A 56753-nucleotide genomic window follows, 5' to 3' on the forward strand; every position below is an offset into this window, starting at 1 on the left:
CACTGTCCCTCTGTCCCTATTCTTCAAATTCTTTTAGTTTGTTGATGACGTTGTCGGTGACTGCTGATGTGCCTCCGAGAATTTTAAAGTTTTTGAGTCGGTATTTTTGTATAATGTCGATTGTTTCTTTTGGGACATTAGTCTGTCTTACGAGTAAGAGTGGCGCTTGGTATTTTGCAGCCAGGACTGACCCTGTTAGTGCGTCTGCAAATCCGAAGCCATTTGCGATAAAGATTTGGTCTGGTTGTAATTTTCGATCGGTGATGATTTTTCCTGCCGTTTCAAAACGGTTTTTCCCACCAATTCTTTTTACGTTTTTCATCGCTAGTGAATTGACAACTTTGTCGCTGACAACACCGGTTCCTCCAACAACAAAAACATTTTGAGTTCCATAGTTCTTCACTAATTGCTTCGTAGAATCTTGAATTTTATCCTTACTTGTTAATAATATTGGGTAACCATTTTGTGCTGCATAAGATGCGATTGCTAATGCATCTGGGAAATCTGATCCGTATGCTACCACCACACTTTGGTTGTTACCAACTCTTTTGGCAATTGCATTTGCTGTTTCATAACGATTCTGTCCTGAAATACGTTCGACTTGGAGGCCCAGTCCCTTTATTGTTTTTTCAACACCGTCCGAAATTGCACCGGTACCACCTAAAACAATGACTTTTTTTGCTCCTAATCGTTTGATTTCTTTTTGAGTAGAAGCTGTTAATTTTGACTGTTGTGTTAACAGGATTGGTGCATCCAGCTTATAGGCTAAAGGTGCCCCTGCCAGTGCATCTGGGAATGAGTCTCCTCGTGCCAATACGACAGTTTCAGCTTTCTTCCAACCAAGTTTTGAAATTTCAACAGCTGTATCATATCGAGTTGAACCTTTAACTCGTTTTAAGTTTTCCACTACTGTAATCGTCGTTCCCTTACTTACATTTCCCGCTTTATCTGTTGCTGTTACTATGAACTTGAGTCCAACATTTGGATAGGCTGGCGTTTCAACTACAAAAGTACCATTGGACTTTGCAGTTGCAGATGCAAGCACACTACCACTCGTAAATCTGACCTCAACTAACGCACCAGGTTCTGCTTTTCCTGTAACGTCAAGGGCTTGATCAGACATTTCATTAACCTCAGGTGCAGCTGGTGGCGTTTTATCTTTTACCGTTACCTTTGTTGCTGTACTCACGATTCCAGAATTGTTTGTAGCCGTTACATATAATTCCGTTCCGGCTTTTTGTTTTGAAATGGAAACTGCAAAAGTACCATCTGATTTAGTTGTACCTCTTCCAATTTCCTTTCCTCCTGCCTTTACGTAAATGGTTGTACCGACCTCTGCTTTGCCACTGACCGCAATTGACTGGTCACTAACCTCATTTACAATAGGAGCTTTTACTCCAATTTTAATTGATTGACTAACTAACTCTTCAGATGGATTAAGAGTTGTATCATATGCCACAATAGAGAATTGATACTCTGTCCCATAGGCAGGATTTAAAATGGTTAAAGATGTTTGATTACTAGGGACATGTGTATATTCAACACCATTTTGTTTAACGACATAATAGTCAATTTTAACGTTATCCTTGGCAGCTGGCCATTTAAGCTCAAACTTTTGATTCGAATGATTGATTACTTCTAACTTACTATTCGGTGGCCAAACAGGTTTCTTTGTGTCAGCTAAGGTAGTAACGGTTTTTTCTAAGCCCTGTGCCGGCCAATTCCCCGCGGCATCGCCTGGTATTACGGCAAATTGATAGTCTGTGTTTGGCTGTAATCCCGTAACAGTATAGCTTCTAGTGTTTCCATCTACCGATTTGATTTCCCGGCCATCTTGGCTAATACGATAAACTGTTACACCTACATTATCTTTTGCTTCTGGCCATGATAATTCTAATGAAGTTTCAGTTATATTTTTTACCGTTAGTGAGCTACCATTTGGAAATTCAGGTGCCCCTAAGTCACGAACACTTAGGTTAGTAGACGGTCCATTTGTTGTCAAATTTCCTTCTAAGTCTTCTGCCTCCACTTTAAATGTATACTCACCAAATGGTATATTAGGAATTTCATACCTTGTTGTGTTTTTGTCAACCGTACCTATTAAACTACCATTTTTATAAATCTTGTAGTTATGAATTTCCATTTCATCAGAGGCTTCACTCCAGCTTATGTGTACTTGTGGCATTCCCTTAATATAATCGATTTGTGCATAAAGAGAGCTTTCTGTACCCCAAGTTGGTGCATTGGTATCCACAGTACTTGCTTTTTCTGTTAAAAATGGTCGATACACTACGATTCCATATCCGACATCATCATATCCATCGAATATCTTTTGTTTGATAACTGATTCGTCCGTAACACCCCAATAATTTTCTTTTAGGTCTAAATTAGACGTTAGATGATTTTTTATATTCCATGTCTTGTTTTGAATGTTATTTGATTTTACAGTATACCTTTCAAACGGATGAAAAATATCAAATCCTATATCATTATTGATTATGGAGTTATTAGTGATAGTAGAATCATAGCCACTAATAGTAATAGCTGTGTTGTTATTTTCAATCTTATTAAACTTTACATCCCCGTTTACGAGAGTTAGTCCAAACATATTGTTCGTAATCACACTTTTATAAATAGTCGCTCCACCATATATTCCATACGTATTATTCGTGAATGTACTATTATAAACATCCGCGGGATACATCTCATCTAGTTCCACACCGTATTGGTTATTTTTAAAGATGGAGTCGGTGATCTTTTTAAATGATCCTTTCAAACCTGTTCCATTATTGATGAATGTTGATTTAGATATGATTGATTGACCATAGTCTCCAGTTACATATACTCCTGTTTGGTTGTTTTCAAATGTTGAGGACTCTACAGATAAAGTCGTTGAAGTCAATTCATTGTCGTTCCCACAGCATTCAACCGTCACTCCTGTATTTGCATAATTGACTACTGCATTCTTAAACGTAGCTTTTCCTCCGAGATTCCTTTCAATCGAAATTCCATCCCAAGCTCCTTTTGAATGGTCACTTTTGGAGGTGAATGTAATTTTTTGCTGACTCGTTCCCTCCGCTATCAAATTGCCTCTTACAGCCATTTCAGTACCTGAAGAAAATTTCACTGTCACACCAGGTTCAATTTTTATGTTGACATCAGGATAAACGACAATATCCCCAGTTACAACATATGGACTTTTATCCCTTTTCCAGACAATATCCTCATATATTCCGCCACTAACTTTTGTAGAATACTCCTCTGTTTGAAAGGTAAAAGGTGCGGATTGGTTTTCGTTGCCACTTTTATCTGTAACAGCACCAGTTGGGATTTCTACTCGATATTGCGTGCCGTATTGCAGTGAAGAGGTAGGTCTAATTATTACCTTATTGCTTTCAATTTCAATTTCACTGCTTATTGTTTCGCTTGTTGACGTTACAAGTTTGATATTTTGATAATTTGGACCTCGGTTTACTTCTTCATTAAATGTCACAATGATTGATGAAGTAACAGGCACATCTTTTGCTTGATTTACTGGAAGAGTACTCTGTATGGTAGGTGCTACTGTATCCTTTACCGTAACCAAAGTTGCATCACTAACGTTACCTGCCAAATCTGTTGCGGTTACGGAAAGGACTGTACCTGCTGCTTGTTTTCCTATATTTACAGAAAATGTCCCATCAGATGCAATCTTTGTTTCTCCAAGGACTGTAGTTGCTTTTTTTACTGTAACTGTTGCATTCGCTTCCCCTTTTCCAGTTAGGATAGAAGAAGTAGTATCAAAGGCATCCACGATTGGTGCTGTAGGAGGAGTTTTGTCTTCCTGCAAAGTAATATGTAAATCTTCTACGTTATACTCTCGGTTCAAAACATTTATCACTGAAACTGGTAGAATATTATCTCCTGGTGAAAGTTCAACATTAAGAGAAAAAGTGCCGTCCTCGGCAGCTACTGTCCTCTTACCCTTGATATCTATTGTAAAACCAGGCACGGTCTTACCTTTTATTGCAATTGTAGACTGTGAAACGGTTGAGTTATCAGATGGTGAAATAACTTCAACAGGTGGTGCTGGATATGGATTTTCTTCATCAAAAATAAGACATATGCAATCAACATTAGTCGTATACCCGTAAGGATCAAATCTTCCATAGTCTAAATAAGCGGAGTCACCACTCATAATAATTCCGCCCATATTGATATAGTTGGCAATGACATCATTGCCATTCATAAAAATCTTTCCATAGTTTCGTACATTACCATAAATGATTAAATTGCCTTGAAACTGTATTTCAGCTCCTTCGGAAATGGTAAGTGTTGCATTGGGAGCAACAATAACATCCTGTGTTAATGTCTGCGATTGAGACCAAGTTTCTGAAGTAGTAATGATAATCTCTTCTTGGATTGTATCCTGTGATGTCTGTACATTTGTTGTATCAATCGCATAAGCTAAGTTCTGCGTTGATAATAATAAAACTAGTAAAACAATAACAATCTTTCTTGCCTTCACGACTTTCATCTTCCCCCTTTTTTCTTACTAAAATAAATCGATAAAACGATAGTCCTAGTTCTTATTATATAATTAATAGAATACGAACTGTAATAAATATTGCAAATTTGGTGGACAACTGGAAGGTAGAAAAATATTTTTATAGTTTTTTGATGCATATAAATGTTAGATAAAGATAAAGGTCCAGAGGTAGTTTCTCTGGACCTTTTGTATAGCTATTATATTCCTCGGATAACAAAACACTTGTACCCTATTCTATTTATATAGCAAAGAATCTGCGGTTATATCGTCGATTGCGCCGAGTCCACCAAGGATGTAGAATTCGTTAATGCCGCCTTCTGTTAAAAGTTCCTTAACCTCATTTGGCACTTTATAGCGTTGGACAAGTAGAATGGGCCCACCGTTTTTTGCTGCCAATACAGATCCAGTTAAGGCATCTGCAAATTGAGCTCCGGTTGCTACAAAAACCTTTTCAGACCTAAGATCTAACTGATTTACAACTTGTACAGCAGTTTCATATCTTGTTTTACCTGAAATCCTTTTAGGCGATGGCAAAGCATTAAAAACACTCGATCCAATCGCTGTTTCTCCACCTACTACAATTGTCTTGCGAACATTTCCAAGGTATTCTTTTACCTCTTTTGGAATCTTCTTTTGTTCAGATAATAAGATAGGTATTTTATTCATCGCTGCGTATGGAGCAATTGCAAGTGCATCTGGAAAATTCCTACCGTATGCAATGACTGCTTCTTTTGTATTCGCACCATTTGCAACCATCATTTCTGCTATTTTCACTGATGTATCATAGCGGTTTAATCCACCTATCCGTTGAACCCGTAGTCCATACGTTTTCAGCTCTTTTTCAACCTCTAAGGAAATCGCACCTTTCCCTCCAAGAATGACAACCTTAGTTGCACCTAATCGATTCATTTCTGCAACCACGCCACTATCTAATCTAGTTGACCTTGTTAATAAAATCGGTGCATCTAATTGATAGGCTAGCGGCCCTCCCGCTAATGCATCCGCAAACTCATCAGATCTTGCTAACACAACTGTTTTTGATCCCTGTGGCCAGCCTTTCTTTGATATTTCGATAGCTGTTTCAAAACGACTTTTCCCACTTAAACGGATGAGTCGCTGTTCCGCGGTCTTTACCGATGTTGAAAGTTGTTCCGACATTTGTCCAACTTTGTCTTCTGCTAAGATTGTAAATTGGTATACAGTGTTAGGAGTAAGACCCTTTGCCTCATATGTTTTCACTGTGCCTTCTACTTTATCGATTTGGTGCCCCTCTTTATAAATATGATAATATTTCACACCATCATGTGTGTTGGCTTCGTCCCATGAAAGGGATACACTTGTTGCATCTGTCTGGTAGACTAAGGCAGCATTCTCCGGCCAATGCGGGAATACTCTCGATGTTTCCCAGTCAACGGAAAGTGCGCTGGATTTATCTCCATATTTGTCCTCTGCTATGACTGAAAATTGATACAGTGTCGTTGGCGAAAGGCCTGTTACCTTATAGTTCGTGGTTGTTCCTGTTACAGTCTGAACGAGTGCTCCATTTTTATAGATATGGTACTGTTTTACCCCGTCATACGTAATGGCCTGATTCCATGAAAGGATGACAAAATCTGAACCATATTCAGGAACATGTAAAAATGCTCCTTCTGGCCAACCTGGTGCGGTTTTAAGAGTTTCCGCTGTTAGAGTTAAAGCTTCCGTTTTTTGGTTGTAATTATCCTCTGCAATGACAGAAAACTGATAGGAAGTTTTTTCTGTTAATCCAGTAACCTGGTAACTAGTACTTGTTCCTTGGACTGTTTCTAGCAGTTTACCATTTTTATAAATATAGTACTGTTTAATTCCGTCTGTTGTTACTGGTTTATCCCAGGCTAATTTTATAGTCGTTAGGCCTTTTTCATCTGCACGAAGGGTCGCCGTATCATTCCAATAAGGTGCGAAAATAGCATCCGGGTTATTCACCTTGATTTGTTTTGTATACGTATATCCGAATACATCCTTCATTTCGAACTTTACACTAGGCTTTGTAATATCATTTACATCAACAATGAAGGTTCCCTTCTCTTCTAATGCAAGTTTATTGCCATCTACATAGACGTCAACAACTGGTACTGTCGCGCCTTCGAGTTTAAGATGCCCGTCCTTCACAGTTAAGTCTTGGTTATAGAGCTTAAGTGGTACCTCCCACGCTTGATTTGACAAACTCATGGATGGAATCATGTTTGTTCCACCTAGCATTAACACCGTTCCATGATAGAGAGTTTGATTACTTCCCCAATATACATTTCTTGCATGTAGGGTACCTGTAATTTTTAAATTCCCATAATTTTTGATAGCCCCGTAAACATATACATCACCATCTATGATTACATTGCCGTTAATTGTTACGACAGAATTTGGGCCGATGAAGACATCCTGCTTAATGTCTTTTTGCGTCCAATATTCATTCGTTTTTGTGAAGGTAACGGGTAGCGGCTCTACATTATTTCCGATTGGTTCGTCTGTAGTAGTGATTACACGGAAGTCTAAATTTTGGGTACTATCTAAATCTGCAGCATTATATAATTCGCCATTTCCGGCGTTATCAAATGTGATAACGTGTTTAAACGTCCATAACCCCTCTTCGTCTGTGTCTTGGACTGTGTAGCTTCCTTCCCATAAGCCAGATTCGGAATTATAATTCAGTCGTATAGTTTGGGTTCTACTGTTGGTTGGAGAATTATATTCTACACTAACGGATTTTACTCCCGACCCATTGTCTAGTACCTTTGCCTTCACATCAACTTGATTACCTATTAGAACTTCACTTGGGCTTACTACAAGGTTCTCGATTGTTGGTGCAGAACTGTCTCCGTTTGGATTTGTTAAATAAAAATCTAGATTGCTTGAGTTAGTGATTTCTCCAGCATTATATAATTCACCATTTCCAGCGTTATCGAAAGTGATAACGTGTTTGAACGTCCATAACCCTTCTTCATCTGTATCTTTAATCAAATAGCTTCCTTCCCATAAGCCAGACCCAATATTATAATTCAAACGAATACTTTGGGTTCTGCTTTTAGAGGGAGAATAATATTCTACACTGACAGATTTTACTCCTGAATTACTGTCAGCCACTTTTGCTGTTACGACAATTTGAGCGCCTACTTGAACTTCATTAGAGTTAATCTCTATGCTCTCAATTGTTGGTGCTGCACTATCTCCATTTGGGTTTGTTACATTAAAATTTAGGTTACTTGAATTAGCAATTTCTCCAGCATTGTATAATTCACCATTTCCAGCGTTATCAAATGTAATAAGCTGTTTGAAGGTCCAGGCTCCTGCTTCGTCTGTATCTTGGATTGTGTAGCTTCCTTCCCATAATTCGGATTCAGAATTATAGTTTAGTCGTATGGTTTGATTTCTACTTTTCGAAGGCGAATCAAACTCTACACTTACTGACCTCACACCCGATTCATTATCTACTACCTCTGCCTTCACCACAACTGTATCTCCAACTGTGACTTCTTCAGGACTAACTTCAATAGATTCCACAATCGGAGCTTGTCCATCCGATGCTGCAAAAACCGTAAAGGAACTGCCAAGTGTTTGTAACAATAAAACAAGGATTGTTACAATCACTAGCTTTCTAGATTTATAAACTCCTTTTTTTCCCACTTTCTTTCCCCCTAGTTCAATCTATAATTCATATATTTTTAGGTCTATTTCTTTTAGATTCGAGTTACTATTCCCATTAATAGTTTACTACATTATGTATGTTTAGACCTTCTTTAATTTATTCCAATAAAAGAATAATTTTAACTCATTTTTCTACAAAAAAAATCCAGGGGGAAACCCTGGATTATTAGTAAATGCATGATGCATTTATTGTTATAGTTGTTTTCCGTTCTTATCTATGAAGAACCGTCGATTTCCAATCCGTACAACTGCAAACCCTTCTTTAAATGGGAGTGCTTCATTATATAAAAAATCAATCACAAGATTTCCATGTACATCAATATAACCATATTTCCCATACTTTTTTACGGATGCAAGCCCTTCTGAAAAGTCGGTTCCACCCTCGTAGCTTGCAGGTATTACGATATTCCCCTCAAGATCCATGTACCCCGTTGTCGAATCAGTTGTCTCAAATAAAATTCTTTCTTCCGAAGGGTGACTAATTGATTTATTAATTGGTTCGATTACCATATCACCCTCTCGATTATATAGGCCGAATTTACAACAAATCCCGTATTTATTATTTTTAGAAACAAGGTAGTTTCCATCTTCTCTCTCTTCAATTTTTGCAAATTCTGCAGGTATGACAAATGAACCTGTCTTATCTATTACTCCATATGATCCCGCTGCTGTGACTCTTGCTAAACCATCATTGAATTCTAACCCGTAATCGATATCAGGATCAAGCACTACCTCCCCTTGTTTATTAATATAAAAGACATTGGTATCGTTTTTTACTGCAGCTAGGCCTTCTGAGAAGTCCGAGTTTATATCATCATAACTAGGTTCAATTACCCAATTTCCTTGTTTATCCATCAACCCCCATTTGTCTCCCTCTTTTACAAAAGCATATCCCTCTGAAAAATCCCTTACCTGTTGATACCTAATTGGAATCACAGTTTCACCAGATTTATCAATAAATCCCCAGGTATCCCTTAATCTCACCGCTGCCCGTTCTTCTAAAAAATTCCTTCCTTCATCAAACTGTGCAGCAACCTTAGGTGCTCCGGTAATATGGACATAACCGTACTTATCATTTCTTGCATCATAATATTTCGACATCCAATTCTCTGAAAAATCATACATTTTTTCCTCATTGCCTAATGTAAAAACTGCTTTTCCATCACGATTAATGACCCCTCGTTTATCATTTGTAAAATAGTACTCATTATTTATCCGTTGTATTCGCTTCGAACTGTAAAGTTTGTTTCCTTTGGTATCAAGCAGATAGTGACCGCCATACATGGAGGCTATTGCCCGTTCCCCTTGATATTCGGACATATTGTCATATTCTAGTGGAATGACAAATTCACCTTGTTTGTTAATAACACCCCATTCATCATCAAGGGAATATCCTTCTGCAACGGCAGCAAGTCCCTCTGAAAAACTCGTTGCATAGGAAAATTCACGAGGCTTTAGTGCACTTGCTACCTTCTCTTTTATATCTTTTTCAACACTAATTCTTATGGCGTTTTGTCCTCCTAATAAGGTAACATTTTTGAACCTTTTATTTTCTATAGTTGATTCAAATGGTTTTGGTAAGACGTGGGGAATCGTTAATATAAGTGGACCTTTCCTCTTTGCTGCAAGAACAGATCCTGTTAATGCATCAGCAAACTCATTTCCAGTTGCTATAAATCCAAATTCAGAATCCTCTTTACCAAACTTCGTCATGATTCGGTCCACCGTTTGAAAGCGATCTTTACCACTAATTCGCGTAGGTGATGGCACTCTCCATTCTACCTCTCGACTAATTGCATATTCCCCACCAATAATAAATGTTTGGTTGTACTGATCAACAATGTTTTCCGTGCTGTTAGGTATTTTTTCTATATTTGTCAAAAGGATTGGATAACCATTCCTTGCAGCATATGGAGCAATAGCGAGTGCATCCGGAAAATTGTATCCATAAACCACAACTGCAGCTTCCTTGTTTGATGTCAACTTCTGAGCAATTTTTTCTGCGGTTTGGAATCTACTTTTCCCAGAGACCCGCTCGATTGTTAGCCCCAAATCTTTTAATTGTTTTTCAACCTCCAATGAAACAGCAGCACTTCCTCCAAGGATTACTCCTTTTTTCGCACCAAGCCTTTTTATTTCATCCTGTACATCTATACCTAGACTATGGGTTCTCGTTAATAAAATAGGAGCATCCAGTTGGTACGCGAGAGGGGTACCTGCAAGCGCATCGGGAAAGTCATCCCCCCTTGCAATTACAACCGTATTTGCCTTCGGAAAACCTTCCTTTGAGATTTCAATTGCTGTTTGATAACGATTAGTTCCAGAAAGTCGTTTTACTAAATTCTCTTGATCTTGTTCCAGTATCTGTGGGGATTCATTTGAATGTATTGAAGTTGGGCTTTCCATTTCCTTATTTGAATCATACTTTGAAAAATAAGTACCAAACATGAATATAATAAATAGCCCTACTAAGGAAATGAAGAAACGACCTCTTTTCACTTTAAAACCTCCCGTTTTGATTGTGTTCCAAATTAGTATCTAATGGATAGGGAGATTTTATTAATTGTTTAAGTAGGTTGGAGTATATATACTAAGTGAAATAAAAAATGACCCAGAGGAAATCCTCGGGCCATTTTTGACTAAGTAGGGAATGAAAGAGATCACTCCAATATTTCAACTAGTTGCATTGTCCCCTAGTTCAACGAAAAGAAGTTTACTTCGTATTCGAGTGAGGTTTTTGGACCTTTCTCGTTACTACCTTGTTTGTATCTAATTCCTGTAACTCTCACTGTATAAGAGTCTCCTGTTTTAAAGACCGGAACTTTTTCAAAATCGGGCTTAAATACAATTGTTTTTCCACTTACATTGAAATATTCACCATTGTAGTCATTATCGTTTTTATCAAAAGTCCACTTTTTCTGATCAGCATTTCGAATGAGTTCTATTTTCACTTCATCACGATTGGCGACATATCGTTCCATATGTATTGACCAAGGTGTGTGGTGTCCCCCGTTGACTCTTTCATTAATAAATTCAACAGGAAAATTTCCTTGAGCAGGCCATGTTGTATACGGGATGTTATGCTTTACCTTCCAGTTCAACCCTTTTATCACATTCATTGTATTAAAAATGATATTTGAGTCAGAAATAGCAAAACCAAATCCGATCTTTTGTAATTCAGGCGTTAAAATCGAAGCCCGATGACCTACTCTTGAAACATTATTATCACCGCCATCTTCCATAAAAGACATAACGCTCCAGGCCATTGTCCCTGGTGATTGTGGTGTAACATATGAATTGGTAAGTTTTACTCCTCCGTTTAAGTTACTAGTGCTCGTTGACTCATATCCTAACCGATAAAATTCCTCATCCATATCGGCTGGTTTCTTTGGAAAATGATCAAGATATCCGATTCTAGCTAATAACACAGATCCATACTGATTAAGCTCATTCAATTGACCATCTAACACGATATTCTCCGGTATACCTGTTAAATATCGTACAAAATTCGTCATTTTTAGTCCATCTTCAATCAACCCTGGATGAACCTTTCCTGGCTTGTATGGTGCTGAAACCTTTGGCGCTTCCAAGAATGGGTTCCCACTAAAAGTTGGTTGATAAATTGCCCATTTTGCTTTAATCGCACTAATTGAATGTATTGCAGGTTCCTTCACAATAGTTCCTATGTAGGTAATTGACTTAATTAATGCTGTTCCTTCATACACATTTTCCTCGGCTAAACCGATTCCTTGGGCATAAATTCGTTCTGAATAGGCAGTGGGCTCATCTTTTAACCATGACTTGACTTTGATTCCATTTTGATAAGCTGGCCAATCTTCTTCATCGATACTCATGATTTCATAGACACGAGTTGTAGATCCATTTTTATTTTCCCACGTTTTCCCGAGATAAAGTGGAAATTTCAGGTCTTCTCCTTCCTTATAACTAAAAGGAGCACCTAAGGTAGTCTGAACCACATGCAAGCCGTCTCTATTTTCTCCCTCATAAAAAGTAATCTTTTGTGTATTTGTTTCGAATTCTTTATTTGTTGTTCCCTCTGTTGTGTATCCATTGGTCTTTGCACGTAACTCGAGGGGATAAGAATTTGTTCCTTCTTTTACACTATAGAGATTTTCAACTGCACCTGTTGAAAATAGGTCAAGGGAATGTATTACATCCTTCTTACGGTTGGTAATTCTTTCGTAAAACTCAAGCTCACTGATGATATATGGAGTAAGCGCACCTGTTCCTCCAAAGGCAGAGTACTTCAAGTAGTCTTCCATTACACCGTAAATTGGTTCAGGTACAAGGCCTTTTTGCATAAGTAAAATGGGTGCATCTTTTTTTGCTGCAAGTACGGAGCCTGCAAGAGCATCCGGAAAATCTTGTCCGCTTGCAACAAAAGCCTCATATTTCTGTCCAATTAATTCATTAATTATTTTTGCTGCTGTTTCATAACGAGTTGTTCCACTATATCGAACTGGTTTTGGTAGTTCCTTTGCCACCTTTTGACTTATAGCACCTGTTCCCCCAGCAATGATGGAATTCTTTTTACCATTTAACGCCTTTGCTGTAACGGAGGGTAGTGAATCCTTCCTAGATAATAAAATTGGAATTCCTTGTTTAGCCGCATATGGAGATATCGCTAAAGCATCCGGAAAATTCAATCCACTTGCGATTACTGCACGGTCAGATGAAATCTTCGCACCAATTAGAGCGGCAGTTTCATAACGGTCTTTTCCTCCAAGACGGATAATCGCAAGACCCATTTTTGAGAGCTCTGCTTCGACATTTTCTGAAATCGCACCTGCTCCTCCCAAAATAATTACTTTTTTTGCTTTCAATCTAGTAATCTCTTTTTTTGTAAAAGAGTTCAATGATTTTTTTGAGGTTAAGAGAATTGGCGCATTTTCTTGATAAGCCAGTGGTCCACCTGCTAAAGCATCCGGAAAATCTCTTCCATTTGCAATAATAATTGTATCCGCTGATTTCCAACCTTCCTTTGAAATCTCAACCGCGGTTTGGTAACGGTCTGGGCCACTTATCCTTTCTGCTGCTAAACCTTCCCAATCAGGTATTAATAGAATCATAAAAAACAATAGTAAAAATAGTATTCTTTTAAACAATAAGGTACCTCCTCTTTCCACCCATTTCCTACATATTATATAATATTTTGTAAAAAATGGTTGAAAAAACAGGAAAAATGTCACATTATTATCTTTTATGAATAGGAAATATCCACTATGATTCTTTAAAATTCGAGTAACTAACTCAACTTGTGTAATTATTTTGGCTGCTGGGACAAGAAACCTGTCCCCATGTCCCAAGAAAGGATATATGATGAAAAATACGAACAATAGTGCAAGAAGTCGAATTCATTCTCTTGATATGGCTCGGGGGATTATAGTTGTATTCTCAGTCTTTTTAAGTAGTCTGCCTTATGGTAGTTACGATTTTGCTACTCATGCTTCATGGTATGGCCTTACTTTGGTAGATTTCATTCTCCCATGTTTTATTACAGTTTTTGGAGTAGGAATGGCCATTGCTTATCAGAAGGGAGTAAAATGGAAAAGGTTTATTTCAAGAACCATTAAACTTATTCTCTTTGGGTTGCTTTTCAATATCATTGTTGCTTGGTCTTTTGATTTATCTACATTACGTTTTACTGGTGTTCTCCAAATGTATGCATTACTCGGAATTGGAACAGTGTTGATCACTAGATTTATCAAGAGGCCGATTACGGTTTCCCTGGTTGGCCTCCTTATTTTCAGTATCTACGGGGCCATTCTCTTATACATGGGACAAACATGTGAAGGAAGCTTACCACAACCTGGATGTAATCCGTCCTGGTTAGTAGACCCAGTTGTTTTTGGAGAATCACATATTTATAGCCTTGGGGAGAGAGGATTTGATCCTGAAGGAATACCAGCAATCTTTTCCGCACTTGGGAATGTACTTTTGGGGTTTGCTGCTGGAAGAATCATAATTCTTTACAAAGAAAAAGGGGCTGGATGGAGACTTTTACTTCATGGTGTTCTATTACTTGCACTCGCATTTCTGGTTGAAGCCTTTCTCCCTTTTGGAAAGCGCCTTTGGACACCTTCATTTGGACTGGTAACTGCTGGAGCTACCTCCTTATTACTGGCATTATTACATATTATTTTTGATCGAAAGTATACGTCACCATTTGTTCAACCGGTTTCTAATAGTCTTATTTGGATTTTAGATTCATTTGGACGAAATGCGTTTCTCATTTATTTTGGTAAATACATTATCTTTTCACTTCTCCGAAACCTTTCCATTAACGGAGATGAAAAACCTATTACTTTGTACCAGGTTATATTTAGTTGGCTAGAGCAAACAAGCTCCAATCCAGCTTTGATATATGCTACCCTTATGCTGGGATTCTGGACAATCATTGCCATTGCTCTTCACAAGGTAAAGTGGTATTTTAGGGTGTAGCAATAAATTTGCATAGGGATACAGTCAGGAGGAAACATGAAAAAATTTCTCTTCTATTCCAAAGTTGTATCATTAACTATTATTTTCGTGAGAGAACTCTGGAAATACAAAATGAAACGTAAAAAGAAAAAAGAAAAAAAGAACTAAACATATAAAGTAAAAGGGATGTCCAAGTGGTCGGAGAATCGACGTAAGGACATCCCTTTTATAAAATTTTCACTTATTTTACTAAACCACTTTATTCTCCTACATCCCAATAAACATCCGTACCAGTTAGATAATCATAGTTTAGTCCTGCAAAATAATAATCCCCTGTATCAGGTAAAATCCCAATAAGGGAGGAAACACCAAACCCCTTTGTTCGAGATGCTACTCCATTCTTATCATAAAGGGTAATTTCTACTTGAGCTTCGTATTGAATGAGAGCGCTTTGGTCCTTAAATTCAACCTGTTCATTTACATATTCAATCTCATAGTCACTATAATCTCCATATGTAATTTCTTGTAGGAGAATATCAGCAATTTCTGGTGGGTAATTACGGTCAAAAATCGTATTTTGGATCTCCCACGCCTCTTCCTCTGTCCTAGCTAGCTCGAGGCTCGTTGCTTTATCAAACATCTCTCTTCCAATTCGTTTCATCATATCTTCATTAATTTCCTCTAAATAGGCGAAATCTCCATCCCTGTCATCAAGATAACTTCCATCTTTCACCTGACTCTCTTCGAATATTTGCATAATGGAGAGCCCTAACAAGTTTCCTTTCACTTCTGGGAAAATGATTTCGTAATTCTTTTTCTCTTCAACTTTGAGAATGTCATTGTCAAATAAAAAACCTTCATACACACCTTGATCTGTCAATAATCTAAAAACGACATTCCGATCACTATATCCTAAATAAAGGGTTGTCGATTCAAACCCCTCTTCATTCCCCAAAAGGTTCCGAAGCTCAACATCCATAATCAGAAGGTTTGGATTCGTTTGATATTCCGCTTGTACAACATCTATCCCAACACAACACCGAGGATGAGCTCCTACCATGACGGGTACACTTGTTAATGTAGTTTCCACTTCTTGTGTTTTTACTTCTTCTATAGGTCCTTCCTCGACCTGACTCAACTTCTCATCCTCCGTCACTTGTTCTTTAGCGGAGCAAGCGATTAACGAGGTTATTACGAGCAGAATTGCAAAGATTTTTAATAATCCTTTCATGTAAGCTTTCCCCCTTAAACTTTATTCACTTGAAAGTAATCTTCCTATCTTCCATTCAAGAATACCTATGAAAATGCAGTAATATTTTTCTAGTAAATTATAACTACAAGACTCGAAAACTCTTGTCGATTTCTGTCGTTCCTTGTTAAAAATGTATTATTTAGGTTTAGACCATCAAGAAATTTCTATTTATCAAAGTTTTCTGCTATTTTATCCATTACTTTTATACTAATATATGGAACTTTACTCCCAAATATAGTAATATAGCAATATGTTTTTGTAAAATTATTGAAGGGAAGGGTAATTTTGAAGAAAATAGCAATTCTTTTATCGAAGATTGTATTTGTTGCATTATTGTTTTTTGGCCTCTCACCTCAAGACACAAATGCACAAACTCTTGCAGCAAATAATGCAAGAATTTCTGGTGGAGACCGTTATGAAACAGCAGTAACTATCTCCAAAACAGGTTGGGCAAACGGCTCGAATACTGCAGTTATCGCTCGGGGGGATCTTTACCCAGATGCACTATCCGGTGCACCGTTGGCTACTAAGCTGAACGCTCCTATCTTGTTAACGCGCTCAGATAAGCTAAATTCAGTAACAAAAGCTGAATTAACAAGATTAAAAGTTAAAAATGTTATATTGCTCGGTGGAGAGGGAGCGATTAACAATGGTGTAAAAAAAGAAATTGAAAAAATGGGCATTACTGTTAAAAGAATTTCTGGAGCAACACGTTACCAAACAGCATTACAAATTGCAAAGGAATTAAAGCCTGCGAAAAACGAAGTAGTCTTAGCAACAGGCGCAAACTTTCCGGATGCTCTTGCAATTGCACCTTATGCTTCCGAACATTCTGTTCCAATTCTATTAACTGCTCCAAAGAAGATTGACAATGGGGTTCTAGACTATACGAAACAATTCTCTTCAGTAACAATCATTGGTGGAACCAATGCAATTGATCCATCAATCGAGAAAAAATTCACAAATGCTACTCGTATCAAAGGTAAGGATAGATACGAAACTGCCTCTACAATCGTTCGTGAATTGTATAACGAAAACAAGAAAATCTATATTAGTACAGGCGCCAATTTCCCTGACGCACTAACCGGTTCGGTATTAGCAGCTAAAAACAAAACTGGTATTCTACTAACCAAGAAATCATCTATACCTGATAGTCTTAACATTGTATTTCCACAACAAAAGGTAAATAGCTTCCAAGTATTTGGTGGTAAAGGTGTGGTTGAAGAGAAAGTCATTACTGATTTACAAAAATTATTGGTTTCTTTCAAGGGTACTATCGGTGGAGGGGAAGTCTCTACCAAGGCTAAATTTTTAACCGAGAAAGAAGCAACAGAATTTGAGAAAAATGCGATAAATGTAACAGTAGGAGATAATGGTTCACTTACATACGTAATCAAAGATGCTTCTAAATTCTCCTTTAAAAAGGATGATTTAGTTTTCTTCCCTCCAAGTGAAGAAAATCCTACTGGAATGATCGTTCAGGTAATGAAATCCACAAAAACGAGTAACGGACAACTTCAATTACAAGTGGGTCAACCTGCTATAGAAGATGTGTTTAGTGAACTTAATATTCAACTTGACCAATATCTTACAACTGATCAATTAGTGGATATGAATTTAGAAGACGGTGTTTCCTTAAAAGTTGGCGATCAGACTGTTCAATCAATGGAGGAATTTTACCAACTTAAACAGGCTAATCAATTTTTAGCATCTTCCGACAAAATGTATTTATCTTTTAATTTGGATTTAGACTCGCTCCTTAAACCAAAAACGGATTCAGATGCTGGCACAGGTAGTGAGGACGATAGTGATTTTGTGGTAGGTTCAACTCAAAAAGATTTAGCCCTATCCGGATCATTTGAAATCGATAAAATTAAACCCGTTGCAGATGTAAAACGTTCGAAGATTGCAAAGAAGTGGAAAAGTTTTGACTTTGGCATCACTTATAACTCAACAGCAAAGATGGACCTTACAGGAAAACTGAAAGGTATTTACGGACTTAAAAACAATACCAATTACGGAATTGGTGACGACGATTCATGGGTACAATTAGAAGGTGTAGAAAGAGATGATCGATTATCTCTAGCTAGCTTCACATTTGTACCTGGGCCAGTTGTTGTACAAGGTTCCGGTCTTGGGGATGGTGGATACAAAAAGGTACCGGTTGGAATTACCCTATTCATCACGACTACATTAGAAGGAAAATTCAACATCGATCTACACATCGGCTATGTCAAAACGGACAAAACAAATATGGGAATCAAATGGGACAAAAAATCAGATGATTTTGACCCATATTGGAATGTGACACCTGTAAAAAATGAAGTAACCGGAGATGTAAAAGGTGCCATTGCACTTACTAAAAAATATGGAGCAGATGTCGCTCTAAATGTAGGTGGACTTCTACCAGCAGTTCTAGAAAATGATTTTAACATGAGCAATACCGCTAAAGGCGAAGGATATCTCAAACTTAATTTATTAAATGGAACAGTTGAAAAAGACGGCTGTGTATCGAATGATTTTGATATCAGTTTACAATCAAGAGTAAAGTATCGACTAGCTGTAAAGCTTTGGTCCATTGAAGCCGGACGTGAAGGGGAATTTGAAATTGGAACTCTACCAATCTATAACAACAAACAAGAGTTCTGTGTAAATTCCGGAACATTAAAGGGTGAAATTAAAGATGCTGTTACAGACCTTCCTTTAAAAGATGTTAATGTTACAATCCTTAAGGACAACTTCCCTGTAAAAACATTAAAATCTGATAACGAAGGAAAATATGAAATTAAACTTTTTAATGGCACCTATGATGTTACTTATACAAAAGATGGATACTCAAAGCTACAGTATTACAATGTAGAGATTGATAGCAATCAGGTTAAACATAACCCGAAAATGAGGTTATTAAGTAACGACTACGTCAATTCCCCAGGTTCAATTGGCGGTATTATCATAAATGCATTGAACGGGGATGAGCTGGAGGGTGCGAAAGTCCAACTCCGCAAAGGCCATAATGTGCGTTCTGGTGAGGTTGTCAAAACAATTCAAACGGATGAATATGGTGAATACGTAGTTGAAAATCTACAAGCTGGTTACTATACGGCTGAAGTATCTAAGGAAGGATTCAACAAAACGTATATTGATGTAATTTCAATTGGTGGACAAGAAACATATGACTATCATGCGACATTACGTCCAATTCTTGCAGATGGAGAAATTTCCATTATCTTGACATGGGGAGACACACCTCGGGACTTAGATTCACACTTAACTGGACCAGTTGTAAATGGTAATGATCGCTTCCATATTTATTTTGGAAATAAAAATTATTATTCAGGTGGCCAATTAATCGCGAATTTAGACCGAGATGATGTAACATCCTATGGTCCTGAAACAGTTACGATTAATCAACAGTCAGCTGGGACATACAGCTATTACGTTCGTGATTACACGAATCGTTACAATGAGACTAGTACGGGTCTTTCGAACTCAGGAGCAAAAGTTGATGTCTACTTCGGTAATGAGTTAGTCAAAACATTCTACGCACCTACCAACCAAACTGGTACTGTGTGGAAAGTGTTTGATTTAAACGGCACTACGATTACACCTATTAATGAAATGTATGGAGAATATTCAACTATTCAAAGTGTAGGTAACAACCCTGGTATCGAACCTGCAGTTTGGAATTCATTACTAGAAGAAAAAACATATGAATAAAATGGTAGGAAGGAAGACTAAATCGTCTTCCTTCTTTTTTAGGAGATTAAACCGAGTATGATAATAAAAAGATAGATAGCACTTCCAGCACCAAGAATTATCGCACGAAAAACCTTGTTCATCGGATGGTCTTTCCCATTTTTAATTAGTAATGTATCTTGATCAAACGTTACATCTGGATTCATTTTTTGGATTTGGTCAAGTAATAGTTTCGTATTTTTGGATAAAGAAAGAAAAGAAAATGGAAGGTATACTTTTTTACCAGAAAGATATTCAAAAGTCACATACGGGAATCGTTGGAACCCTTCCCCAATTTCATGTTGTCTGACATGTTTCCGATAGACACTTCGGATCCCTTCCAACGAGTATGACATTTTTTTCAGACCCATTATGTATACCATTTTCTTTTGATAAATGACAATTCGGTGTTTGTAAAACATAATAGGGATGAAGATTATGGGGAGCAACGGAAGGGATACGACCAAGATAACCAATGGATCGTCCATAAACAATACCTTTCTGGCGTTACTCAACCATGCAAGACTACCAAGAACAATATAGTAAACTGTTATAAATAAACTTCTAGAAATAAGACCAATCTTCATAGTACTCTCCTAACCGATGATGAACAGAATCATCTTTATAGACATTTGATTTGCAATTACTTCCATATTATATTATCCTACAGGACTTTGTACACAGATATTTTGAACTATAAAAAAAGAAACGGCTCCAGAAAAAAGCCGTTTCCAAAAGTCTACTTAGCTACAAAATAGTTTATTAAATAGTCTGCCCAAACCTTATGCCCTTTTTCACTAGGCAATCCATCAACCAGATAATCCTCTATATCATCCGTTTGATGATCAGGCCAAGCTGTCCAATGATCTAAATAAATATAACCATTTTGCTCGGCAAATCCTTTTAATTCTTGTACCTCATTCGGATAATAAGTAGCCTTCAATAATGGATTTGCAGGCTGTAGCAAGACTGTTAATTCTGGTAGTTGATTATAAAAATCAGTAAGCATTGTCGTAAGATTTTCTAACCGATCATCCATTGTTACCAAACCATTGTCGGCTAATATAAAGGGTTCAAGTAATAGAACATCCGGTTTAAGATCAATAACCTCTTGGTATAATTCCTCTGTTACAACTGTTTCGGAGGTAAGATTCGGATATTCATGAATCGAAACCTCAAATACATCCTTACCGTATGTATTTTCTAGCTCCTGCTTGAATAATGTCGGCCATCCGTTTGGATCTTCTGGTGTAGACGCTGACCCCATAATTACAAGTTTTAGCGGTTCTTTTGATTGAATGGCTAATTCAATTTTCGACACAACTTCCTCAGGTAAATTCTTTGTATAAGCTATTAAATCTTCTTTAGGTGTTTCCCCTTTTTTCTTATCCGAAGCATCTTTACCACTTATTCCTTCAGCTTTCGAGTTTTTTAGCTGTGACTCTGCCTTAGTGGTTGCTTCAATTTTACTATCCCAATGAACCTTTCCCGCTATAATTACTGCTAACGAAAGAACGGAAACAAAGATAACTATTAGTTTTTTCAAGCCATTACCTCCTCGAAACACAAGATTCCTAGTTTAGATTATACAACAAATTGCGTACTCTTTTTAGTAGTTTTAGACATTTCCTGTAATATTTCCACGGAAATTGTTGGAATGCGTTGTTATTTTACAAAATGTAAACAAGGTTTTCCCCAATTACATCAAAACAAACCCGAAATCTCTTCCTTTGAAAAATAAAAAGAGGAACCAAGTCAAATATCCTTGATTCCTAAAACAATCAGTTAATTCATTAAATCTACTACTTGATTTAGTACTTTATCATCAATTCCACCGCCGATTTGGTGAACTTGATTCGTTTTATAGTTTGAAATGACTTTTGATTGTGAACTGTCTACCTTTGAAGAAACTAATAACACCGGTACCTTCCATTTTGCAGCTAAAGGACCCGCTGAAAGTGCATCTACTAGTTTTACAGTATCTGAGTGTGCAACCATAATAGATTGCATTTCTGAATTTTTATAGAACGCTTGAATGACTTGTGCATTCGTCACTTGACGCGTTTTTCCGCTTAGTCGATTGTTAAGTACATTTTGACTTGTGATTTTATTCATTTCATTAATGATCTCAGGTCCAACAACAGTCGTACCCCCGATAAAGTACGATGACTTTAAAGCTTCTGCCTTCAGCCATTGATACGTTTTTTTTGGTACTGATTTTTTTTCTGTTAAAATAATTGGTTGTTTCGTTTGGCCGGATTGGGCCGCAATTGATAATGCATCTGGCTCTCCAAAGCCATATGCCAGATAGGTAGTGTGAACATCAACCAATTTATCAAGTTGTTGAGCAATCAGTAATGACGTATCATATCGACTCTTTCCACCGATTCGTGTTACGTTGAGTCCTTTTGAAGTTAGAGCTTTTTTTACATCATCTGAAATAACACCTGTTCCTCCAATTAAAATAACCTTTTTCGCTTTAAGTCGTTGGATTTCCTGTGCTGTTTCGCTTGGTAATTTATCTTTTCTCGTTAATAAGATTGGTGCATCTTCTGCGGATGCTAATGGTGTCGCTGTTAAACCGTCTGCAATTGCTGCGCCGTTTACAAGTAAGACCGTGTCGGCTTTTGACCATCCTGCTTGTGAAACCTGAACCGCTGTTTGATATCTTGTTTTACCAACAAGTTTTTCAAGAGGTGGACGTTTATCTGTTACCTTTACCTTTGTCAAAGCACTCGCATTACCTGCTTTATCTGTCGAAGTAACTTCGATTGTAGTGCCTGCTGTTTGCTTCTTGATAACCATACTAAATTTACCCTTAGAATCCGCTGATGCTCTACCGATTTCTTTGCCTGCTACCTTTGCGATAACAACTGTAGAAGCCTCAGTACTTCCAGTTAGCACTTCATCTAAATCTGTAATACCGTTAACCTTGGGAGCCGTTGGGGCTGTCGCATCTACGACCGTTACTTTTGTAGCTGGACTTACATTTCCAGCATTATCTTTCGCTGTTACTTCAACCACTGTTCCTGCTTTTTGTTTTGATATGGCAACTGAAAACTTTGCCTTGGCTATCAACATTCCCTGTCCACGTGTTTGTTCCAGCTTTAACGGTTACCTTTGCACCCTTTTCGGCTGTTCCCGTTACTGTTGTGGATTGGTCGGTTACTCGGTTTACCTGTGGAGCCGCTGGTGCTGTCGCATCTACGACCGTTACTCTTGTTGGTTCACTCACGTTTTGAGAGGAATCCTCTGCAAACACATCAATTACTGTCCCTGCTTTTTGTCTTGAAATTGCAATTGTAAAATTACCTGAACTTCCGGCAGTTGCCCTTCCAATTTCTGTTCCCCCAACCTTCGCGTACACAATTGCGTTAGCTTCCGCAGTACCAGCTATTAATGTATCAGTATCATCAACCGAATTCACTGCTGGCTTTCCAGGAGGTGTCGTATCGCCTTGATCCTTTTCTAATAATGTGTACGTAATATCTGTACCTTTATCAGCTGGGACATTAAAACCTTCCTCTGAATTGAAGGTCGTAACAATGGATCCTCCACCCCTTAATGCTGCATAGTTTCCATTGTAAATTTTCTCTTTAAGTGCATCAAAGAACGTATCCCCTTTAAAGCCATATAACCCCGTTGGTTCTTTTAAAAGCAATGCAATTCTAAAGTTTGTCATTAACTTTCCAAAAGTCATATCTGGACTAATGTATTTTTTAGCAATATTTTCAATCGCATAATAGTCATTTGCTGAGTCTTCCATTATTTCTTTAAAAATACGATTTCCTTGCCCAGCTTGGATTTTTATATACTGCATAAATAAATAAGACAATGAATAATTGGACAACGTATCTCCACCCCAATAGAGAAGTGAATGTCCATTTTGAATAGAAGCTGATGTATTATAATAATTTAATCTATCTGAAAGTCCACTGCCAGAATATATTTGATCTGCGGCTTCAGATAATCCTTCATTTAGCCATGTCGGCATATAGTCATTTCCTTCTACGAGTACATTCTGATTAAAGTTGACCATATGTTGAAATTCATGGGCTAATGTGCCATATGCTTGTGATACATCCTTAGATGAATTAAATCCCATGGTTGGGTATGTATCAATGTAAAAAATTTCTGACTCATTGGAATAGGAAGTATTGTACAAGTCTCTAGATGAAAAATAACCAGCAACATATCCCCCACTTCCCGTAAATCCATCTTGAATATCAAATGTTAAAATGTTAATTTTCCCATCCTGATTCACATCAGATTCTTTCGCAAAATGAGAAGTAATCGGTTCATAGATATTATTATCAAATTCCTTCCCGAGAGTCACTGCCTCAGCATCGGAAATTTGATTGTTATGTACCCAAACATTTGCTTTCGAGCCACTGTATGCCAATCTTGCATTAATTGTTGAATGTCCATTTGTTTGTAAATTGACTACCCAAAAGGATTTACTCTCTCCTACACTATATGATTGGAAAATCGATTTGGAGTTTTTTTGAAACAAATTAACATCTTCACTTGCAGGATCAAATGGAATATTTGCATCCATTCGATAGGCACCTTGCTTTAATTGACTATCAAATGTATAAGGGATATCTTTCACATTAAAAGTTCCAGTTGATTGTGCATATTCTCCACTTGTAGATTCATTACTAATCACCGCATATCGATTGTCGGGAGCAGCCTGATCATCACCCGCTGAATAATATGGATTAGTAACCTTAAAAGTAGCAGAATCTGCATAATAACTGTCATATTCAGTTTGTGAGACTCCAACTTTCATATAAATATAAGGTTGTGTTTCGAAATAAACGATAGGTAAACTTGAATTTAATGTAGCTGCTTGAAAGCTGGAAGTATTAAACTCACTATTTCCAAGGTATTCTAAAGTATTGGCGTTCTCTATAAAATATTCAATTGTTATAATAGCGTCTTTTTCAATAGTAGCTGTAGTTTGATAGAATAATTGAATCGTCATGTAATCTGGACCATAAGTAGATGGGATAATGTCTAAAAAGTGGAGATAATGGTTCATGCTATGACTATCTATTAAAGCACCAATCGCCCCTCCCTTGTTGATAATTGGATAACTTGTTGGATCAAGATAATTTAAATCTTTACCAACTTGTGGCATCGGTTCATCTTTAATATTCATATTCGCAAATATGTTTTGCTCATCTTCAGTATCATCAGTCATTATACCTTGTGCACTTGTCACCAAGGGTCCCATTAACAACTGAAGCGCAAGTAATAAAACAATAACTTTCTTCATCTTTCGACATCCTTCCTCATTCTTTTGAACTAGAAGTATATTACCATACAACTAGAAAATATTGTATGAAGATTACTATTTTACCAGAAAAAAGTTAAAAAGCTTGTTATCTAGCATCAATAAACTTTTTTCACGAATAAAAATAGTTCTTTTTTCCTATTACATTTTCGACAAATTTCGCCGATACTACTTTTGGTATGTAAAAATGGAAAATCTATTAATAAGGACAATATAAAAAAAGGGGACATGTTATCTAATACAATTCATTTTAGATAACTATCAATTACAAGGAGGAACTATTTTGCATAATTTTCTTACACCAGAAGAAGCTGATAGAAGAAGGAAGAGAAACAAAGTTCTACTATACTGCTTAGTTCCAATAGCAGTTATAGCGATAAGCGCACTAGTAACGATGTTAACAAACAATATTTGAGTATTACTCCAAAAAACGACAAAACACACTTGTCGTTTTTTTACGTTTATAGTTCGTATAAGAATAAAAAAGAGGCCCCCCGATAAGAGTCTGGCACCCCTTACGCATACACGTATTTCGATGTGACTCTTATTTCGGACAGCCCCTATTCGTTCATTAGCGAATATTTTTTACTGCTAATTTTGCCAACTCATTATCAACGTTTACAGCATTTTTCCCTCCAAGAAGGATAAACTCACGAATCTTCCGTTGTGCAATCGTACTTTCAATCGGCTCTGTAACCTTGCCATCCCTCACCAATAATAGTGGCGCATTTTTATCGGCAGCGAGTACAGCACCGGTTAAAGCATCTGCAAAGTTATAACCTGTTGCAACTAAAGCTTGCTGGTCACCAAAGTTAAAATTCTTAATTATTGCAGACGCCGTTTCGAAACGATCTTTACCTGATATTCTAGTTACCTTACCTGGTAATTGATTTACTACTTTATTACTTACGGCACCTGTTCCACCAATGACGTAAATAGTTGATATCCCATTTAATGCTTGTTTTGTGGGATTTGGAATTCTGTCAGCTCTTGTTAATAAAATTGGAACTCCATTTTGCGCAGCATATGGACCAACCGCTAGTGCATCCGGATAATTAAAGCCTGTTGCTACAATAGCTTTTCCTGTCTTTGAACCCAATTCCTTCGCAATTAATTGAGCAGTCTCAAAGCGGTCCACTCCACCAATTCTCCTCACTTCTTTTACCGTGGTACGAAGTTCATTTTCTACCGCTTTACTAACAGCACCCGTACTACCTAAAATAATGACTTTATTTGCTCCTAGTCTTTTAATTTCTTTTTTAGTCGACGCAGTTAGTTTATCTGTATGTGTTAATAAAATCGGAGCATCATATTTAGATGCCAATGGCGCACCGGCTAATGCATCTGGGAAGTCAAAACCTTTCGCAAGAACAACAGTATTGGCGCCTTCCTGCCAACCAGATTTTGAGATTTCAATAGCTGTATCAAAACGAGTTGAACCAGATAATCTTGACGTAATTGGTTCGATTGTACCTGATGCCACATACCCAGTTCGATTATCATCTAGTTTCACTTTATAGCGGACCCAATGGCGCTCTGGTGATTGACTAGATGTATCATAATAAATCGTTGAGTCTATGATTTCGGCAACATGCCTTTTACTAAGTGCTGTTCCTTTACCACCTGCAATTGCGTCTCTTAAGACCGTCCCAGTGACAGTGTATACTTTATCACCATTAGAGAATAGCTGTCTCGATTTTGTTAAAGGTCCTGGAACTTGATAGTGCTTTTTGTTGAATTCAAGTATTACACTATCATCTCCATGTTCATATTTAAAATCTTCTCTAGTAAATGGAAGATTTACTAGTTTTATATTGTTGTTATCAAGTTCAATCCTATTAAAAACTTCTTCTTGGTACGCTTTTGTATTTGGACTACCATCACTTTTAAAAAGCGGACTATTCTTTTCTACTAAACCATTATAGGCTAGTACAGCAAAATACCAATGTTCAATCACATCTCTTGAGTTGTCGTTAATGGTTGGGATATACCCTTCAACACCCAACTCCCATTTTTCATTTAGAATATCTAAACCCGTATCAATATTATATTGAATATCCTTTTTTAGCCTTTCCTCATCATACCCTTTATCCGTCACCTGCATGATGCCTATGCCACCATCATCTTGGACATTCGGTATCGTTTGTTTGGCATCCGTCCATTGTCTCCACGTTGACTCTTGAAAGGCAATAGCCTTTGCCACTTCTGGCGGAATACCACGTTCAATTGCACTTTCGGTTAGCATTTTATTAATATCACTACACGTAATCCTTGCCCCGTCCTCTTGACATGGGACCAAGTCAACTTGTAAAAACTCCGTTTCCTGAGTCTCTGCCGCAAACGACTGTCCTGGAAAAAAACTTATGACTAACAAAACTACCATGATAGAACTAACTATTTTTCTCATATTGCCTCCTATATTATTTATAGTTATCTATAATTCTACCATTTATATAGTAATTAACAAAGGATTAGGGAATATTTGGGGATTCTCAGGTAAATGTAAACCTTTGACTTTTCCTATTGTCATACTGAAGAAATAAGACTATAATCTTATAGAATTTACATTTTCATACAAGAAGGAGAAAAGGTATGGAGAGAACAAAAAGGAAAAAGATGAGCAAAACAAAAAAGTGGCTTATAAGTATAGCTAGTGTTATTGGAATTTTTATTGTGGGAATTGGAGGCTATGCTTTTTATCTATATCATTCCGTTGCAAATACAGTAGATACAATGCATCAGCCAATTGATCGTGATAAATCAGAGAAACGTGAAAAAGTAGTTGAATTTACAGAAAAGGAACCAATATCGGTTTTATTGATGGGGGTTGACCAACGACCTGGCGACCGTGGGCGTTCTGATACGATGATCGTTCTTACTGTTAATCCACATGACAAATCAACCAAAATGGTTAGTATTCCTCGTGATACAAGGACAGAGATTATCGGAAAAGGATTTGAAGATAAAATTAACCATGCCTATGCATTTGGCGGACCTGAAATGGCGATGGATACAGTTGAAAACTTCTTAGACATTCCAATTGATTATTTCGTACAGGTTAATATGGAAAGTTTTAAAGATATAGTTGATGCGGTTGGTGGAGTTACCGTAAATAACGACCTTGCCTTTACAGCAGGAAACTACACATTTGGCGAAGGAAAAATCACACTTGACGGAAAGGAAGCCCTAGCTTACTCACGGATGCGGAAACAAGATCCACGGGGTGACTTTGGACGCCAAGATCGCCAAAGACAAATTATAAAGGCTGTTATCGATAAAGGGGCAAGTTTTTCAACGTTAACTAATTTTGGTAACATCCTTTCCGCGCTTGGAAATAATATACAAACTAACATGAGTTTCGATGAAATGAAAGATATACAAAAGAACTACAAAGATGCTCGATTTAATATAGAACAATCCATGGTAAAAGGACAAGGGACCAAAATAGATGGCATCTACTATTACATCGTTTCCGACGAAGAGCGCACAGCCCTATCCTCCATGCTAAAAGAACACCTACAAATCGGTGAAACTGTAACACAAAAATAAAAGGGACCACAGGGACGGTTCTCCTGGTTCCATGATTTAATAAGTGCAAGGTACAACAGGAATTTTTTCATTCTTTATTTGTACCTTGCATTTTTTTGTCTTTCTCTTGCCTCTTTTCTTACAAGATTCCCTACATCAACCGACACATTTCGCACCCCTACATCGTATATATTTGTGATATGGTATATCTATATCCGGAAGGGACGATTCATTCCCCTTATCACCACCAGACAAGTATGAACTGGGACGCGGAACCTGTCCCCTGACCCACAGGTGGACCAAACCAACTGCCCCAGCAATGGAGGTTTACACATGACATCAGAGCATGAGTTTATTACGAAAACATATTATCAAACGTTACTACCTGAAACTGATAAGAGACATCCTGTAGAGGTTCTTGGTGAAGCCTATATCCTAGAGCAGGAAAAGGAACTATATGACCTGTCTTATATACGCTTTGCGCAAGGAGAAATTTACTTTCATTATAAAGACTATGAGGCTGCCATCTACAAATGGGAGAACATTAACAATGATTTAGAACCATGGGCTAAGAAAAATATTGCAGATGCCTATTATGAGCTTGGATTGCTTTCAAATGCTGAAAAAGTGTATGGCTCAATTATTACAAAAAATAAAATCCTGACAAGTGAGGTATCGTTGAGCTTATTTTCACTCTATCTTGAGGATGACAAGCTTGATGCAGCTTACCGGGTTCTGCAAGAAGCGATTGATGGAAATCCTGATTATCCCGAGCTTACTACAATTGCCAAGCATTTTTATGAGGAACAAAAGGATTGGAAAAATGCTGTTGAACTTGCAATCAATGAAGCTGAACGGACACTAGACCTAGCTTGGTTTGACACTCTTATTGACTACTGTGAGGCAGGTCATAGCAGTTCATTTACGCCTGACACTTTCGTTTCCCTTTTACGAAATCTTTATGAACTTGACCAGGCTAGATTTAAACAGCTATTAGCGGCCATATGGAAAAACTACCAACATACAGAACAATACCTAAGTTGGTTACACTCTGTCATTCAAATTATGAAGGATTTAGAAATTAACCCGTATGAGTCCTGGTATACAATCATTCAATTATTTGAGGAAGCATACATTGAACTTACAACTGGAGATTATTTATTACGAGATATCGGACAGTTGATGCCGAAGTTGCTTATCAATTGGCTGAATACAACCAATGCATCAAATGGCCTTAAAGCAGCAACAGCCATTTTAGCGTGGGATGATATCTTCCCTTCAGCTTTCAAGACTGTCATCGTCAAAGAAGCTGAGATTGTCTTGGAAAATGCGCACCATCATCCAATTTCAATGGATGAAACGTACCACTTTATGACGACAATCATCGATTGGGCTGAAAAGAATAATATCGAAGCAAGCAATCGGTTAGTATGGGGCTTCCATCAATTATTTGATAAAGAAGCAACAAACATCCTTGTCCTTGGTAAAGGGAAAGCTTCATTTGTTAACTCCATGTTAGGAGAGGAAATTTTAACGCCATCGCTTTCCAATTTTACAAGTATCCATCACGGACCAACGAGGGAACTAAGAGAAGTATCAGATACAGCTGATATTTCACGATCTGAATTCGGTGAAATCATCAATCCTGATTCGGTTGTAGAGGCAACAGTACCGTCTTCTACATTGGAAGAGTCGGGACTTCGATTAAATACAACTGGATTAAAAGAGTACTTTCAAGAAAAAGAAAAACATTTGGATACTTACAAGTGGTTGATGGAGTCCTGTTTGTAAATGACACTGACACCTTTTCAGATAATGATTTAGATTATCTCGCACAATTAAAACAAAGTGCCAAAGATACGCCAGTCCATTTTGTACTACCACATCCATCTGCTGAAAAAGAGATTAAGGAATTCTTCCCGGATGCGGTTATACATTCCGTTAGAAATGGAAACTTACTACGTGATATAAAAGCTAGCTTCCGTATCGAAAATCGGGTCGGTAAAATACTCATTTTACTTAGAAAAGTGATTTCTAGTTTGCTGAAAAAACGGATTGATGCAGAAAACAAGCTTCTTGAAGTTATCGCGCACAATGAAGAATTCATAACGAGATTAACTGGTTTTAAAAACAGTCTTCACGATAAAGAAACTGGCCAAAGTAAAGAACTAATTGATTCCTTTGAAGAGGTAATGGAAGAAACCAATAAGCAACTTTCAGAAAAGTTACCGAAAATTCTTTCAGGCTGCTCGAAATATGTAACAGAGGAAAGTAATCTCAACCAACTACACATTGAGTTAAATGAAAAAATGAATGAAGAGATTCAAAGCTTATTTGCTCAAGAGATTGTACCGAGCCTCTCTGAAAAGCTTCAAGAGTGGATCGAGAATACAAATCAAAAGTTAAGTGCTACCCAGGAGTACTTAGATGATATGACTCAGTCACTCGCGGAAGGATATCCTGAAAAAGAACTCAACTTGCAATGTGATTTCCAGGTGATCGAGGATTGGCGTCGAGATATTGGCCGCATGACCTATCAAGTTCAAATTGCGAAGGAAAACATTATGCTTCGCCACAACCCAGCACAAGTGTTGCTAAAAGGTGCCGGAAAAGTGTTAGGACTGCTTCCGCAAAAACAGCAATCCTACATGCTCAACCAATACAAACGCTATGTGGAAAGTAATTCATACTCGGACGTAATTGAATCCATCCAAACAAAGTTCTGGCAGCAATTCAACTTTTTCAAAAAGTCATTGCAGCAAGATGTAGGGTTATTCTATAAGGAACCTTTACACGAACTCTCTGGAGCGATAGACGAAACAGAAAACCGAGTCCAACAAGACAAAGAAACACTAGCGAAAATGAAAGCTAACCCAGAAGTCTACTACGACCCATTGAAATTATTCGAAACCAGACTCGTACAGTACGAACAAATTTGGAAAAAAGGCCGAAGGGACATGGGTGCTTTCCGGGACATGGGGACAGGTTCCGTGTCCCATTCTCACTAAACACACAACAGGCACAACAAGCGATTAATTTCTAACCGCTCGTTGTGCCTTATTTCTATTCTTCAATAATATTATGTAAGTGAATATATACTATAACAGCCGATTTCCGCTCTCTGAAATCAATCCAAACAAGCGATTGATTGAAATTCAGAATTAGTATGATAATTGGGGTAAACCTCTAAACAAACGTTTGTTTGAAATAAATATTCTCAATTAGTACAGATTATTCCGAAATAGAATATCATTATATAAAATATGATTCTGTTTTTATGTTTTAGACATTTTGTAAAAATACATATTTAGTTGTGTTAATATTAGGAAAAATAGACATTTCATGAGGTGGCTAAATTGGTTGTAAATGTTCTAATCTTACTAGTATTAGTTTTAGCTATTTTTGCTTCTATTGCAGCTTGGATAAATACCCAAACAATAATAAGAGATTTAACTGAAATAAAAGCAAAATTAGGAATTAAAGAAGATAAGAAACCTTCTTTTCTTGATAAAGACCTTGATAATGACTAAATACCAACTGCAATTGCAACCTTCAAATTAACAGGCAAAAATAAAAACACCTTAAGTAAAATAAGGTGTTTAAAAGAATTAGGACGAGAAACCTCTGACCCACCCAATGGCTTGGGACAAATAACCTGTCCCCCTGTCCCACTAAGGGCTTACGCTCAAACATTCAGTTAGTACGTATTCTCCGTCACTTGGGTTCTGTTTGGTGGCATTCATTGCGTCTAGATCGTTGAAGTGCCACCATTCTGAAGCTAGTGGCGTAAGGCCAGCATTGGTTAGGTACGTTTGAAGTGCAATGGCTGAATCATTCATTGTATCTGCTAACACTGCATCTTTCCAAGCTGTCGGAGATGAGGATGGAACAGGTTTCGTAAATGTAATAGACGCCAAGCTTAGTTCGTGTATTGCTGTTGGCATTGTATATTCCGTGTAATCTGTAACGTCCGTAACTAAATATTCACCAATGGCTACTTCCTCTTTTGAATCTACTTTAGCCAATGTTACATCGATGGCGTAGCCCATTTGGTGATTTGAGATGTTTCGAGCAATAAACCAACCTGTGCTCCATGGGTTCGTGTTGATGCCAGCCATCACTTCGATATCTTCATTAGCAACGTTAGTCAGTGCCTCTACCACTGCTTTTTGAACGGAATTAGGTCGAAAACCTTCGTAAATGACCAGCGTATTACCACTTGCTAATGCTTCTTGCTGTGCGAGAGCTATCTTTTTTGACATTGAATATAATACAGGCACAATAAATTCTTCTTTACCAAGTCTCTCATTAAAAGTTTTTCCCTGGTACAAAACTTCTCCAGTTATTCCCGGAATAGCTTTTCCGGAAGAAACGAACTTGGAGGAGTACGTATTTGTGTTATTGTAAATGATGGAAGGAATCACGTCTGGAAGATTAATGAAACAATAGGTATTTTCAATCCATCCTTTTGATGTCGCATTTTTTATGAACCACCAGTTTCCTTCTTCTTTTACGACCTCAAAACCTGTACCAGCTTTTAGTGTTTCAGTAGTTTCAGAGTTTAAATCGGGAGAAGTCTTTAGGTTTAAATCTACAGAAGTATAACCGGTTGCCCCATGAACAGGTAATTCCAAATCGCCCTCGTATTTGACAGGGGTGGGGATAGGATTTAATTCTTCTTCTAGTGGCGCGCTTTCTTGAACGTTCGCCGCTGCTTCTACTGATTCTTCAACTTTTGCTACATCATTTGAGCAAGCTGCAAGTACTAGTAAAAATGATAGCAGTGCAAATAATTTAAATTTAGACATATACCCTCCCCCTCAGGCATAAATAATATATTTTATAATATAAAAACGGTTAAATGTAATGGATAAAAGATATAAAATCCCCATTTTAAAAGGGTAGATTTCTGACCGCGTCTACCTTTGTACATAAGTAGTAACGGGATAGCCAGGAATATCCCGATTTGATAGGCATGATGCCAGCCCATATTGATAATCTGTGGAATGAGATGTGCAAAAATCCCGATGATCACAAAGCTAATGATTTGTTTATTCAACTGTCCTCGATATATTCCAAAAAAGACAATCCACAGCACACCAACGAAATTCCAATCCGCGGGATACGCAAGTAAACAACATAGGAATACTAGACCTATCTTCGCATACATAGGCAGTTTTTCACTTTTTACAATCGCCAAAGCGATTAAACCCAGGGCCAAGCTCCACATGACACTCGTTGTTTTCCACCATGACAAATTAAAGTATAGTACATATGGAAAATGAGAGATAGCTGCAAATATAACCAGTCTTTCAATATACTTTCTAATATTGGATGTGTAAAAATATCCCATCGCAATAAAGTAACAAAAAATAGGAGCAACAACCCTTCCAGGGATACGAGAAATAAACCCAACTACCGTTTCCTGTGGAAGAAAGCCCGCAAAAAAATGATCAAAAAACATCGCAATAAGTGCTATATACTTTAATGCATTAGAAGACAAATCCTGAGGAAAGGTAGTGGATTTTGTCAGATCTCGTTGGTATGTAGTGTATTGCATAATATCCCTCGCTTTTATGTTGATTGGGCTTCAACCTTATAAACAGTAGTATTTGTGTAAAATTCCTTTTTTATTTTCTCTTGTGGAACAAAAGGAAAGATTCGCTGCAAAAGCAAGGAAAGTTGTAAAAAAAGAATACACCAAGTGACTTTTGCAACTGCCACTTAGTGTATCCTCCTTGATTGATTACGCCCTTATTTCAGCCAATAGATGAAATTTTACTTAATTTTGCTTTATCTTCACAAATTTCATTAAAAAAACAAACGAGGTGGTACACAATTAAATGTCCGCCTCGTTTGTTTGAAATGCTCAACTATAAATCTTCACTATCTACTTCTTTCGTATCAATCAACTTATACATACGAAACCCATCCGGTGTTGATCTGACATCATATTTTGAATTATATGCCTTATATTTTGCAGTACCATCACTATAATAGATATGATATTTTTCATGTGTTGACACAGTGAAAGTGGTGTCACTTTTCTCTTTGATATCCACAATTTCGATATCAAGTAGGTCTTCTGTAATATCCTTCTCTTCAAGGTAATCAATGTAGTTAGATGTTTCTTTTAAATAATCTGAAGAAGATGGATCAATCAAACCTGATACATAGGAAAATTCACGGTTATTAATCGCATCAATAGATGTATAGACAAAATTTTCAACAAATGGTGCAATCCCATCTTGATTCATCTCTGTTTTAACCTCTTTAAAAACAGGAGATGCTTCGAATAATTTTTGTTGTGCAGCCACATCGAACTTAACCTTCGCTAGTTTACTTTCATCTACATCTGAAATGTTGTCATAATAGTTAACAGCCCATTTCTTCTCTTTTTCATCATAAACGAATTCATACGAAAACGAATTTGATATATCCTCAGATTCAATTGTGCCTGAATAATCTTTGTAGTTATGCTCTTTCCACGTTTCAATTCCTTCAACGCCAGCAATCCACTTACCGTCTTCTTTTCCTAGATAGTATGAATCCTCGTTTACACGAATATCTGATAAATATCCACTATAGGACCAATATTGATCATCAACGGGATCGATTAATTCCTTTTGAAGATAATCGGTATGGCCTTCTACTAAGTCTTTGTCCCCGTTCACACGTGACTTTGAAACTGATGTCAGGAATGTAACTAGTTGGTTGGTTACTTTTTCTTTTTCCTCTTTTGTCAGGCTTAAATTCACCGTTAGATAATCGCTATCAATTGGCACTGCTGAACTTTGCATTTTTCCAAATGGTGTTTCTTGTTCAATTTTAACCGTCATTGAGCCATCAAGTAATACAGGACCAATTTCTACCTCTTCATCTCCTGTCACCTTAATCCCTGTGTCTTTATCATTCACAAGTACCTTTGCGCCATCCACATTTGATTGGATGCGGGCATAATCAATATCTAAATACATATCGATTGAAGAGGATGAGAAATGACCGACTTTTACTTCTTTTTCTAATTCAACAAAATCTGAAGACAAAACGGCTTTTATCTCATAATCACCTGGCAGCATATCCCCCAATGAAATGTAACCTTCCTCAAGCACTTTTGACTCTACTTCCTTTCCATCAATGAAGAAAGTTAAGTCATCATAATTAGTATTAACTTTTAGTGGGAACGTTTGTAACACGAAATCATAGTTATCATACAAAAAGAAATGCTTTCCTCGTTTTTCAAAAGTGATTAATTGCGGCATCCCATATTGTTCCATCTCAGCTGGGTCCAATTTGAAACCACCTGCTTTAGAATTTGCAGTTAGTTGGGCAATAAGTTCCTCTTTTAGATAAGGATCTTCTTCCAAATATTCAACTAATTCTTTGACATGTTGATCCGTCACTTCAAGCGATTCGTCAGGGGTATCTAACATCTTAACTAATTCTTTCACATCCCCTTTATCAAGATTCTCCGTAAATGACGCAAGTAGTTTTGTTCTATCAGTCATGGATTCCCCCAGCTTGTATAAACCAAATCCTAGAATAAGGATAGCTAAGACCGCACCAATTATTATTTTTGATTTTAATGATAAGGCACTAATACCTGGTGTATTGACTGCTTTTTTTGCTTGTGGCACTTTCACATCTTCAAACTTTGCCCCACACTCATTACAAAATGGGGTATCATCTATCTTCTTTGCTCCACATGATGTGCAGAATCTCATTTCATCTTCTCCTTTTCGAGCTGTTCACTTTCTATGTAAAAAACATACCCCACCCAATCGAGTGAGCAGAGTATGTTTTTGGAAATAACTATGCTGTGTATCTCTGTTCGTGGGATGAAGATGATTGACGACCTAACATCAGCACTGAACCGTAGGACACAATAAACGCTAGAATTGTACTAATAAGGAACACGCCTATGGATGAAAAACCTAAGCTAAAGACGATTTCCTCATCCATATAGATTTCTGCAGATAACTTCGCAAGTCCTACGATTAATGCATTCGCAAGTCCGAAGGTAACGGCATAAGCTCCCAGCTCATAAAGAATGTTCCCTTGTGAAGATTTGATCAATTGTTTTCCAGCCCAGAAGTGCAAACCTAGAACAATAATAACTAGCAACCATGAGGCCAACCCAAAACCACCAAGTTCTTCCTTTACCTCTTCTTTAAATTCTTCATTAAACTCTTCTTCATCTTCTGGGTCTGCTCCAGCCATAGATGCCTCCGCTCCCCCTAAAAGGGAATAGCTAGCCGTAATTTCTTCACCATAATTTTCCATACTTAATTTAAGTGTCTCAAATTGAGAGACATTCCACATGTAGGCTCCTACTTGAGTACCAAGAATTACGCCTTCACCATTATCAGTTGGGATATTTTCATTTAAAGAAATCACTGAGAATCCAACTACCATCGCCAAAGTAAGACCGACGATTGAGTGTAAAATGGCACGGGAAATAGACAATCCATATCGATAATTAAACATACGTTGTTCTTTTGACAGACGAATCATTGCTCCGATGCTTGTAAAAATAAAACTAATGATAAATGCATTAAAAATGCTCTCGAAGAATGAATAGTCTGAAGTCAATACTAATGCTGTTCCCTCTGTAAAACCAGTTGGGTCTTTCATTTCCAATGAACTTCCAGCAAATAAGCTAAATAAACCTAAAATAATTGCATATGGTATCGAGAATGTTAAGGAGCGTGTTAATCTATCTATCATTGAGCTTTCTGGGTATTTACGTTGCATAAAAATGCCCATGACAATAAAGACTACCGCAGGAATGATTAATAGCAGAAACAGCCCGCTTGAAGTTTGAATAGATCCTTCAAATCCCATTGCAGCAATGTTAAAATTTAAACCCAGTAAATGACTAATCATCAAAACATCTGTAAAGGTCACAAGCTTGATATCTCCTAATAAATCACCAAAAAAACCAAGTTCATTACTTATTGCTTCACGTGCGAGGATATTCGCTGCAGAACTAATACCAAAAGAAATAATTGATAATATCACGATTGACATCCCGACAAATTTCAAGGAATGAATCAATGTACTTTTATCTGTTAAACTAGCAATCAATCCTTTTTCACTTTGAACGTTTCCGCTCATCTGTGGAGCTGTTGATTCTGAAACTAATAACTTATCATCTTCTTTTTCAACAATCTTTTCAAAACTATGTCCACATGAAACACAATAATAACCACCTACTGTATTTTCATGACCACAATGTTGACAGTACTTTTCACTATCACGGGATAAACGAACCCTCTCACTTACTTGGGATAACACGACCCCATCATTACTGCAGTACAGGGCTCCATCCGAATTTTTTGTTCCACAATTCTTACAAAACAAGTTGTTCTACCTCCTTTTCTATAAGTCTACTAACCAATCGCTTTTGTCCCACAGCAAGGGCAGAAATTTGCACCTGAGGGGATGGCTTCCTCGCATTTCACACAAGTTTCTTCTCCGCTCAACTCAACTTTCGTAGCTACCTCCACTTTAGCGCCACAGCCTCCGCAGAATTTCGCATCTACGCTGTTAGGAGTTTGACAGCTTGGACATATGATTGAATTTGAATCCGCACCTCTACTATTTAATTCTGCTACCTTTTTATTTGCTTGATAAATATGGTGATCAAAACCAACTAACTTTGTAGTTAATTCAACAAGTTCAGAATCTGAAATTTCACCATTGCGAATCTTTTGATATGTAGCTTGACCTACTTCAAGTAGCACCATTGATTTTTTTGTTGATGCTTCATTGATTTCTTTTTTAGACGGCTAATTTCTTGAACAATCTGTAATTTTTGTTTACCTTGTTCAATTCCACCTTGGAATTTAGAAAGACCCTCTCCTAATTTTGCTTGTAAATTAGACAAAATGACCAACCCCTTTATTAAAATTGTAACCTTGGATATCGAATCTTTGGCAAAACATAATACTTTTGTACTATTTTTTAACCAAACTCCATATCATTTTACATACATTTCCTTAAATAGTAAACAATTCATGAACATTTTACTATTTTTAAATAATGTTACTCTCTATCTTTCTTCCTACTTTAATAAGGGCTAGGAGATAGGTTCGTCATCCCTCCATCTTTTTCCTAGGAAGCACAAAAAAGACCGAGTATATTAACAATCGGTCAAAATTGCGCTATAGTTGTTTATTTCATACCATCTAACGTTTGATATCTATTAATCTTCTAAAACCATCAACATACTGCTTGGGTACTTCCGTTTCTTTTTGTAAAGTAGCTGCAGCTTCTAATGCCCAATGGGGATTTCGTAGCATTCCTCGTCCTACTGCTACAAGATTCGCTTCCTCATTTCCGATAACAGCATTAGCTAATACAGGATCATCCAATCTCCCAACGGCTATGACTGGAACATGAAGGGCTTCCTTAATTTCTCTAGCTAATGGTAATTGGTACGCTGCATGTGTACCAGGTCTACCTCGAGAACCGATTGGACCTTCACCACCTGAAGAGACATCAAACATGTCTACCCCAGCTTTTTGATATTCTTTTGCAAACTCGATACTTTCGTTAATTCCATATCCGCCTTCTACATACTCTTTAGCAGATATACGCATGATTAACGGCATATCTTCTGGCATTTCCGATTTGGCTGCTTCAATAATTTCTCGGCCGAACTTAGTCAGATCCCTTCCATACTCATCTTCTCTTTTATTTGTTAAAGGAGAGTGGAATTGATGGATTAAATAGCCATGTGCTCCATGCAATTCTATTGCGTCAAACCCTGCCTTTACTGCCCGTTGAATGGACTTACGAAACATTTCTACCATTTCTTTTACTTCTTCAGTAGACAAAGCTCTAGGTATCTTCGAATGTTCATTAAAGGGGATAGCAGAAGGTGCAACTGGTTCCGAAATATGTTCCGCCTTACGTCCCGTGTGGCCGATTTGAATAGCAATTTTTGCTCCATATCGGTGGCAGCCTTCTACAATTCTTGCTAAAGCAGGGATTTGTTCGTCTGACCATAACCCTAAATCGTAGTCAGAAATACGACCATCAGGCTGAACATCAGTCATTTCAATAATAATAAACCCAGCTCCACCAATCGCTCTATTTACATAGTGGAGGTAATGCCAATCCGTCGCAATCCCATCTTTATTCTCAACTGAATATTGACACATTGGTGGCATAACAATCCGGTTTTTTAGCTCTAATCCTTTTATATTATAGGGACTAAATAAATGTTCCATCATAAAAACTCCTTTGCTTTAAAACAAAGATTCCGCTTCATCGGACCAAATGGGACAAGGAACCTGTCCCCTTGTCCCTACCCTTGTCCCTATATGTTTATTTCTTCTTTGTTCAATTTGTGTAGCTTGATTACGTCGTTTGCTAAGTGGGATAGTTGATTCAGGATTTCATTGTTTGCAATTTTGTTGTCTTTAAAGTCTTCACTATGAATGAACGCACTATAAGGTGATACATATGCATTGAAATAACCTGCAATTGGTCTTAATTGGTTTTCTATCATCAAATAATGATGATGGTTGCCAGCAGTTGCTATGAACCCAAATACTTTATGTTGAAATACTTCAGCAGGAATCAAATCGAATAGGTTTTTAAGAACCCCAGGTATCGAACCATGGAAAATTGGTGTACCAACTAAAAAAACGTCCGCATTCGAAATCATTTCAATAACCTTTTTTGTGTCTTCCGAATAATCTTCAATGGCACGACCATCACAAAATTGTAAATCGTATTCTTTTAAATCCAATAATTCAATATCGATATTCGGGTCATATTCCTTAGCGAACTCTAATGCTTTCTCTACTGCAAGCCTTGTTTTCGAACCAATAATTGTACCGCTAATACCGAGTAACTTCATTCAGAACTCCCCTTTCCTAATTAGGAACTTTATCGTTTATATGTACATTCCAGAATTTTCTGTATTCTCACTAAATTTGTTTCATCAATGTGATAGAAAAGGGAAAAGATATGTTTCTCATCCTTTCCCTTTTCGCGACTTTAGATTATTAAACCGTTACTTCCTTTTTCTTAAATGCTGGAATGACTTCTTTAGCGAATAACTCCATTGTCTCCATTGTTTTCTTGTGTCCTAATTGGCCGAAGTTAAACCATCCGATATAATGATTGACCCCAGCTTCTTCCTCTAGATATTTGATTCTCTCAATAATTTCTTGCGGAGAACCGAAGTTACCACCATTTTTCTCAATTTCTTCTAAACTTAAGCTTGCTGTAGACTTTTGGACTTTCTCGTAGAATTTATATTCATCAACTGCCTCTTTTCCGTCAGAGCCCGGAAGTAATGACGCTAGTAAATCATAGTATTGTTTTGAATTCTTAACCGCTGTGATTTTCGCCTCCTGAGATGTAGGCGCCACATGAACTTGTTGCATTAACGGAAACTTATAATTTTCAGGATCATAGCCATTATCAATTAATACGTTTTTATAGGTATCAAAATTTCGTTTAATGATATCCATTGGTGTAAAGTTAGGTGATGTTAAAATATGTCTACCGGCTTTCGCCATAAGTTCAAACGTTTTGGTACTAACGGACGCATGATGTATTGGCACATGAGGTTGTTGAATTGGTTGTGGATGGATTTTGATATTTTCATAGTGATAGTGCTTTCCTTTAAAATTCACTTCCCCTTCTGTCCATGCTTGCCTTAAAATCTCGATGGTTTCATCAAATCTTTCTCTAGATTCATTTTGGTCAATTTTAAAACCATTAAATTCGGCAGGCTGATACCCGCGTCCAACACCTAAATCGAGGCGGCCATCACTAATAATATCAACTAAAGCAGCATCTTCAGCTAGACGAATTGGGTTATAAAATGGCAAAATCGTTACTGCTGTTCCAATTCTAATCTTTTTTGTTTTTGCAGCTAAATGGGCTGCAAGCATTAATGGATTACCAATAATACCGTATTCGGAAAAATGGTGTTCTGCAATCCATACAGAATCAAAACCAAGTTCCTCCGCATATGTTAGTTCCTCAATCGCCTCTTCAATCATTTGTTTTTCACTGTTTCCCTTTTTATAAGGAAATAAATTCATAACGCCAAATTCCATAATATATTCCTCCTATTTTTATACCTACCGGTTGGTATCTGAATTTTATTAAACTACTTCTTTTTCTAATGAACGATTCTGTTTAAATTCAACTAACTTTAATGTTAATCCTCCATTTCCAAACTTAATCTTGTCATTTTTCTCTTTTGAAAAACTAACATATTGTAAAAATAGTAAAATCGTTTGTCGCCTATCCTTAATATCCAATAAACCATCCTCGAAAAACCAAGAATCAATCGTATTAAATACACCTCTATTTATCCCGTACTTTTGTATGCAGTACTGTACAAAAGATAAATCTGGTAGGTTTGTGATATATTTTATATCGACACTTTGCATCACGATCACTTCCTTTCAATCGAACAACCCCATTTTTATGGTTTCACCTTTACGAATAAAACTCTGATGGGATTGGACCAAATTTTCTTCTGTGATACAACATTGGATTTTTCTCATTAAGACTTATATCGATTACTTCCCCAATTAGGATTGTATGATCCCCAGCTTCCACAGTTTTGAACGTTTTACATTGTAAAACAGCACGAGCCCCATCAATTATAGGTAAGAAGTTATCTGATAACTCCCAAGAACAATTTCCAAATCGATCAACATTTTTACTTGCAAAGGTTTTGCATAGTTCCTGTTGGTCTTCAGAAAGGATATGAACCGCAAATCCCCTTCCTTCTGTAAAGGCTTTCAAAGAAGATACCTTATGATCAATCGACCATAGTATTAAGGTAGGCTCTAAAGATACAGAGGCAAATGAGTTTACTGTTAAACCAACAGGGATTCCATCAGCATCCGTTGTAGTTACTATCGTTACACCTGTGGGGTAGTCTCCCATGGCTTTTTTGAATAACTCTTGACTTTGACTATCCATTTTTATCATTATATTTCTTACCCCTTCCTTCGTATTTAAAATTTGCATGTAATGCATATCATGTGAATTAAGTAAGTGTATAATACCTACCAGTTGGTATTATTTTAACTAACAGACATCTTAGTTGTCAACATAATTATAGGAATATTTGTAATTAACTGATATTGAATTGACAACCTTGTAAGCGCTATATATAATTATACCTACTAGTAGGTATTTTTTGTTGTGATAGTGAAAAAGTTAATTACATTGACAAACATGTAATCCACTACAGGATGAAGGGGGAACAATAATATATGGTAGTTAATATGAGGGATGTTGTAATTGTAGAAGCAGTGAGGACCCCTATAGGTAAGTTTGGTGGTTCTTTAAAGGGAATTGACAGTGGGACACTTGGCTCAATTGTGATTAAAGAAGTAGTACATAGAACTGGGATTGATAAAAACGTAATCGATGAAGTGATTCTGGGAGAAGTTAGGCAGACATCTGAATCTTCGAATGTTGCAAGAGTTGCTTCCTTACGAGCTGGTTTACCTGAAAGTGCAACCGCTTTTACAATCAATCGTCTTTGTGCATCTGGTATGCAAGCCGTGGCATCAGCAGTCCAACAGATCCATTCTAATCAAGCGGAAATACTCATTGCTGGAGGAACCGAAAACCTAAGCAGAGCCCCTTATTATATAAGAAACTCTCGATTTGGTGATGGTCCCACCACTTTGATTGACTCTAATATGGAAAATGGCCAACAGCCTCAGGAGATTTATGGTTCTGATTTAGGAATGGTTAAAACAGCTGAAAATGTTGCGGAACGGTTTTCAATTTCTCGGGAAGAACAAGATAAATTCGCATTAAATAGTCAAGTAAGAGCAGCGCAGGCAATCAAGGATGGAAAGTTTAAGGAGGAAATCGTTCCTGTAGAGGTTAAAAACAGGAAATCTACTACTTTGTTTGATACAGATGAATTTCCTCGAGAGTCATCTCTTGAAAAATTAGGAACATTAAAGCCCGTTTTAGGTCCAAAGGGTTCTATCACCGCAGGAAATGCCTGCGGACGGAATGACGGGGCATCGGCACTCCTTCTCATGACGTATGAAAAGGCTCGGGACCTTGGATTAGAGCCTCTTGCCAAAATCGTAGATTGGGCGACTGCTGGGGTATCTCCGGAGATTATGGGCATCGGACCTGTACCAGCGGTAAATAGATTACTAGAAAGAACGAAAATGCGCTTATCAGACTTTGGCTTAATTGAGTTAAATGAGGCTTTTGCTGCACAAGCTATTGCAGTCATAAATGAACTTGATTTGGATTACTCCAAAGTTAATGTAAACGGTGGAGCAATCGCCTTAGGTCACCCATTAGGTGCTACCGGAGCAAGAATCATGACAACATTACTATATGAAATGAAACGCAGAAATGAACAATATGGCTTGGCCACACTATGTGTAGGTGGCGGACAAGGTATGGCAACTGCAATTGAACTTCTAAATTAAAAATAATTCAAATTTGTAGGAGGAACCATGAATTCTTTAGAATCTCTTAATGGTACTAATATCACTTTTGGTCAACTTTTAAATAAGGCTTCTAGAGACTGGGGAGATTTGAATGCAATCATTTACAACAACAAATCTTACACGTATCAAGAGCTAAATCTTGTGACTGATTTATTAGCAAAAGGGTTACTTCACTACGGTGTAAAAAAAGGAGATAAGGTTGCGCTATGGTTAAATAATTCTCCTGAATGGTTTTTCTTTTATTACGCAATTGCTAAGGTTGGTGCTGTTGTTGTCCCAGTTAATACGAGGTTTCGTACAGCAGATTTAGAGTACATTCTAAATCAATCCGATTCCTCCTTGCTAATTCTCGGAGAACCTTATCGAAATGCAAATTATTATGAAATACTAAAGAACATTGCACCAGAAATCGAAAGTGGGAATTCCCAACAATTAAATTCCGAGAGATTACCAATGTTGAAGCGTGTTGTAAGTGTTCATTTTTCTACACCGAACACAATTAGTTTTGAGGATTTACTACTAAAAGGGAAACAAGTTCCTGATCTAGAATTGCAAAATAGAGAGTCTCAGGTAGATCCTAATGATTTATTTGCCATCTTCTATACATCAGGAACTACCGGATTTCCAAAGGGTGTCATGCATTCGCATAAGATGATTGTAAATATGAGTAATGTGGCAGAACGCCTAGAAATGAAAAATACAGATAAAATTCTATTATTTTTACCACTTTTTCACGTTTATGCAAGCCAAGTCGGGTTAACTGCAGCGTGTATAAAAGGCGCTTGTATTGTACTTATGGATTCTTTTGAACCAAAAAAAGCAATCCAGTTAATAAAAGAAGAAAAGGTAAGTATCATGTATGGTTTTGATGCAATGTACTTAGATATGATGAATCATCCTGACTATAATCAAGAAGCGATTCAAACCTTAAGGGTTTGTATGTGCTCTGGTACGAGAGGAATCTTAGAGAAAGTCGTACAAAACAATTTCAAAGTCATTAATTCATACGGCATGACCGAATCCACCGGGGTTACTAGTCTAACATTTTTAGAGGATTCTAAGGAGACCATCATTTCAACCAATGGCTTTCCCTTAGCCGGTCTTTCGGTAAATATTGTTGACCCTCAAACAAAACAAGCTGTTAGTACTGGGGAATATGGTGAAATTTGTGTAAAAGGTCACTCCGTCATGCTTGGTTACTACAAAAAGCCTGAAGAAACAAAAGAAGTGTTAACAGAAGATGGCTGGCTTTATACGGGTGATAAAGGGTATATAGATGAATCGGGGTACCTTCATCTTTCTGGACGTATAAAAGATATTATTAGGGTTGGAGGAGAAAATGTCGACCCACTAGAGGTAGATGCAGTACTAATCAGTCATCCGGATGTTTTTAAAGCATACACAGTAGCGGCACCAGATGAAAGATTAACAGAGGTATGTGCAGCTTTTGTTCAATTGCACAACCATGTAGCTGATATTAACGAAGAGGACCTTATTGCTTATTGTAAAACCAAGATTGCGAGTTTTAAAGTACCAAAATATCTCTTTATCACTGAAAGCTTTCCAATGACAACTACAGGAAAGGTTCAAAGATTTGCGTTAAAGCAAACTGCTCTTAAGAGATTAGAAGAACAGAGACAAAAGCTTCAATTAAAAAATTGAATGGCGGTGAAAACAATGGGACTTTATTATGAGGATTTTGAAATCGGGCAAGTATTTGTGAGTCAAGCAAGAACCATTACAGAATCAGACGTTGTACAATTTACAGGTTTATCAGGGGATTTCAATCCCCTTCATACAGATGAGGAATTTGCGAAAAACACCCCGTTCGGAACTAGAATCGCTCATGGAGCACTAGGCTTTTCAATTATGACAGGTTTAATGGATCGATTGGGAGTATTCTCGGGAACTGCTATCGCCTTCTTAGGTATTGATAACTGGTCATTTCCTAAACCGATTTTTATCGGGGATACCATTTATTTTGAAATGAAAATAACGAATAAACGCCCCACTTCAAAAGGTGGACGTGGGATTATCTTCCGTGAAATAACCGTCTTTAATCAAAACAAAGAAATTGTCCAAAAAGGGCAAATGAATATTATGGTGAAGTGCCGAGAAACTGAATTAATTAATAGATAATAAGAGTAGGAGGAAGTAATGTGACGTTTACGGATAAAGTAGTTATTGTAACTGGTGGAAGTAAAGGTATAGGAAAAAGCACGGCTGAATCATTCGCTACACAAGGTGCAGTTGTTCATATAGTAGATATTGATTCCAATGCTCTTAATGAAACGTTAGATGAATTAACCGCCAAAGATTTACAAATCTTCATTCACAAAGCAGATGTTTCAAAGAAGGAAGAAATTGACGCTTTGTTTGAAGAAGTTCACGCTAAACATGGTCATATTGATATTCTGGTTAATAATGCGGGAGTTATTAGAGATAATTTATTCTTCAAAATGACAACTGGTGATTGGGATTTGGTCATGGATGTTCATTTAAAAGGCGCATTTTACTGTAGCCAAGCAGCACAAAAGTATATGGTGCAACAGAATGCGGGACGAATTATTAATATATCCTCAACTTCCGCTTTGGGAAATCGAGGTCAAGCAAACTACGCAACAGCAAAAGCTGGTATTCAAGGCTTTACAAAAACACTCGCAATCGAGTTAGGTAGATTCGGAATTACGGTTAATGCGGTTGCACCTGGTTTTATCGAGACGGATATGACAAGAGCAACAGCTGCACGTATCAATATGGATTTTGATGAATTTATACAAAGTCGTGTTGAACTCATTCCTGTTAGAAGAAGTGGTAAACCAGAAGATATCGCAAATGCGGTCATGTTTTTCGCTGATGATAAAGCTTCATTTGTGAACGGTCAAATCCTATATGTTGCAGGTGGACCGAAGGCATAATAAAGTGATGAAATAATAAAGCACCGGTATTACCGGTGCTTTGGTGATACATGTATATTGTGGTTGAACTGTTTAATCATCAAGATGTACTAATTCCCTTTAAAATCATGTTTGTATGCATTTTTGCAATTTCTTCAATTGATAATTGTCCATCTTTTTGATACCAGTAGATTCCCCAACCTGACATTCCTAGTATTGAAAATGTAATAAGTTTTGGATTAATACTTGGATCAAATTCACCAGCTTCTATTCCCTTTTTTAATACGGTTACGAAAAAGTTCTCATACTGATCTCTTTTTTCTTGGATTAAATCATATTTATTATCGGTAATAAATTTTCTTTCGTGCAGATATATAGCCACTTGCTCTTTATAAAGAGCGATACTTTTCCAGGTTGCTAAGATCATTTTTTCCAATTTTTCAGTATAAGTAAGACCTGGGAGTTCCATAATCTCTGTTACTTTATTCAATTCATATTCGATAAATTCATCATGTATTAAATAAAGCACGTCTTCTTTTGATTCAAAATAATAATAGAAGCTTCCCTTTGTTACATTTGCATATTCGACAATATCTTGAACAGACGTTTGCATATATCCCTTTTTTTCAAATAAGTGTAAGGCGGCATCAATTAACATTTTTTTCTTTTCTTTTGCCATTCTAAAACCTCCAAATAAAGAGATAACATGTAAATACACGTTATTCACTTAAAAACATACCAAGTGGTATTAAAAGAGTCAAGTAAAAACAATCATCTTTTCAGTTTTTTGATAAAGAACTATAACGACCTTTCTTACAGAAAGGTCGTTATTTTTTTACACTATTAAATACAGCGTCCACCGTCAACTTCAAGATCTACACCCGTAATCATAGAAGCTTCATCAGAAGCTAAGAAGAGTGCAGTGTTTGCCATATCAATTGGTTGAGCTAACCTACCAAGAGGTATGCTATGGATGAACTTGCTTCGTTGCTCTTCATCAACCATAGGTGTATTGGTTGCCACTGGGTTAATACAATTAACACGTATTCCGTAAGGAGCCAACTCTAGTGCCATAGATTTCATAAATGCCACAACAGCTCCCTTGGACGCACAATATATATTTAATCCTGGCCTTGGACGGGGTGCAGAGGTAGAGCCGGTTGATAATATAACGCCTTTCCCTGCTTCCTTCATGTAAGGAACCACTGCTTGTGTTCCTAAAAACACACCCTTCATGTTTATGTCCATCATCTTTTCAAAAAAGCCTTCTGAAACTTCTTCAATCGGTGTAATAGGCATTGCAATTCCAGCATTATTGTACATGATATCGATTTTACCAAACTCTTTGATTGTTATTTCAACTAACTCATTGATTTGATCCGCTTTGGTCACATCCACTGGAATAAATCTTGCCGTTCCCCCATTACTTTGAATACCATCTGCCACCTGTCCTCCATTCGAGTTTGGTAAATCGGCTATAATAACAGCCGCACCTTCTTCACTGAATCTTTCGGCAGCCGCTCTTCCAATACCTGAACCAGAACCTGTGATAATCGCTACTTTGTCTTGTAATCTCATCTGTTATTCCACCTTAAGATGAATCTACTCATTCCACAAAGTAGAATGGGTAGATTCATTGTTTTTTATGATGCGATGTTTTTATTTTCAGATTTACCTAGAGTCTTTTCTTTTAATTCATTAAATACTGCCAATGATTTTTCTGAAGGCTTCCCAATATAGGAACCAATAACAAACGCAATTGCTGTTACAATGATTGTAAATACTGGAGCCACAAGCCAAGGCATTGATGGAATGGAGAACCCTGATAGGAATGTATAGCTTCCTAACACTGCTCCAACAATTAAGGCGAGAACTGCCCCAGTTTTAGTTGAACGCTTCCAGAAGAATCCACCAAGCCATGTAACTAGAAATGCTGGCCCAGTTGTTGCTGCTGACAAGTTTGTAAATGTTGTGATCCAAGATAGTTTTAAGACAGCAATCCCGACCGTAATAACGGACATGACAATCAGAGCAAACTTTGTAGCCTTAACCATTTCGGATTCTGTAATCGCCCGCTTTTTAATTATTGGACCAATGATTTTTCCATAGATATCACGACCAATTGCTAATGATGAAACCATTAGTTGTCCACTAGCTGTTGATTGTGCTGTTGCCAATAGACCTGCAAAGGCTATACCAGTAATAACTGGAGGGACCCATTCTTGTGCTACAATCAGATAAATACTTTCTGCATCTGTTCCTTCTAATCCAGGAATTAATAATTTACCAGCCATACCTAGGAAGAAGAACATTAAGCTCGCTGCCCAAATAAATGGTGTTACGAAAATAACAGCTTTATAAACCTCACGTTCACTTTTAGCGAGAAACACACGGCTGACTGTGTCGGCTCTTGCTAATGTACCAAAAATCCAGATGAAAATTAAACTCCAGACTGTCCAATGATTTCCTAAACCGGCATCATTCGTGAGGAATGTTGGATAATATTTTTCAATCTGGTCAACTATATTGATCATTCCACCGCCTCTAAACACAGCAACACAAATAATGATAGCTGCCGAAATCCAGGCGAAGAATAATTGGAATACATCAACATAAGCTGTAGCTTTCATACCACCGAGGAATGTATAGATTACTACAATACCCCCTGAAATAAGAACACCTACCCAATAAGGCATATCAAAGACTAGTTGTAATAAAAGTGCTACACCAATTAATTGAACACTGATATACAAAAGGTAACCAACAAAGATTAAGAGCGCAGAAAAACCACGAACAAGATTACTATCGAAACGTGCACCTAAGTAATCAGGAATTGTAAATTCACCATATCTTCTTAATAGTGGACCAAATATTGCTAAACACCCTATATAACCGATAACTGAACCAACGTAGGCTCCATTAGGCATAAATCCTTGGGCATATATGATTCCGACTATTCCCAAAAAACTAGAAACACTTAGAAATTCTGCGATATAACCTGCACCTACTACCCAATACGGGTTATTTTGACCTGCAGCCATATAATCCACAGCTGTACTATTTTTGGATGTTAAATGTCCAATATATAGGGCTGCGATTAAATAAAGAGCAATGATTACATATACTATAAGACTCATATTTTACCCCCTATTCTTTTCCCTTTGTTTTTATTAATCCATAAATCCCAATACCAAATCCTAAAATAGGAACAAGTAGGTCTAAATAAAAATAAGTTCTAAGTTCAGGAACAGCAAGAAAATATTGAAACATAAAATATAAAAGTGGTAGGGTAGCCAGTATTAAAATAGCGGTGTAGATTCTTCCAAACCAAAGCCATTTACTATTTTCCATAATATACCTACTTTCTTATTAAAATTGTAATAAATGAATTTCCCATTTTAAGTAGCCGTTAGACCCCCATCAATCTCATAAACCCCACCTGTGATGTATGAAGATTTATCAGAGCAAAGAAATAGAACTAATTCAGCGATTTCAGCAGGTTCAGCATAGCGTCTTAATGGTATTTTTTGTTCATATGTTCTTCTTGCCTTCCCGGGATCATCTGGTGATTTAATGGAATCAAGCTCCTCCATCATTCTTGTATTTACGGGTGCAGGACAAATCGCATTAACCCTAATTCCTTTGCCGGCAACTTCAACAGATGCCGTTTTAGTTAAGCCTATTACTGCATGCTTTGATGCAGAATACGCCCCTAAACCTGGAGAACCATTACATCCTGCTACTGACGAAGTATTTACGATGTTGCCGAAATTTTGCTTTTCCATGACCTTTAGCACATGTTTTAGTCCGTAAAACACCCCTTTTACATTGACATCTAGCACAGTACCAAAGGTTTCGGCAGTCGTTTCAGTCAGCTTTCCAAACTTACCTTCCACTCCAGCATTATTAAAAAATACATCGATTTTGTTGTATTTATCTATCGCTGCTTGAACATAAGATTCTACTGATTCCTCTGACCTGACATCTGCTACACATATCATGTAATCTCCTAAATCTAGTTCAAGAGCCGTTTTTTCTAATGCTTCTTGGTTAAGGTCAATTAAAACTAATTTAGCTCCTTGTTGATGAAATAATCGTGCAGCTTCTTTCCCAATACCCCCAGCTGCGCCCGTAATCAGGACAACCTTATCATTGAATTCCATAAAATCATTCCTCTTAAAAATTTTCGTTATCTGCTTTAAAATACCCATGTAAGCGCATACCTTTTATCGTAAATATGTTTGCTAACGTGCGGTATATCCGCCATCAACGGGTAAATCTACTCCAGTAATATAAGATGCATCATCTGAAGCAAGGAACAGCACCGCATGAGCTATTTCAATCGGCTCAGCAGGTCTACCGATTGGTCCCACCCTTGCTGCTCTTTCTTTCGGATCAGATAATAATTCTTCCGTCATCGGAGACCTTACTAATCCTGGATGAATACAATTCACCCTTATACCAAAAGGTGCAAATTCTATTGCGGCTGTTTTGGTTAGCATCCTGACAGCACCCTTTGCTGCATGGTAAGAAGCAGCTGATCCACTACCAACCAGAGCCCAAATGGAAGAGTTATTAACAATGCTTCCGTGTTGACTCCCCTTAAGTAGACTCAACATTGACTTCATTCCTAAAAACACACTTTTTGCATCAACATCCATGATTTTCTGCCACTCATCTTCAGTTAACTCCTGTATCGTTTTCCGTCCAGGAATTCCTGCATTATTGACTAGAACGTCAATTCTCCCATACTTTTTATCTATTAATCTAGCAGCATTTTCCCAGTCACTTGAACTGGAAACATCCATTTTTATAAACGTTACATCACCTCCTACTTCACGAGAAATCATTTCTGCAGTTTCTTTTCCTTTATCATTTAAGTCCGATAATAGAACTGTTGCCCCTTCTTTTACAAAAAGCCTGGCCATTGCTTCTCCTTGGCCCATTGCAGCCCCTGTGATAAGGGCCACCTTTCCTTCAAGTCGTCCCACTGTAATCCCACCTTTCTTTTACTAAAAAATGGATACCAACTAGTTGGTACGTTATCAACCTAAAAGTTTATAAAAATGGGCAAAGAGGAAAAATGACTAAAACCCGTAAATTGTCATTCCCCCATCAACAAATATGGTTTGCCCCGTGATATAGTTTGAAGCTTCAGAACTTAAAAATACAACTGGGCCCACTACTTCTGGCAATTGACCTACTCGATTAAGTGGAGTTCGATCTAGAATCGTTTGAAGATAAGCTTCGTCTTTTAGGTATTTTTCCGTTAAAGGAGTGGAGAAATACCAAGGACCAACTGAATTTACGTGAATATTGTATTTCGCCCATTCCAATGCCAGATTTTTGGTCATTTGAATGATTGCTGCCTTTGAAATACCATAGACAATACCTGTATTTAATGCAACATGTCCAGCTACGGAGGAAATTGTAATAATTTTTCCACTACGTTGCTGTTTCATAATTTCTCCAGCAGCTTGTGACATCTTAAATGCAGATTTTAAGTTTGTATTTACTATACTTTCCCATTGATCATCCGTGACTTCACTAGCGGTAGCACGAATGTTAATTCCAGCATTATTTATTAAAATATCAAGGTTGTCTATTTTTGAAAAAATAGCATCAATATCTTCTTGCTTTGTAATATCAGCAACTAATGGAATAGCTCGAACTCCTCGACTGGCTATTTCATCTGCAACAATTTGAAGGTCTTTTTCTGAACGTGAAACAATATAGACATCAGCCCCTGCCTCAGCAAGCCCGTTCGCCAACGCTCGGCCAATTCCTCTGCTTGCCCCTGTAACTAATGCCTTTTTATTCTTTAAATCAAAACTTGGTAAATAGGAGGACATAGACAAGTAAATCACCTCTGTTTTTTCTAGTAATAACGATTACCGCGATGTTTGTAACAGTACAAATAGTAGAAATTGCTCAAAAAAATGGAACCTTAACTGTTGATTAGGTGACTTTTCTTAGGGCTTTCATAGTACCCATTTCTACTGATACTGGTGCCAGATACTTGTTTTAATGTAATCTGAGCATCTGCCATTTTTAAAGTAGTTCCAGTCACGTCTAATATAGTAGCTCCAGTGTCTCTAACCTTTGAAATATTGTTTTGTACACAGATAATGTTTAGAAGTCCACAGCCTGGTAATATGACCTCAGCACCTTGATCTACAGCTCTTTCACAAGCATCCAAAAACTGCTCAATAATATTATGCGGATTAGAGAATGCGTTTTCAATATCTTCCAAGCTTACTTCGAAATATTGGGAGTTTACAGCACTGTTTGTTAAACCGTATTTTTGAATAAGGTTTGGAAATGCTTTTTTTGCCAATTGAGGTGTATATGTAACAATCGCAAATTTCTTGCCGTACATAGGTGTCATCAACATTGAGGATTCGGCCATACTTACTACTGGTATATCAACTAACTCTCTTGCTTCGTCTAAAACAGGATCTAAGAAACAGTGTAATGCGACTGCATCAAACCCATTTTTTTCTGCATTAATAATATTTTGCAGAATCTCTCGGCCATTTAGAAACTCATTGGACAAAAATTCAGCCGGATAGCTATTCTTCACACCCCCGATTTCAAAGGAATATTCAGGTGGAAGAATTGCTCTTGCATGATTTTTAATACCATTCAAGTAGGTTGGTAGTCCACTAATATCTGTACTACTTTGGATAAAAATTTTCTTCACAAAATAACCCCCTCTAAAAAAATACCCACTGGTTGGTATTATAATAACAGACGCCCAAAACTTTTTCAATACATTTAGAAAATTCAATTATCTAAATTTGGGACATGGGGACAGGTTTTCTGTCCCACCATAATTTTCCCGGGACACGGAACCTGTCCCCATGTCCCTGTCCCCATGTCCCTACCAAGTACTTATTTTCAAAATAAATTCTCTATTCAGAAGAAAGGCCCGTGGAACTCTCCTCCGGCCCTGTTTATGAAAGTTTCTTTGGCACTTATATTATTTCTTCTAAAGAACCTGTCCTTTTTCCCTTCCTGACGACACAATAAGGTCCGTATGCACATGCTCCATTCCAAATTCCTCCTGCAATACAGAAATGGAAGGAGACGATAATCTTTTTATTCGATTATCTATATCATAAAATTGAATCTCAAAATACCTGTCTAAAAAAGCCAGATAAGAGTCTAGATCAACTCCTGCCTTTTCCAGATAGCGACTATCAAATTCAACGATACCCATAATTTCACGGCAGTTAATCAGGAGACTTTTCATTCCTTTGAGCACCATAAATTCGTAGCCTTCCACGTCAATTTTAAACAATAACCGGTGGGCGTTTAATGTTTCCTGATTAAAAAGCGAATCAATCGTAATCGCAGGCACTTCCATTTTTTCAATGCTATTTTTTTCTGAGATTTGCACACCTGAAGAGGTTCCAGACCAATGAGTATCAATGAAGAAGGTTTGATTTTTCTTTTCTTGATCCCCCGCGAAAGCATGGATAATTTTGATTTGATGACTGTTGACATGCTGTTTGCGCGAGCGCTCTATGTAATCGATTAAATATTTATTTGCTTCTATTCCAATGATTGTTGTGTCTTTTTCGTACGTTGTAGAGAAAATGCATTCTCCATAATTCACACCTATATCCAAAACGAGAGATGGCTTGAAGGATTTGACAGCTTCTCCCCAGAATTCAGTTAGGTGTGATTGTGTAATCCCATCACTGATAAGAAGCGCTCGCCCTCGATTTTCAGCATTATTTATGTAAATGACATTTCTAGAAGAAAGTATGATTTTATTCGGAATTTTAGCTAGCTTTAAGGTCTTGTACTTTAAAAAAATACCAAAATCTAAAACGACTTTTGAAAAAAGTGGATAGCTTTCCCATAGTTTAACAAAGACAGGTTTATTCAGAACACCTTTAGGAATTGCCAATGTGATTAAACTCCCCTTTGAATGTAGATTTGGGACAAGAAACCTGTCCCCCTGTCCCACTAGTATATGGGGAGATTATTAAGTACTTATTAATGTTTCATTAAAGTTTTTGCGTTTTTACGGGTTATGTTCCCCGTTTTTACTCTAGCAATTGCCAAAAGGCTCCGGAACCCAAATCATAGGGAAAGATAAAAGAACCAAGGACATAGGCAATCATAAAACCAATTACTGCTGCAATTACGTTATTTTCGATCTTTTCGATGCGTTTTTTATCAGACATTTTCCTTACCTCCATCTTTTACTGAGGCTAACATCTCTTAGATTGAATCTCCTTTGCATGATTTATGCACGTTGAAGGAAGTCTAAAAATGTAAGGGGGGTGTTTTTAAATGAAGGTAAGATTAAGGAATCAAGGAGGAGTTACAAAGGAGTGTAAGATTGGGTTCAGTTGGACTACGTTCTTTTTTGGCTTTTTCCCGGCATTATTTCGTGGAGATTTAAAATGGGCGGCTATCATGTTCATTACGGCACTGGTAGTAGGTTCATTTACTGTTGGTTTTGGAGCTTGGATTCCTGGGATTATCTTTTCCTTTGTGTATAATAAACTGTATATTAAAGACTTAATCGAAAAAGGATACCAACCAGCTGACGAACAATCACGAAATGCTTTAATACAAAATGGCATTATTTCAGCTTAGTAAGAGAGGGTATAGCTACAACTTTTCCCTATATATTTTACAAACAGTATTTCTGTATCAGAAATTTGGAGCACTCTGTAAATTATCTAGCACTTTTTAAAACTTAAGTCATGAGGGGGCTTTCCCCCTCTGAATCACCATTAATTAAAAATCAAACTCATGTTATTCCTGGGACAGAAAACCTGTCCCCCTGTCCCGTTCCAGCCTATGTATTACACTTTTCGAGATTCCTGTAATTCTTGATATCTGCCTTATGCTGACGCCTGTTGTCTCTTTCAATTGCAGGAGCACAGCATCCCTTTCTTCTCTCTTCATCTTCTGCAATACACTTGAACTTGGGATTCCCATCTCATGCAAACTCTCTTTCACTTCGTTATCTGTCAATTTTACGCGATCCCAGTAATCCAGACATTCGTCATTGTTTGATGTGCTCATATAATCAACAAACGCTTGAATTACTGGCTTCCCATTTCCACTCGAAAACAAACTCAAGCCAAAATCAATGTCAATCAAGCAGGTTGCACTAAAATATTCATTTATACTAGTCCATTTCGCCTCAAATACATTCTCGGCTAACCCCGCTTTTACCGGATTTTGATGAATATACCGAAGAACCGTTAAAAAGTATCTCTTTGATTCGATATTTTCACTACGATAACGTTCCTGAAACAGATGCCCACATCGTTCATACTTCATGTTATACCAGCGAACATAACTCGAACTTATTCGTTGAATTGAAAGGCCAATTGGTTCGTCCGTTTCTCTTATTAACAAATGAATATGGTTGTCCATCAAGCAATAGGCATATAACTTAAAATTACATTTCTCCTTATATCTTTGTAAAACATTTAGAAGCCTTGACCTATCCTCATCCTCTTCAAAAATCGTCTGCTTATTAACTCCTCGTAAAATGACGTGATAGATGCCACTCCTACTCTTTTTCCTTGCAACTCTTGGCAATAGCATCACCTCTTTTAATTGTAATTTGGGTTGTGGAAACAATAAGCGCCGTTTCTAGATTAAAATAGTGAGATAAAAATAACTGTGGAATAATGTTTGGGTGGTTTAAAATCCAATTTTGTGTATTACGTAAAAGGAGACTCATTAAAGCATGGGAAGGTGATAATTGAAGTTCTTGTAGAAATCCGCATTTAAAATCTACCAAATAGTCAGAATACTGTCAACTTGTTTATGTGGGTGAATGAAATTTGCACATTGAAGAATTGGGCAGTCTGCCTATACTAATTTGTTATCACATATTTTCAGAGGATCATAAAAAAAAGGGTGGGACAGAAAACCT

Annotated in this window: 45 protein-coding genes; 12 read left to right on the forward strand and 33 right to left on the reverse strand. The window is 37.2% G+C overall.

The window, feature by feature from the left end; translation table 11 throughout:
* Positions 1-16: 16 nt before the first annotated feature.
* The 4 genes from BTHG_RS25830 to BTHG_RS25845 form a co-directional block, all read right to left on the reverse strand.
* A complete protein-coding gene (locus BTHG_RS25830; RefSeq protein ID WP_010676959.1) occupies positions 17-4507 on the reverse strand; it encodes a cell wall-binding repeat-containing protein in 4491 nt (1496 codons plus the stop codon).
* A 255-nt stretch (positions 4508-4762) separates the two neighbouring features.
* Positions 4763-8188 carry a cell wall-binding repeat-containing protein gene (locus tag BTHG_RS25835; RefSeq protein ID WP_010676960.1) on the reverse strand — a complete coding sequence of 1142 codons (3426 nt, stop codon included), beginning with the start codon at positions 8186-8188 and terminating at the stop codon, positions 4763-4765.
* Between the two features lie 213 nt (positions 8189-8401).
* On the reverse strand, positions 8402-10708 hold the full coding sequence (locus tag BTHG_RS25840) for a WG repeat-containing protein (protein ID WP_010676961.1): 2307 nt from the start codon (positions 10706-10708) through the stop codon (positions 8402-8404).
* Between the two features lie 194 nt (positions 10709-10902).
* The gene (locus BTHG_RS25845; protein ID WP_010676962.1) at positions 10903-13335 is read right to left on the reverse strand and encodes a cell wall-binding repeat-containing protein; all 2433 of its coding nucleotides are present in this window, start codon (positions 13333-13335) and stop codon (positions 10903-10905) included.
* A gap of 214 nt (positions 13336-13549) precedes the next feature.
* On the opposite strand from BTHG_RS25845, the gene BTHG_RS11860 reads away from it, so the two are divergent.
* Positions 13550-14671 carry a heparan-alpha-glucosaminide N-acetyltransferase domain-containing protein gene (locus BTHG_RS11860; protein WP_010676963.1) on the forward strand — a complete coding sequence of 374 codons (1122 nt, stop codon included), beginning with the start codon at positions 13550-13552 and terminating at the stop codon, positions 14669-14671.
* A 238-nt stretch (positions 14672-14909) separates the two neighbouring features.
* Here BTHG_RS11860 and BTHG_RS11870 read toward each other — a convergent pair whose 3' ends face one another.
* Positions 14910-15881 (reverse strand): hypothetical protein, encoded by a 972-nt coding sequence (locus tag BTHG_RS11870; RefSeq protein WP_010676964.1) that lies wholly within the window; start codon positions 15879-15881, stop codon positions 14910-14912.
* A 306-nt stretch (positions 15882-16187) separates the two neighbouring features.
* Between BTHG_RS11870 and BTHG_RS25850 the strand changes: the two genes are divergently transcribed.
* Positions 16188-19619 (forward strand): cell wall-binding repeat-containing protein, encoded by a 3432-nt coding sequence (locus BTHG_RS25850; RefSeq protein WP_010676965.1) that lies wholly within the window; start codon positions 16188-16190, stop codon positions 19617-19619.
* 38 nt (positions 19620-19657) lie between these two features.
* Here BTHG_RS25850 and BTHG_RS11880 read toward each other — a convergent pair whose 3' ends face one another.
* The 4 genes from BTHG_RS11880 to BTHG_RS25855 all read right to left on the reverse strand — a co-directional run bounded on the left by BTHG_RS11880 (position 19658) and on the right by BTHG_RS25855 (position 24918).
* Positions 19658-20224: a hypothetical protein gene (locus BTHG_RS11880; protein ID WP_010676966.1), complete on the reverse strand. Its 567-nt coding sequence runs from the start codon at positions 20222-20224 to the stop codon at positions 19658-19660.
* 152 nt (positions 20225-20376) lie between these two features.
* Entirely contained in the window at positions 20377-21183 is an 807-nt protein-coding gene (locus BTHG_RS11885; RefSeq protein WP_010676967.1) for an SGNH/GDSL hydrolase family protein, read from the reverse strand.
* 239 nt (positions 21184-21422) lie between these two features.
* Positions 21423-22718 carry a cell wall-binding repeat-containing protein gene (locus BTHG_RS24825; RefSeq protein WP_010676968.1) on the reverse strand — a complete coding sequence of 432 codons (1296 nt, stop codon included), beginning with the start codon at positions 22716-22718 and terminating at the stop codon, positions 21423-21425.
* Positions 22654-24918, reverse strand: a complete 2265-nt coding sequence (locus BTHG_RS25855) for an Ig-like domain-containing protein (RefSeq protein WP_010676969.1) — start codon at positions 24916-24918, stop codon at positions 22654-22656. Before BTHG_RS25855 ends, BTHG_RS24825 begins: the two co-directional genes overlap by 65 nt.
* Positions 24919-25219: 301 nt before the next feature.
* Here BTHG_RS25855 and BTHG_RS27655 point away from each other — a divergent pair, with 301 nt between their 5' ends.
* On the forward strand, positions 25220-25351 hold the full coding sequence (locus BTHG_RS27655; RefSeq protein WP_269719492.1) for a hypothetical protein: 132 nt from the start codon (positions 25220-25222) through the stop codon (positions 25349-25351).
* Between the two features lie 156 nt (positions 25352-25507).
* On the opposite strand, the gene BTHG_RS25860 is transcribed toward BTHG_RS27655, so the two are convergent.
* Complete coding sequence (locus BTHG_RS25860; protein ID WP_010676970.1) at positions 25508-27343, reverse strand: cell wall-binding repeat-containing protein; 1836 nt, start codon at positions 27341-27343, stop codon at positions 25508-25510.
* Between the two features lie 185 nt (positions 27344-27528).
* Here BTHG_RS25860 and tagU point away from each other — a divergent pair, with 185 nt between their 5' ends.
* From tagU to BTHG_RS26780, 4 genes are all read left to right on the forward strand, one after another.
* Positions 27529-28485, forward strand: coding sequence for a polyisoprenyl-teichoic acid--peptidoglycan teichoic acid transferase TagU (gene tagU, locus BTHG_RS11910; protein ID WP_010676971.1), 957 nt, complete (start codon positions 27529-27531; stop codon positions 28483-28485).
* A 312-nt stretch (positions 28486-28797) separates the two neighbouring features.
* Positions 28798-30255 carry a tetratricopeptide repeat protein gene (locus BTHG_RS11915; protein ID WP_010676972.1) on the forward strand — a complete coding sequence of 486 codons (1458 nt, stop codon included), beginning with the start codon at positions 28798-28800 and terminating at the stop codon, positions 30253-30255.
* Positions 30231-31472 carry a hypothetical protein gene (locus tag BTHG_RS11920; protein WP_010676973.1) on the forward strand — a complete coding sequence of 414 codons (1242 nt, stop codon included), beginning with the start codon at positions 30231-30233 and terminating at the stop codon, positions 31470-31472. Before BTHG_RS11915 ends, BTHG_RS11920 begins: the two co-directional genes overlap by 25 nt.
* A 348-nt stretch (positions 31473-31820) precedes the next feature.
* Positions 31821-31994, forward strand: a complete 174-nt coding sequence (locus BTHG_RS26780; RefSeq protein WP_157256183.1) for a hypothetical protein — start codon at positions 31821-31823, stop codon at positions 31992-31994.
* Positions 31995-32135: 141 nt separating this feature from the next.
* On the opposite strand, the gene BTHG_RS11935 is transcribed toward BTHG_RS26780, so the two are convergent.
* From BTHG_RS11935 to BTHG_RS11990, 12 genes are all read right to left on the reverse strand, one after another.
* The gene (locus BTHG_RS11935; RefSeq protein WP_010676974.1) at positions 32136-33272 is read right to left on the reverse strand and encodes a M15 family metallopeptidase; all 1137 of its coding nucleotides are present in this window, start codon (positions 33270-33272) and stop codon (positions 32136-32138) included.
* 32 nt (positions 33273-33304) lie between these two features.
* Positions 33305-34024, reverse strand: coding sequence for a TraX family protein (locus BTHG_RS11940; RefSeq protein WP_010676975.1), 720 nt, complete (start codon positions 34022-34024; stop codon positions 33305-33307).
* Between the two features lie 14 nt (positions 34025-34038).
* Entirely contained in the window at positions 34039-34188 is a 150-nt protein-coding gene (locus tag BTHG_RS26785) for a hypothetical protein (protein WP_157256186.1), read from the reverse strand.
* Positions 34189-34337: 149 nt separating this feature from the next.
* Complete coding sequence (locus tag BTHG_RS11950) at positions 34338-36188, reverse strand: zinc ribbon domain-containing protein (protein ID WP_010676976.1); 1851 nt, start codon at positions 36186-36188, stop codon at positions 34338-34340.
* A gap of 88 nt (positions 36189-36276) precedes the next feature.
* Entirely contained in the window at positions 36277-37827 is a 1551-nt protein-coding gene (locus BTHG_RS11955; protein ID WP_010676977.1) for a zinc ribbon domain-containing protein, read from the reverse strand.
* Between the two features lie 29 nt (positions 37828-37856).
* Positions 37857-38213, reverse strand: coding sequence for a zinc ribbon domain-containing protein (locus BTHG_RS24840; protein WP_026021795.1), 357 nt, complete (start codon positions 38211-38213; stop codon positions 37857-37859).
* Positions 38195-38353 carry a hypothetical protein gene (locus BTHG_RS27080; RefSeq protein WP_010676979.1) on the reverse strand — a complete coding sequence of 53 codons (159 nt, stop codon included), beginning with the start codon at positions 38351-38353 and terminating at the stop codon, positions 38195-38197. The genes BTHG_RS24840 and BTHG_RS27080 overlap by 19 nt, the downstream gene beginning before the upstream one ends.
* Positions 38354-38654: 301 nt before the next feature.
* Entirely contained in the window at positions 38655-39701 is a 1047-nt protein-coding gene (locus BTHG_RS11970; RefSeq protein ID WP_010676980.1) for an NADH:flavin oxidoreductase/NADH oxidase, read from the reverse strand.
* Positions 39702-39790: 89 nt separating this feature from the next.
* On the reverse strand, positions 39791-40336 hold the full coding sequence (locus tag BTHG_RS11975; protein WP_010676981.1) for an NADPH-dependent FMN reductase: 546 nt from the start codon (positions 40334-40336) through the stop codon (positions 39791-39793).
* Between the two features lie 148 nt (positions 40337-40484).
* Positions 40485-41549: an LLM class flavin-dependent oxidoreductase gene (locus tag BTHG_RS11980; protein WP_010676982.1), complete on the reverse strand. Its 1065-nt coding sequence runs from the start codon at positions 41547-41549 to the stop codon at positions 40485-40487.
* A gap of 48 nt (positions 41550-41597) precedes the next feature.
* Positions 41598-41888 carry a hypothetical protein gene (locus BTHG_RS11985; protein ID WP_010676983.1) on the reverse strand — a complete coding sequence of 97 codons (291 nt, stop codon included), beginning with the start codon at positions 41886-41888 and terminating at the stop codon, positions 41598-41600.
* Positions 41889-41937: 49 nt separating this feature from the next.
* On the reverse strand, positions 41938-42438 hold the full coding sequence (locus tag BTHG_RS11990) for a flavin reductase family protein (protein ID WP_010676984.1): 501 nt from the start codon (positions 42436-42438) through the stop codon (positions 41938-41940).
* Between the two features lie 287 nt (positions 42439-42725).
* On the opposite strand from BTHG_RS11990, the gene BTHG_RS11995 reads away from it, so the two are divergent.
* From BTHG_RS11995 to fabG, 4 genes are read left to right on the forward strand one after another with little or no spacing between them, the layout of a single operon-like run.
* Complete coding sequence (locus BTHG_RS11995) at positions 42726-43919, forward strand: thiolase family protein (protein WP_010676985.1); 1194 nt, start codon at positions 42726-42728, stop codon at positions 43917-43919.
* Between the two features lie 27 nt (positions 43920-43946).
* Positions 43947-45602 (forward strand): AMP-binding protein, encoded by a 1656-nt coding sequence (locus BTHG_RS12000; RefSeq protein ID WP_010676986.1) that lies wholly within the window; start codon positions 43947-43949, stop codon positions 45600-45602.
* Between the two features lie 15 nt (positions 45603-45617).
* Positions 45618-46079 carry a MaoC family dehydratase gene (locus BTHG_RS12005; RefSeq protein WP_010676987.1) on the forward strand — a complete coding sequence of 154 codons (462 nt, stop codon included), beginning with the start codon at positions 45618-45620 and terminating at the stop codon, positions 46077-46079.
* 20 nt (positions 46080-46099) lie between these two features.
* Complete coding sequence (gene fabG, locus BTHG_RS12010; protein ID WP_010676988.1) at positions 46100-46858, forward strand: 3-oxoacyl-ACP reductase FabG; 759 nt, start codon at positions 46100-46102, stop codon at positions 46856-46858.
* Between the two features lie 79 nt (positions 46859-46937).
* On the opposite strand, the gene BTHG_RS12015 is transcribed toward fabG, so the two are convergent.
* From BTHG_RS12015 to BTHG_RS26790, 10 genes are all read right to left on the reverse strand, one after another.
* Positions 46938-47516 carry a TetR/AcrR family transcriptional regulator gene (locus tag BTHG_RS12015; protein WP_010676989.1) on the reverse strand — a complete coding sequence of 193 codons (579 nt, stop codon included), beginning with the start codon at positions 47514-47516 and terminating at the stop codon, positions 46938-46940.
* A gap of 164 nt (positions 47517-47680) precedes the next feature.
* Entirely contained in the window at positions 47681-48415 is a 735-nt protein-coding gene (locus BTHG_RS12020; protein ID WP_010676990.1) for an SDR family oxidoreductase, read from the reverse strand.
* Positions 48416-48480: 65 nt separating this feature from the next.
* A complete protein-coding gene (locus tag BTHG_RS12025) occupies positions 48481-49974 on the reverse strand; it encodes a sodium:solute symporter family protein (protein WP_010676991.1) in 1494 nt (497 codons plus the stop codon).
* 10 nt (positions 49975-49984) lie between these two features.
* Entirely contained in the window at positions 49985-50188 is a 204-nt protein-coding gene (locus BTHG_RS12030) for a hypothetical protein (protein WP_010676992.1), read from the reverse strand.
* A gap of 47 nt (positions 50189-50235) precedes the next feature.
* Positions 50236-51000, reverse strand: a complete 765-nt coding sequence (locus BTHG_RS12035; RefSeq protein ID WP_010676993.1) for an SDR family NAD(P)-dependent oxidoreductase — start codon at positions 50998-51000, stop codon at positions 50236-50238.
* Between the two features lie 81 nt (positions 51001-51081).
* A complete protein-coding gene (locus BTHG_RS12040) occupies positions 51082-51828 on the reverse strand; it encodes an SDR family NAD(P)-dependent oxidoreductase (protein WP_010676994.1) in 747 nt (248 codons plus the stop codon).
* A gap of 96 nt (positions 51829-51924) precedes the next feature.
* Complete coding sequence (locus BTHG_RS12045) at positions 51925-52689, reverse strand: SDR family NAD(P)-dependent oxidoreductase (protein WP_010676995.1); 765 nt, start codon at positions 52687-52689, stop codon at positions 51925-51927.
* A gap of 95 nt (positions 52690-52784) precedes the next feature.
* Positions 52785-53540 (reverse strand): aspartate/glutamate racemase family protein, encoded by a 756-nt coding sequence (locus BTHG_RS12050; protein ID WP_010676996.1) that lies wholly within the window; start codon positions 53538-53540, stop codon positions 52785-52787.
* Between the two features lie 288 nt (positions 53541-53828).
* Positions 53829-54755, reverse strand: a complete 927-nt coding sequence (locus BTHG_RS12055) for an FkbM family methyltransferase (protein ID WP_010676997.1) — start codon at positions 54753-54755, stop codon at positions 53829-53831.
* Positions 54756-54894: 139 nt separating this feature from the next.
* On the reverse strand, positions 54895-55035 hold the full coding sequence (locus BTHG_RS26790; RefSeq protein WP_157256189.1) for a hypothetical protein: 141 nt from the start codon (positions 55033-55035) through the stop codon (positions 54895-54897).
* A 109-nt stretch (positions 55036-55144) separates the two neighbouring features.
* Between BTHG_RS26790 and BTHG_RS12065 the strand changes: the two genes are divergently transcribed.
* Positions 55145-55453 carry a hypothetical protein gene (locus BTHG_RS12065; RefSeq protein WP_010676998.1) on the forward strand — a complete coding sequence of 103 codons (309 nt, stop codon included), beginning with the start codon at positions 55145-55147 and terminating at the stop codon, positions 55451-55453.
* A 162-nt stretch (positions 55454-55615) separates the two neighbouring features.
* Here the strand turns inward: BTHG_RS12065 and BTHG_RS12070 are convergent, their stop codons facing one another.
* Entirely contained in the window at positions 55616-56413 is a 798-nt protein-coding gene (locus BTHG_RS12070) for a transposase (protein WP_010676999.1), read from the reverse strand.
* Between the last annotated feature and the right edge of the window lie 340 nt (positions 56414-56753).

It is taken from the genome of Bacillus timonensis (assembly GCF_000285535.1).
In the GTDB taxonomy this organism is placed as follows: domain Bacteria; phylum Bacillota; class Bacilli; order Bacillales; family Bacillaceae_L; genus Ferdinandcohnia; species Ferdinandcohnia timonensis.

Bases quoted from the DNA above. Each gene is read 5' to 3' on its own strand.
- BTHG_RS11985 (WP_010676983.1), bottom strand. From the start codon at position 41,888: ATGCAAAGTGTCGATATAAAATATATCACAAACCTACCAGATTTATCT.
- tagU (WP_010676971.1), top strand. From the start codon at position 27,529: ATGGAGAGAACAAAAAGGAAAAAGATGAGCAAAACAAAAAAGTGGCTT.
- BTHG_RS25855 (WP_010676969.1), bottom strand. From the start codon at position 24,918: ATGAAGAAAGTTATTGTTTTATTACTTGCGCTTCAGTTGTTAATGGGA.
- BTHG_RS12030 (WP_010676992.1), bottom strand. From the start codon at position 50,188: ATGGAAAATAGTAAATGGCTTTGGTTTGGAAGAATCTACACCGCTATT.
- BTHG_RS24840 (WP_026021795.1), bottom strand. From the start codon at position 38,213: ATGGTGCTACTTGAAGTAGGTCAAGCTACATATCAAAAGATTCGCAAT.
- BTHG_RS11950 (WP_010676976.1), bottom strand. From the start codon at position 36,188: ATGAGATTCTGCACATCATGTGGAGCAAAGAAGATAGATGATACCCCA.
- BTHG_RS11990 (WP_010676984.1), bottom strand. From the start codon at position 42,438: ATGATAAAAATGGATAGTCAAAGTCAAGAGTTATTCAAAAAAGCCATG.
- BTHG_RS12020 (WP_010676990.1), bottom strand. From the start codon at position 48,415: ATGAGATTACAAGACAAAGTAGCGATTATCACAGGTTCTGGTTCAGGT.
- BTHG_RS11935 (WP_010676974.1), bottom strand. From the start codon at position 33,272: ATGTCTAAATTTAAATTATTTGCACTGCTATCATTTTTACTAGTACTT.
- BTHG_RS11975 (WP_010676981.1), bottom strand. From the start codon at position 40,336: ATGAAGTTACTCGGTATTAGCGGTACAATTATTGGTTCGAAAACAAGG.
- BTHG_RS12005 (WP_010676987.1), top strand. From the start codon at position 45,618: ATGGGACTTTATTATGAGGATTTTGAAATCGGGCAAGTATTTGTGAGT.
- BTHG_RS12035 (WP_010676993.1), bottom strand. From the start codon at position 51,000: ATGGAATTCAATGATAAGGTTGTCCTGATTACGGGCGCAGCTGGGGGT.
- BTHG_RS11995 (WP_010676985.1), top strand. From the start codon at position 42,726: ATGGTAGTTAATATGAGGGATGTTGTAATTGTAGAAGCAGTGAGGACC.
- BTHG_RS12025 (WP_010676991.1), bottom strand. From the start codon at position 49,974: ATGAGTCTTATAGTATATGTAATCATTGCTCTTTATTTAATCGCAGCC.
- BTHG_RS12015 (WP_010676989.1), bottom strand. From the start codon at position 47,516: ATGGCAAAAGAAAAGAAAAAAATGTTAATTGATGCCGCCTTACACTTA.
- BTHG_RS12065 (WP_010676998.1), top strand. From the start codon at position 55,145: ATGAAGGTAAGATTAAGGAATCAAGGAGGAGTTACAAAGGAGTGTAAG.
- BTHG_RS11870 (WP_010676964.1), bottom strand. From the start codon at position 15,881: ATGAAAGGATTATTAAAAATCTTTGCAATTCTGCTCGTAATAACCTCG.
- BTHG_RS11970 (WP_010676980.1), bottom strand. From the start codon at position 39,701: ATGGAACATTTATTTAGTCCCTATAATATAAAAGGATTAGAGCTAAAA.
- BTHG_RS11860 (WP_010676963.1), top strand. From the start codon at position 13,550: ATGAAAAATACGAACAATAGTGCAAGAAGTCGAATTCATTCTCTTGAT.
- BTHG_RS12000 (WP_010676986.1), top strand. From the start codon at position 43,947: ATGAATTCTTTAGAATCTCTTAATGGTACTAATATCACTTTTGGTCAA.
- BTHG_RS25860 (WP_010676970.1), bottom strand. From the start codon at position 27,343: ATGAGAAAAATAGTTAGTTCTATCATGGTAGTTTTGTTAGTCATAAGT.
- BTHG_RS11940 (WP_010676975.1), bottom strand. From the start codon at position 34,024: ATGCAATACACTACATACCAACGAGATCTGACAAAATCCACTACCTTT.
- BTHG_RS11980 (WP_010676982.1), bottom strand. From the start codon at position 41,549: ATGGAATTTGGCGTTATGAATTTATTTCCTTATAAAAAGGGAAACAGT.
- BTHG_RS24825 (WP_010676968.1), bottom strand. From the start codon at position 22,718: ATGTTGATAGCCAAGGCAAAGTTTTCAGTTGCCATATCAAAACAAAAA.
- BTHG_RS11880 (WP_010676966.1), bottom strand. From the start codon at position 20,224: ATGAAGATTGGTCTTATTTCTAGAAGTTTATTTATAACAGTTTACTAT.
- BTHG_RS26790 (WP_157256189.1), bottom strand. From the start codon at position 55,035: ATGTCTGATAAAAAACGCATCGAAAAGATCGAAAATAACGTAATTGCA.
- BTHG_RS11915 (WP_010676972.1), top strand. From the start codon at position 28,798: ATGACATCAGAGCATGAGTTTATTACGAAAACATATTATCAAACGTTA.
- BTHG_RS12045 (WP_010676995.1), bottom strand. From the start codon at position 52,689: ATGTCCTCCTATTTACCAAGTTTTGATTTAAAGAATAAAAAGGCATTA.